The 57671-nt window shown below is 57.6% G+C and carries 42 protein-coding genes (2 of these 42 running past the window's edge); 30 read left to right on the plus strand and 12 right to left on the minus strand.

Annotation, left to right across the window (positions count from 1 at the left end; translation table 11 throughout):
- From EI77_RS01125 to EI77_RS01145, 5 genes are all read left to right on the plus strand, one after another.
- Nucleotides 1-627 carry the 3' portion of a gluconate 2-dehydrogenase subunit 3 family protein gene (locus EI77_RS01125; protein ID WP_208300232.1) on the plus strand. The gene continues 36 nt to the left of window position 1, outside the view, so 627 of the gene's 663 nt are visible here — the last part of the coding sequence; the start codon falls outside the window, past its left edge; the stop codon is at nucleotides 625-627.
- 64 nt (nucleotides 628-691) lie between these two features.
- Entirely contained in the window at nucleotides 692-2191 is a 1500-nt protein-coding gene (locus tag EI77_RS01130; RefSeq protein ID WP_133792918.1) for a sulfatase family protein, read from the plus strand.
- Between the two features lie 43 nt (nucleotides 2192-2234).
- Complete coding sequence (locus EI77_RS01135; RefSeq protein WP_133792919.1) at nucleotides 2235-3185, plus strand: alpha/beta hydrolase; 951 nt, start codon at nucleotides 2235-2237, stop codon at nucleotides 3183-3185.
- 74 nt (nucleotides 3186-3259) lie between these two features.
- Nucleotides 3260-5158: a sulfatase-like hydrolase/transferase gene (locus tag EI77_RS01140; protein WP_133792920.1), complete on the plus strand. Its 1899-nt coding sequence runs from the start codon at nucleotides 3260-3262 to the stop codon at nucleotides 5156-5158.
- Nucleotides 5159-5240: 82 nt separating this feature from the next.
- Nucleotides 5241-5921, plus strand: a complete 681-nt coding sequence (locus EI77_RS01145; RefSeq protein WP_133792921.1) for a hypothetical protein — start codon at nucleotides 5241-5243, stop codon at nucleotides 5919-5921.
- Between the two features lie 18 nt (nucleotides 5922-5939).
- Here the strand turns inward: EI77_RS01145 and EI77_RS01150 are convergent, their stop codons facing one another.
- Nucleotides 5940-7466, minus strand: a complete 1527-nt coding sequence (locus EI77_RS01150) for a sulfatase family protein (RefSeq protein ID WP_133792922.1) — start codon at nucleotides 7464-7466, stop codon at nucleotides 5940-5942.
- Nucleotides 7467-8002: 536 nt separating this feature from the next.
- Between EI77_RS01150 and EI77_RS01155 the strand changes: the two genes are divergently transcribed.
- From EI77_RS01155 to EI77_RS01165, 3 genes are read left to right on the plus strand one after another with little or no spacing between them, the layout of a single operon-like run.
- Nucleotides 8003-8671, plus strand: a complete 669-nt coding sequence (locus EI77_RS01155) for a hypothetical protein (protein ID WP_133792923.1) — start codon at nucleotides 8003-8005, stop codon at nucleotides 8669-8671.
- 46 nt (nucleotides 8672-8717) lie between these two features.
- Nucleotides 8718-10310 carry an arylsulfatase gene (locus tag EI77_RS01160; RefSeq protein WP_133792924.1) on the plus strand — a complete coding sequence of 531 codons (1593 nt, stop codon included), beginning with the start codon at nucleotides 8718-8720 and terminating at the stop codon, nucleotides 10308-10310.
- A gap of 14 nt (nucleotides 10311-10324) precedes the next feature.
- Nucleotides 10325-11782, plus strand: a complete 1458-nt coding sequence (locus EI77_RS01165) for a sulfatase-like hydrolase/transferase (RefSeq protein WP_133792925.1) — start codon at nucleotides 10325-10327, stop codon at nucleotides 11780-11782.
- 13 nt (nucleotides 11783-11795) lie between these two features.
- Here EI77_RS01165 and EI77_RS01170 read toward each other — a convergent pair whose 3' ends face one another.
- A complete protein-coding gene (locus tag EI77_RS01170; RefSeq protein ID WP_208300233.1) occupies nucleotides 11796-13331 on the minus strand; it encodes a sulfatase family protein in 1536 nt (511 codons plus the stop codon).
- Between the two features lie 159 nt (nucleotides 13332-13490).
- Between EI77_RS01170 and asnS the strand changes: the two genes are divergently transcribed.
- From asnS to EI77_RS01205, 7 genes are all read left to right on the plus strand, one after another.
- Nucleotides 13491-14852, plus strand: coding sequence for an asparagine--tRNA ligase (asnS, locus tag EI77_RS01175; protein WP_133792926.1), 1362 nt, complete (start codon nucleotides 13491-13493; stop codon nucleotides 14850-14852).
- Between the two features lie 13 nt (nucleotides 14853-14865).
- A complete protein-coding gene (locus EI77_RS01180; protein WP_166646947.1) occupies nucleotides 14866-15798 on the plus strand; it encodes a protein-disulfide reductase DsbD domain-containing protein in 933 nt (310 codons plus the stop codon).
- 112 nt (nucleotides 15799-15910) lie between these two features.
- The gene (locus tag EI77_RS01185; RefSeq protein ID WP_166646948.1) at nucleotides 15911-17866 is read left to right on the plus strand and encodes a TOL_0244 family TonB-dependent receptor; all 1956 of its coding nucleotides are present in this window, start codon (nucleotides 15911-15913) and stop codon (nucleotides 17864-17866) included.
- A 35-nt stretch (nucleotides 17867-17901) separates the two neighbouring features.
- The gene (locus tag EI77_RS01190) at nucleotides 17902-18420 is read left to right on the plus strand and encodes a TOL_0243 family YfiR-like periplasmic protein (RefSeq protein WP_166646949.1); all 519 of its coding nucleotides are present in this window, start codon (nucleotides 17902-17904) and stop codon (nucleotides 18418-18420) included.
- Between the two features lie 2 nt (nucleotides 18421-18422).
- The gene (locus EI77_RS01195; protein WP_133792930.1) at nucleotides 18423-20681 is read left to right on the plus strand and encodes a sensor histidine kinase, YfiR-like protein-associated; all 2259 of its coding nucleotides are present in this window, start codon (nucleotides 18423-18425) and stop codon (nucleotides 20679-20681) included.
- Nucleotides 20682-20880: 199 nt separating this feature from the next.
- Nucleotides 20881-21816, plus strand: coding sequence for a hypothetical protein (locus tag EI77_RS01200; protein ID WP_133792931.1), 936 nt, complete (start codon nucleotides 20881-20883; stop codon nucleotides 21814-21816).
- Between the two features lie 108 nt (nucleotides 21817-21924).
- On the plus strand, nucleotides 21925-22155 hold the full coding sequence (locus tag EI77_RS01205; RefSeq protein ID WP_133792932.1) for a hypothetical protein: 231 nt from the start codon (nucleotides 21925-21927) through the stop codon (nucleotides 22153-22155).
- 131 nt (nucleotides 22156-22286) lie between these two features.
- Here the strand turns inward: EI77_RS01205 and EI77_RS01210 are convergent, their stop codons facing one another.
- On the minus strand, nucleotides 22287-23327 hold the full coding sequence (locus EI77_RS01210) for a leucine-rich repeat domain-containing protein (protein ID WP_166646951.1): 1041 nt from the start codon (nucleotides 23325-23327) through the stop codon (nucleotides 22287-22289).
- Between the two features lie 80 nt (nucleotides 23328-23407).
- Here EI77_RS01210 and EI77_RS01220 point away from each other — a divergent pair, with 80 nt between their 5' ends.
- Together EI77_RS01220 and moaA are read left to right on the plus strand one after the other, a co-directional pair.
- Nucleotides 23408-23695 (plus strand): putative quinol monooxygenase, encoded by a 288-nt coding sequence (locus tag EI77_RS01220; protein ID WP_133792934.1) that lies wholly within the window; start codon nucleotides 23408-23410, stop codon nucleotides 23693-23695.
- A gap of 5 nt (nucleotides 23696-23700) precedes the next feature.
- On the plus strand, nucleotides 23701-24699 hold the full coding sequence (gene moaA / locus EI77_RS01225; RefSeq protein WP_166646952.1) for a GTP 3',8-cyclase MoaA: 999 nt from the start codon (nucleotides 23701-23703) through the stop codon (nucleotides 24697-24699).
- Nucleotides 24700-24705: 6 nt separating this feature from the next.
- Here moaA and EI77_RS01230 read toward each other — a convergent pair whose 3' ends face one another.
- Nucleotides 24706-25464, minus strand: a complete 759-nt coding sequence (locus EI77_RS01230) for a hypothetical protein (protein WP_208300234.1) — start codon at nucleotides 25462-25464, stop codon at nucleotides 24706-24708.
- A 192-nt stretch (nucleotides 25465-25656) separates the two neighbouring features.
- On the opposite strand from EI77_RS01230, the gene hrpB reads away from it, so the two are divergent.
- Nucleotides 25657-28206 carry an ATP-dependent helicase HrpB gene (hrpB, locus tag EI77_RS01235; protein WP_133792937.1) on the plus strand — a complete coding sequence of 850 codons (2550 nt, stop codon included), beginning with the start codon at nucleotides 25657-25659 and terminating at the stop codon, nucleotides 28204-28206.
- A 91-nt stretch (nucleotides 28207-28297) separates the two neighbouring features.
- Here hrpB and EI77_RS01240 read toward each other — a convergent pair whose 3' ends face one another.
- A complete protein-coding gene (locus EI77_RS01240; RefSeq protein ID WP_133792938.1) occupies nucleotides 28298-29017 on the minus strand; it encodes an ABC transporter ATP-binding protein in 720 nt (239 codons plus the stop codon).
- A gap of 115 nt (nucleotides 29018-29132) precedes the next feature.
- On the opposite strand from EI77_RS01240, the gene EI77_RS01245 reads away from it, so the two are divergent.
- A complete protein-coding gene (locus EI77_RS01245) occupies nucleotides 29133-30086 on the plus strand; it encodes a D-2-hydroxyacid dehydrogenase (protein WP_133792939.1) in 954 nt (317 codons plus the stop codon).
- 126 nt (nucleotides 30087-30212) lie between these two features.
- Here the strand turns inward: EI77_RS01245 and EI77_RS01250 are convergent, their stop codons facing one another.
- The gene (locus tag EI77_RS01250; protein ID WP_133792940.1) at nucleotides 30213-31379 is read right to left on the minus strand and encodes a Gfo/Idh/MocA family protein; all 1167 of its coding nucleotides are present in this window, start codon (nucleotides 31377-31379) and stop codon (nucleotides 30213-30215) included.
- Between the two features lie 113 nt (nucleotides 31380-31492).
- Between EI77_RS01250 and EI77_RS01255 the strand changes: the two genes are divergently transcribed.
- Nucleotides 31493-32197, plus strand: coding sequence for a GntR family transcriptional regulator (locus EI77_RS01255; RefSeq protein ID WP_133792941.1), 705 nt, complete (start codon nucleotides 31493-31495; stop codon nucleotides 32195-32197).
- A 180-nt stretch (nucleotides 32198-32377) separates the two neighbouring features.
- Nucleotides 32378-37594 carry a beta strand repeat-containing protein gene (locus EI77_RS01260; RefSeq protein WP_166646953.1) on the plus strand — a complete coding sequence of 1739 codons (5217 nt, stop codon included), beginning with the start codon at nucleotides 32378-32380 and terminating at the stop codon, nucleotides 37592-37594.
- A gap of 14 nt (nucleotides 37595-37608) precedes the next feature.
- On the opposite strand, the gene EI77_RS01265 is transcribed toward EI77_RS01260, so the two are convergent.
- From EI77_RS01265 to EI77_RS01275, 3 genes are all read right to left on the minus strand, one after another.
- Nucleotides 37609-41109: a PVC-type heme-binding CxxCH protein gene (locus tag EI77_RS01265; RefSeq protein WP_133792943.1), complete on the minus strand. Its 3501-nt coding sequence runs from the start codon at nucleotides 41107-41109 to the stop codon at nucleotides 37609-37611.
- A 160-nt stretch (nucleotides 41110-41269) separates the two neighbouring features.
- Entirely contained in the window at nucleotides 41270-42979 is a 1710-nt protein-coding gene (gene rpiB, locus EI77_RS01270) for a ribose 5-phosphate isomerase B (RefSeq protein WP_133792944.1), read from the minus strand.
- Between the two features lie 141 nt (nucleotides 42980-43120).
- A complete protein-coding gene (locus EI77_RS01275) occupies nucleotides 43121-43618 on the minus strand; it encodes a low molecular weight protein arginine phosphatase (protein WP_133792945.1) in 498 nt (165 codons plus the stop codon).
- Between the two features lie 245 nt (nucleotides 43619-43863).
- Between EI77_RS01275 and EI77_RS01280 the strand changes: the two genes are divergently transcribed.
- From EI77_RS01280 to murJ, 4 genes are all read left to right on the plus strand, one after another.
- Nucleotides 43864-46608 (plus strand): YXWGXW repeat-containing protein, encoded by a 2745-nt coding sequence (locus EI77_RS01280; protein ID WP_133792946.1) that lies wholly within the window; start codon nucleotides 43864-43866, stop codon nucleotides 46606-46608.
- 80 nt (nucleotides 46609-46688) lie between these two features.
- Nucleotides 46689-47171: a c-type cytochrome domain-containing protein gene (locus EI77_RS01285; RefSeq protein WP_133792947.1), complete on the plus strand. Its 483-nt coding sequence runs from the start codon at nucleotides 46689-46691 to the stop codon at nucleotides 47169-47171.
- Nucleotides 47172-47302: 131 nt separating this feature from the next.
- Nucleotides 47303-48724: an OmpA family protein gene (locus EI77_RS01290; RefSeq protein ID WP_166646954.1), complete on the plus strand. Its 1422-nt coding sequence runs from the start codon at nucleotides 47303-47305 to the stop codon at nucleotides 48722-48724.
- 18 nt (nucleotides 48725-48742) lie between these two features.
- Entirely contained in the window at nucleotides 48743-50143 is a 1401-nt protein-coding gene (murJ, locus tag EI77_RS01295; RefSeq protein ID WP_133792949.1) for a murein biosynthesis integral membrane protein MurJ, read from the plus strand.
- 55 nt (nucleotides 50144-50198) lie between these two features.
- Here murJ and EI77_RS01300 read toward each other — a convergent pair whose 3' ends face one another.
- On the minus strand, nucleotides 50199-50618 hold the full coding sequence (locus EI77_RS01300) for an exosortase system-associated protein, TIGR04073 family (RefSeq protein ID WP_166646955.1): 420 nt from the start codon (nucleotides 50616-50618) through the stop codon (nucleotides 50199-50201).
- 248 nt (nucleotides 50619-50866) lie between these two features.
- Here EI77_RS01300 and EI77_RS01305 point away from each other — a divergent pair, with 248 nt between their 5' ends.
- The 4 genes from EI77_RS01305 to EI77_RS01320 all read left to right on the plus strand — a co-directional run bounded on the left by EI77_RS01305 (nucleotide 50867) and on the right by EI77_RS01320 (nucleotide 55977).
- Nucleotides 50867-51895, plus strand: coding sequence for an NAD-dependent epimerase/dehydratase family protein (locus EI77_RS01305; RefSeq protein WP_133792951.1), 1029 nt, complete (start codon nucleotides 50867-50869; stop codon nucleotides 51893-51895).
- A complete protein-coding gene (locus tag EI77_RS01310) occupies nucleotides 51882-52904 on the plus strand; it encodes a dihydrodipicolinate synthase family protein (protein ID WP_133792952.1) in 1023 nt (340 codons plus the stop codon). Before EI77_RS01305 ends, EI77_RS01310 begins: the two co-directional genes overlap by 14 nt.
- A gap of 154 nt (nucleotides 52905-53058) precedes the next feature.
- Nucleotides 53059-54543 carry a PTPDL family protein gene (locus EI77_RS01315; RefSeq protein ID WP_133792953.1) on the plus strand — a complete coding sequence of 495 codons (1485 nt, stop codon included), beginning with the start codon at nucleotides 53059-53061 and terminating at the stop codon, nucleotides 54541-54543.
- 93 nt (nucleotides 54544-54636) lie between these two features.
- Nucleotides 54637-55977, plus strand: coding sequence for a Gfo/Idh/MocA family protein (locus EI77_RS01320; RefSeq protein ID WP_208300235.1), 1341 nt, complete (start codon nucleotides 54637-54639; stop codon nucleotides 55975-55977).
- A 12-nt stretch (nucleotides 55978-55989) separates the two neighbouring features.
- Here EI77_RS01320 and ispD read toward each other — a convergent pair whose 3' ends face one another.
- Both ispD and EI77_RS01330 read right to left on the minus strand, forming a co-directional pair.
- Nucleotides 55990-56652, minus strand: a complete 663-nt coding sequence (gene ispD / locus EI77_RS01325; RefSeq protein WP_133792954.1) for a 2-C-methyl-D-erythritol 4-phosphate cytidylyltransferase — start codon at nucleotides 56650-56652, stop codon at nucleotides 55990-55992.
- Between the two features lie 69 nt (nucleotides 56653-56721).
- On the minus strand, nucleotides 56722-57552 hold the full coding sequence (locus tag EI77_RS01330; RefSeq protein ID WP_133792955.1) for an NlpC/P60 family protein: 831 nt from the start codon (nucleotides 57550-57552) through the stop codon (nucleotides 56722-56724).
- A gap of 105 nt (nucleotides 57553-57657) precedes the next feature.
- Here EI77_RS01330 and EI77_RS01335 point away from each other — a divergent pair, with 105 nt between their 5' ends.
- Nucleotides 57658-57671 carry the start of a caspase family protein gene (locus EI77_RS01335; protein WP_166646956.1) on the plus strand. 1345 nt of this gene lie beyond the right edge of the window, so 14 of the gene's 1359 nt are visible here — the first part of the coding sequence; its start codon is at nucleotides 57658-57660; the stop codon falls past the right edge of the window.

Raw genomic sequence — 57671 nt, forward strand, 5'->3', positions numbered from 1 at the left:
CGCACTGCCATCCAGTGGATGCTCACGGCAGCAGCCACACTGACTGTTCGTGATCACTCCGCCCTCGCTGCGGAGACACCCGGAGCCACCGCCTCCGCGCGTCTCCCGGCCAAAGGTTACGGTCCCGATCCCAGCATGGTGAAATTTTACCTGCCGGGTGATGTCTGGCCCCTCACCTTTACCGAATCCCAGCGCCGCACCGCCACCGCTCTTTGCGATGTCATCATGCCTGCGGATGAAACATCCCCAGCGGCCTCCACCGTCGGCGTGCCCGCCTTCATGGATGAATGGGTCAGCTCCCCATACCCTGGCCAGAAAGCAGATCGCGCACTTATTCTTGAAGGTCTGGACTGGATCGAAGCAGAAGCCCAAAAACGCTTCAAGACCAGCTTTGCCGATCTTCAAGCCGCCCAGCACATCGCCATCTGCGATGACATCAGCCAGGCTCAACCGAAGCCCGAATTTAAAAAAGCCGCCTCCTTTTTCAAACGTTACCGCGATCTCACCGCCGGCGGTTATTACACCACCCCGGAAGGCATGAAGGACATCGGTTATCGCGGCAACATCCCTCAGGCCACCTTCGATGGCCCGCCCATCGAGGCCCTGCGCCACGTCGGCCTCGCTTGATCCTCCTCCATCGCCCTGCTGCTGGTTCCCGTCCTTGGCACCTAACCGATCAACTTCCTACATCATGAAACATTATCTCGTTTCACTCCTCTTCACCATCCTTGGTTTTTCACTCACCACAGCATCCGCCGCACAGCCAAACATCATCCTCCTCATGGGCGATGATCACGGGTGGGAGGAAACCGGGTATAACGGTCATCCTCACGTCAAAACACCGGTGCTCGATGAGATGGCCGCCACGGGTCTGCGCATGGACCGCTTCTATGCCGCGCATCCCAGCTGCTCACCCACACGGGCCAGTTTCCTCACCGGCCGTCATCCCAACCGCATGGGCACCTTTGCCCCAGGCTGGTCATTGAGGCCTCAAGAGATCACCGTCGCTCAGGTCCTCAGCAAAGCAGGTTACCGCTGCGGCCACTTTGGCAAATGGCATGTCGGCGCAGTGAAAGCGGAGTCCCCCACTAGCCCCGGTGCCATGGGCTTCCACGAATGGGTTTCGCACGACAACTTCTTCGAGCTCAATCCTTCTCTCTCCCGCAACGGTGGCCCGCCCGAAGTCATCCAAGGTGAAAGCTCCGAAGTCGTCATCCATGAAGCCATCCGCTTTATCGACCGCAGTAGAAAAGCCGACAAACCCTTCTTCACAGTTGTCTGGTTCGGCTCCCCCCATGAGCCCTACAGCGGCCTGCCTGCGGACCTCGCCCTTTACGATGACCTGCCCGCGAAGTACAAGAAAAAAGTCCGCCTCACCTCCAACGAAACCGGCGGCCCGGTCCAGCGTCCCCAGGGAGAAGTCCTGCGTGAAAGGTATGCTGAAATCACCGCCATGGACCGTGCCATCGGCCAGTTGCGCCAGCATCTCGCTGACCAGGGCCTGCGCCAGGACACGCTGATCTTTTACTGTGGCGACAACGGCACCTCCGCCGATGGCGCTCTCGGCTTTCCTCATCGTGGCGTGAAGGGCCAGGTGTATGAAGGCGGCACGCTAGTCCCCGGCCTCATCGAATGGCCTGCCCGCATTCCCCAGCCCCGCACCACCGCCGTCCGCGCCACCACCAGCGACCTGCTCCCCACCCTCTGCGCGGTGGTCGGCCAGCCCCTTCCAGACCGCCCGCTGGATGGCATTGACCTCACACCCCTGCTAGACGGAAAAATGACCGTCCGCCCTACCCCTCTCTACTTTTGGGACTATCCCTCCGCACGTCTCAAAGGTCTGGATCTCAAACCCTGGATAGACCCCGCTCTTCAAGAAGGCACCACTCCCCTCGCGAAAAAATCCGGCGGCAAAGCCACCCGTGACTTCACCAACTTCCATCACCCCGCCCTCAGCGATGCCGATTACCTCGGCGCACGCGCCATCATTGACGGCCACTACAAGCTGGTCCTCCAGGATAAAAAGAAAGGTGCCTCATCCCAGGAGCTCTTCGATCTCCAGGCCGATCCCGCCGAGAAGAATAACCTCCTCAGTGAGAAACCCGACGTCGCCAAAAAACTTCAAGGCCAGCTCCGCCAATGGCAGCAAAGCGTGCTCAACAGCCTCAGCGGAGCAGATTACCAAAAGTGATTTCTCAACCACCTAGCGCCTAACATAAAGTATTTCTTCACCCATGAAGCGCCTCCTCACCTCTCTGCTCGCTCTCATCACCTGTGCATGCCTGCAAGCGGCTGACACAACCGCTGAGCCGAAAGCCAAGACCAAAGCTGCCAAATCCAAAAAGGAAAAACCCAAAAACTCTAAACCTCCAGGGGCAGAGGCAGCATCAGGAAAACCCTACATCTACAAGACCTCCGCTGGTGAGCCTCGTCAGATGGAAATCTTTTTCCCTCCCGATCATGATCCCGCTAAAGCCAAAGTGCCTGGCTTGATCCTCTTTCATGGAGGTGGTTGGGGCGGCGGCACACTCGCTCAATTTCGCATGGCCTGCGCATACTTCGCCAGTCGCGGCCTCGTCTGCGCCACCTCAGAATACCAGCGCTCCAGCAAGGCCAATTCCGCCGGGCTTCCTCCAGATGAATCTCGCAAGCGCGTCTGCATCGTCGATGCCAAGAGCGCTATTCGCTGGTTCAAGCAAAAGGCTCCAGAGCTCGGCATTGATCCGCAGCGCATCATCACCGGCGGCGGCTCCGCAGGCGGCCACATCTCCGCCCTGGCCACGCTAAATCCCGGCCTCAATGACCCCGCCGACCCCAAAGAATTCGATACCAGCGTCGTCGCGTATCTGTGGTTCAATCCCGCCTTTTCGGAAGAAGACAACGCCGACAATGAAGTCAATGTGCTCAAGCACCTGAAACCCTCCCTCGCGCCTGCCATCGTCTTTTTCGGTACCCAAGACGGTTGGAAAAAAGGCTGGGATGCCGCCCATGAAAAACTCAAATCCCTCGGCAACACCACCACGGAACTCTGGCTCGCAGAAGGTGAAGGCCACAGCTTCTTCAACACCGCACCCTGGCAAAACATCACACTTATCGCCGCCGACCGCTTCCTCGTCCAGCAAGGCCTCCTCACGGGCGAGCCTACCCTCCCCGCACCGGTCACCGGTGAAAAATTAGTGAGGTGAGTCCGCACTGGCAGGCAGTCATTCGCACCCATAGCAAGACCCGCCCCTCCGCCGCGTTACACATGCATCCAACCATGAAGCACCTGCTCCTCGCCATTGTTCTGACCATCCTATGCCAGCCAATTTTCGGCGCAGACAAGCCTAACATCCTCTGGCTCACCAGTGAGGATCACGGACCCGAGATGGGCTGCTATGGGGACAAGGTGGCCCGCACGCCCAATGTGGATGCACTTGCCGCCAAAGGAATGATTTTCAAAAAAGCCTGGTCCGTCGCCCCCGTCTGCGCGCCTGCTCGCACCGCCATCATTACCGGCATGTATCCCTCCAGCACCGGCGGGCTGCACATGCGCTCCATGGTCTCCATGCCTGAGGGCACTCAGATGTATCCCAAGTTCTTGCAGAAAGTCGGCTACTACTGCTCCAACAACAGCAAGACCGACTACAACGTACGCGATTCAGGCCAGATCTGGGATGAATCCTCCGGCCAGGCTCATTGGAAAAAACGCGCTGAGGGACAGCCCTTCTTTGCCGTCTTCAATTCCACCAAAAGCCACGAAAGCCAGATCCGCACCCGTCCCCACAGTCAGATCACCCAGCCCGCAGACATCCGCATCCCCGCGTACCACCCGGATACCCCAGAGGTCCGCGAAGACTGGGCCCAGTACTATGACAAAGTCAGCGCAGCCGATGCCGATGCAGGCAAGCACCTCAAGGACCTGGCCGATGCAGGCTTGACCGAAGACACCATCATCTTCTATTATGGCGACCACGGCAGCGGCATGCCACGCAGCAAACGCTGGCCTTCCAATTCCGGCCTGCATGTCCCCATGGTCGTCTATTTCCCTGCGAAATGGCAGCACCTCGCGCCGAAGGAATACAGCGCTGGTGGCAGTTCGGACCGCATGGTCAGCTTTGTCGATCTCGCCCCCACCCTCCTCAGCATCGTCGGCATTCAGCCTCCGGCCTGTATGCAGGGCCATGCCTTCGCCGGCCCCTATCAGACAGAGCCTCAGCCCTACCTGTATGGCGAGCGTGGCCGGATGGATGAACGCATGGACCTCGTCCGCAGCATCACCGATGGCCGCTATGTTTACCTGCGCAATTATTACCCTCACGTCTCCCAAGCCCAGCGGGTGGATTTCCAGTTCCAGACTCCCACCACCCGCATCTGGAACCAGCTCTTTACTGAGGGCAAGACCACCCCTCCCCAGTCCATCTTCTGGACCGTGCCAAAAGAACCCGAGGAGCTTTACGACCTCCAGTCTGACCGCGACGAAGTCAAAAACCTCGCCCACTCACCCGAACATCGTCCCATCCTGGAAAAACTCCGCGCCGCTCAACGCGCGCACCTCGCCAAAGTCCGCGATGTCTGCTTCCTGCCTGAAAGTGAAGTGCACAGCCGCGCCGAAGGCAGCACACCTTACGACATCGCTCATGATGACACCAAGTATCCCTTTGAGCGCATCCTCGCCGCAGCGGATCTCGCCTCTGGCCTGGATTCCACCGCCGTTCCTCAGCTCACCAAGCTGATGACCGATGCCGATAGCGCCATCCGTTTTTGGGGCACCCTGGGCATCCTCATGCGCGGTGAAGACGCCACCCGGCAGACGGCCTCAGCTCTAGACAAAGCTCTCTCCGATGATTCCGTCAATGTCCGCATCGCCGCCGCCCAGGCTCTTGGCACCTTTGGAGATGAAGCCGCCCTCAATAAAGCTCTGGCCACGCTCAGCACTCTTGCCACCCCAGAGGCCAATGGCGTCCTCACCTCCATGGCCGCCCTCGCCGCCATTGAGGCCCTCGGCCCCAAAGCCGCATCTCTCCATCCCGCCATCGCCAGCATGAAAGCAGATGGCCCGTCCCCGGACGGCCGCTACGGCAGCTACGTCCCCCGCCTCATTCAAAACATCGCTCCAGATGCAAAACCCGCCGCAGGCAAGGCCAAGCGTAAAGGCAAAAAGAAGACTGAAGAATAGACCTTCATTCCATCACTCATACCCTTACCATTCTTTTAGTTAGGCCTTTTCAGTCACCTGCTCCACGCCGTAACCCTTCCCAATGAAATTCCTCCCCCTTCTCTGCCTCGCCTTTCCCCTCTTTTCTGCTGCGGCGGACATCCCTACGACCCCTCTCGCAGAAAAAGGTGATTCACTTTTCAATGACGACTTCGAGCGCAGCATTCTCGGTGAATGGAAGTCCATCATTCCCACCTTCACCGTCGAAGGCGGAGTCCTCAAAGGCGTTCAGACCCGTGACGACCACGGTGCCGTCGGCCGCGTTTACCGCCCGATGAAAGATGTCATCATCGAGTTCAAATTCCAGCTCGCAGGGTCTGCCACCTTCAATGCCGTCTTTGATGATCAAAAGCATAAAGGCTCCCACGCCGGCCACATCACTCGCATCACATTCACCCCCAAACTCATCCGTCTCGGCGATGACAAAGAAGGCCTTATGCGCAATGACATCTACCTCATGCGCAAGGACCCGGCTCAAAAGCCTGCATCGGAAAAGCTTCTCGTTGGCCGCGGTTCATCCTCTCCCGTCGTGATCGAGCAGAAGAAGTGGTACCACGTCACCATCGAAAACGTCGGCGATAAACTGCGCATCCTCCTCGATGGCAAGCCCACCGCCTTCCTTCAGTCCTCCGGCCTCGCTCACGAAACCAAAAGCAGCTTCCACTTCACCGTCACCGGTCCCGGCGTTCTTTTCGATGACGTCCGCATCTGGAACGCCAAGTAAAACACGTGGGGATCTTCATCACCGCGTACGCTCCGCACTCAGGATCGCATCCATCCGCTCAATAAACTGCTGCGTCTTCTCCGGATGCTGAGCACTGAGGTCCTTGGATTCAGAGGGATCATCCGGGAGATGATAGAGAGCATGCACCGGTGCATTCTCAGGCCGGGACTTGCGGGTGACCACCGCCTGCGTCTTGCCTTTCTTCTTCATGCGGACCAGCTTCCAATCACCCATGCGCAGGCCAAAGTTGCCACTCACACCGTTGTCCTGCTGCAGCAGATGGTCCCGCCCCTTCGCTCCAGCTTCACCCAGTATAGCCGGGAGAATGTTCAGACTGTCCAGGCAACCTGTCTCCGGCAGTGCGATGTCATTGAGAGCCGCGAGGCTGGCGGCAAGGTCCACCGTGCAGACCACTTCATCCGAAACGCCCGGCTGAATACGGCCCCGCCAGCGGGTGATGAAGGGTGTGCGCGTTCCACCTTCCAACACGCTATACTTGCCACCGCTGAAGGGACCTGCAGGCTGGTGGTCGCCCAGCTTTTCCACCGCGCCATCCTTATACCCGTCATCCAGCACAGGACCATTGTCGGAACAAAAAATGATCAGGGTATTCTCCGTCAGTTTCAGGCGATCCAGCGTCTTCATCAGTTCCCCCACACACCAGTCGAGCTGGACGATGCTGTCACCGCGCAGCCCCAGGCTCGTCTTACCCTGGAAACGTTCATGCGGGATACGCGGCACATGAATGTCATGACTGGCGAAGTAGAGGAAAAAAGGAGACTCACGATTAGCCTCCATCCATGCATCGGACGCCTTCACCCAGCGGTCAGCCAGGTCTTCATCACGGAAGCGGGCCGCGCTGGCACCGGTATAAAAACCGATCCGGCTAATACCATTGTGAATAGTCTGGTTATGCCCGTGGCTCCAGTCCATCTTCAAAGTATCCCGATGCGTGATTCCCGTAGGATGATCTTCAGAAGGTGCCTGATTGCCCACCCACAACGGGTCTTTCGGGTCCAGGTTCAGCACCCGATGATCTTCCACATACACCTGCGGCACACGGTCATTCGTCGTCGGCAGCAGCAGGCAATGGTCAAAGCCGATCTCAAGCGGCCCCGGCTTCAGTTCCCCATTCCAGTCTGGCTCAGGATCGCCCAGGCCCAGGTGCCATTTGCCGATCACCGCCGTCTTATACCCGCCTTTCTTTAAAAGGGCTGGCAGCGTCACCGTCCCTGGCTGGATGATCGCCGGAGCCGCTGGCGGAGCGATACCCGTGCCCTTTTGCCGAAAAGCATACGTCCCGGTGAGCAGAGAAAAGCGCGTAGGCGTGCAGGTGGAGGCAGAGCAATAGCCACTAGTGAAACGCACCCCCTCCTTGGCTAGGCGATCAATGTTCGGCGTCTGCACTGCGGTGGCCCCATAACAGCCCACATCACCATACCCCAGGTCATCCGCCATGATGACAATGATGTTAGGCTTGTCCGCAGCGAAAGCAGCAGACAGACACAGCGAGGCAGCAATAAAAAAGGTGCGGATCGATAGCATGGTAAAACCTGGAAACGCGATTCAGGGTCATCTCATTGCGAAGAAAGGCCCGCTATTTTTATTCCCCCAGTCCGGGACACCTCTGCCCAGCATGATCCGCTTGCCACCCACCACATAAGAACGATATTAAATATTATTTAGTCATTACTTATGAATTTCCCGCCCTCACACAAAACCACGCGCTCTCCAAAATGTCACCTCAGCACACATTTCCCCCATCTCTCCCCATGGGGACTTCTGGGGATTCAATGGGGAAACAAAATCCCCATCGCAAAACATTGAGCAACAACCCCTTGCCGCTCCAAATCCCCAGATGGGGAAAAAACGAAAATCATCCCCATTTCCCCCGCGCCCCTTCCTCAGCTTCACACGAAGCCTCATCCGCAACACAGAAAATGTGGAACCCGGATAGCCACTGGTGGCATTGGGCGGAAAGTTTGGGGCATTGCCCACGTCTGCCATTCAATGCCACGCGCAGTCAGCCCCTGGCGCACACTTCGTCTCTCCTGATTTAAACTGGCCCCTGCTTTTCCCTTATGAAAAAAATCCTCTTTCTGGTCTGCATCTCCGCCATCTTTGCATCCGCGCAGACGCCCCCCGTGACCGCCATCGGCTCCACCGCAGCACTCATTGTCACCACCCCTTTTGACCAGCCCGCTCCGCCCACACGCAAAGGCCTCATCAATGGCTGGCAGGCCTCCATTGGCGAATGGTCGGTCAAAGACGCTTCCCTGCACGGTGATGAAGTCCCGGCAGATCACCACCCCTCCTCTTGCATCTATCGGGTCGAGGCCACAGACCTCATCATCACCGCTCAGTTCAGGCTCGGCACGTCGGAGCATGTCGCCTTTGGCTGCCGTGACAGCATTGCGCCCAACCATCACCTGGGCCGCACCTTCATCAGCCGTGACAGCATCTGGATTCAAAAGATGTCTGGCATCGCCAAGACCACAAAGGTTGAAAAGCTCGCTGAAATCAAGACCCCCATGGATCCTGAGGCTTGGCACGAACTGACCATCGAAATCATTGGCGACCACTACCGCGCCCGTATTGGCCAGCACATCCTGGAAGCGCACCATGAGCGGTTCAAAGACGCCAAAGGCCTCATCGCCCTCATTGTCAAAGGCCAGGGAGCACAGTTCAAAAATGTCAGCATCTGGCATGCACGCCCCCTATCTGTCTCTTCTGAAAAGGCAAAACCGTAAAGCCCCCCGGCCCCTGCAATCCCTGCCTTCAACCGCCTAACAGCTTATGAAACCAGCCTCTGTCCTGCTGTCACTTCTGCTCTCACTCCAGCCTTCTTTTGCTGCACCGCAGCAGCCTAACATCGTCGTCATCCTGGTGGATGACATGGGCTTTTCTGATCTCGGCTGTTATGGCTCTGAGATTCCCACGCCGAACCTGGATGCGCTCGGAGCCGGAGGCGTCAAGTTCACCCAGTTTTACAATACCGGGCGCTGCTGCCCTACCCGGGCCTCACTTCTCACCGGCCTCTACCCGCATCAGGCAGGCGTCGGTCACATGACAGAGGACAAAGGCGTCCCCGGGTACCAGGGACGGCTCAATGACTCCTGTGTGACCATTGCTGAAGTTTTGAAACCCGCCGGTTACTTCACCGCCATGTCCGGTAAATGGCATGTCGGCCAGAACCTGGGCGTGACCCCCTGGGGCCGTGGATTTGACCGCAGTCTCAATGCGGCAGCAGGCGGCTTTTACTTTCCCGAATCTCCCAAAGCGAAGCTTTTTCTCAATGGCGAAGAGATCGCCAATGAAGATGCCCGCCTGCCAAAGAACTGGTACAGTACCGACCTCTGGACCACCTTCGGCCTGAAGTTCATTGATGAGGCCCTGGCGGAAAAGAAACCTTTCTACCTTCACCTCTGCCACAATGCACCGCATTTTCCCCTCCAGGTTCCGGCGGAGGAAATCGCCAAATTTCGCGGCCGTTATAAAACCGGCTGGGGAGCAGTCCGCGATGCCCGTTATGCCAGGCAGCAGAAAATGGGTTTGATTGACCAGAACTGGCCCAAAGCCCCCCGCCCCAAAGAGGTGCAACCCTGGGTCAACGTATCCGCCGAAGAAAAGGACCGCTTTGATCACCTCATGGCCACTTATGCAGCAACCGTCCATCGCATGGACAAGGCCGTCGGCGATCTGGTTTCCGGCCTGAAAGATCGCGGTGTCTTCGAAAATACGCTCATCCTTTTCATGAGCGACAATGGCGGCAATGCCGAAGCCGGCCCCATGGGGAAAACCGATGGAGATCCCTCCACCGCCGGTTCCTCCTGGTTCTGTGGCATGAGCTGGGCCTTTGCCGAAAATACCCCTTTCCGTCTCTTCAAACACTATAACCACGAAGGCGGCATCGCCACCCCGCTCATCGCCCATTGGCCCCAGGGCATCACCGCCAAAGGCGAATGGCGCACTCAACCAGGGCATCTGGTGGACATCATGGCCACCTGTGTGGAAGTCGGCCAGGCTTCCTATCCTGCTGCCTTCAAAGGCAAGCCGGTCACCCCGATGGAAGGGAAAAGCCTCATCCCAGCCTTTGCCAACCATCCTATCGAACGTAGCGCACTCTACTGGGAGCATGAAGGCAATGCCGCAGTGAGAGTCGGCGATCTGAAGCTCGTACGCCAGGGTCGTGAAAGTGCGTGGGAGCTTTACGATCTCAAGACAGACCGCACAGAGCAGCAGAATCTGGCCGCCGCCCAGCCGGAAAAAGTCGCTGAACTGGCAGCCAACTGGGATGCCTGGGCCGTGCGCGCAGAGGTCAAACCTTACCCGGCCAGGGAAGGCAAAAAGAAAGGCCGGGGCAAGAAGAAGGCTGCTGCGAAAAATTGAGACACGGCATCGCCATGAAACACCTTTGGTTATTCCTCATCCTTTCCTCCCTCCTCCTCGGCACCCCGTCTTCTGCCGCTGAGCGTCCAAACATCGTCATGATTTTCATTGATGACATGGGCTGGGGAGACTTCTCCTGCTTTGGCAATCCGGATGCGCAAACCCCGAACGTGGATCGCCTCGCCTCCGAGGGCATACGCTTCTCCCAGTTTTATGTCAACTCGCCCATCTGTTCCCCCTCACGCTGCGCCCTCACCACCGGTCAGTATCCACAGCGCTGGCGCATCACCTCATTCCTGAACAATCGCGCGGACAATGAACGGCGCGGCGTCGCCCAGTGGCTGGATCCAAAGGCCCCCACACTGGCCCGCGCCCTCCAGCAGCACGGTTATGCCACCGGCCATTTTGGCAAATGGCATCTCGGTGGTCAGCGGGATGTGGATGATGCCCCACCCATCACCGCCTACGGCTTTGATGAAAGCCTAACCAACTTCGAAGGCATGGGCCCAAAACTCCTGCCCCTCACCATGAAACCCGGTGATACGGAACCCGGCAAGATTTGGGCCGATGCCGAACGTCTGGGCCAGCCCGTAACGTGGATGCAGCGTTCAGAGATCACCACGGGATTCATCACTGCCGCCATCCCTTTCATGGACAAGGCCGCCAGGCAGAAAAAGCCCTTTTATATCAACCTATGGCCAGATGATGTACACGGCCCCTGGTGCCCCCCCGTGGACCAATGGGCGGATGGAAAGCGCGGCTTATACCTCTCCGTCCTTCAGTCCATGGACCGTCAGTTCGGCCTCTTGTTTGATCATATCCGTCGCGATCCAGACCTTCGTGAAAACACCCTCATCCTGATCTGCTCCGATAACGGACCCGAGATCGGCGTCGGCAGTGCAGGCCCCTTTCGCGGTTTTAAAACCACCCTTTATGAAGGCGGCACACGTTCTCCGCTCATCGTCTGGAGCCCTGGCCTCATCGCCAAAGACAAAGCTGGAACTCATAACACAACCTCCGTCTTCGCCGCCTTTGACCTCGTTCCCTCCTTGCTGAAAATCGCAGGCACCTCACCACTTGCCGATGTCACGCTGGATGGAGAAGACCTATCCGCCACCTTGCTTGGAAAAGGCACAGCCTCCCGCTCCGCACCGCTCTTCTGGCGGCGGCCCCCGGACCGTAAAACCGTCAACCCCACCCTCAAAGAACGCCTGCCAGACCTCGCCATGCGCGAGGGAGACTGGAAACTCCTCTGTGAATACGACGGCACCCTGCCCCAGCTCTATGATCTGGCCAAAGATCCTGGCGAAACCACCAACCTCGCCAGCCAGCATCCAGACGTGGTCAAACGCCTGACCCTGTCCCTCCTCTCCTGGCACCGGTCCATGCCTCCTGACAACGGTCCCCAGTTAGCAACGGCTAAGCCAGCTAAAAAATCCCCGTCATCGCCTGCAAACCGTCAGCAGAAATAGATTCAGCATGCCTTCACTTCTTCGCCTTCTTCCCCTTCCCCTTTTTGGCGGCAGGCGCTGGGGGTGGCGGCAGTCCATCATCCGGCTGGTTGGAGAAGCGCCAGGGGTCATGCAGGCGGCGCATCTCACTCAGCAGCAGCGCTTCCATCTCGGCCAGCTTGTTCGCATGAGCGGGATCTTTGGCCAGATTAGTCTGCGCCGGAGTCGGCTTCACACCGCTCAGCGCGGTTACTTTGGGATCATGATGCTCGGCGATGAGTTCATCGGGATTATCCTTCAGATTGAAAAGCTGGGTCTCATTCACAGAGCCATCAGCCGCTTCATACTTCGTCAGTTTCCAGTCACCCTGCTTCACACATCTCATGCCCGGTTTGCCGCCGCCACTGTAAGCTCCGTAAAGGACATCTCGGACAGTCGTCTTTTCACCCGCAAGCACAGGCTTAAAGCTGATGCCTTCATTGGTTTCCGGTGCAGGGATATTGGCCAGATCACAAAGAGTGGCCAGGATGTCCATCAAGTAGATGTTTCCATCCACACGCGAGCCAGCCTTGATGCCTGGCCCCTTAACAATGAATGGAACACGCCAGGTATGCTGGTAGAGGTTTTGTTTCCCCATCAGTCCATGCCGACCGATGGAGATGCCGTGGTCTGCCGTATAGATGATGTAGGTATTGTCCAGCTCGCCCATTTCCTCCAGCTTCTTCAGCACCCGGCCGATCTGGATGTCGATGTTCTCACTGCACGCATACTCCCGGCCGATTTCATTGCGGATGCTCGCCTCGTCCCGGTGACGCCACACGCCGCTCACATCCACTTCATCCCGCACATCCAGGTGCGTGTTGTCAAAGGGATGTCCCGGCAGGTAGTTCGCAGGCAGCTTCGGCTGCTTCGCATGCAAAGAGGGCTGGGTATTGGGATCGGTATGGTTTGTGGCACCGTATTTGGCCAGCAGCTCAGGCCTACCGTCCCGGGTGTCATGCGGATGAGAGAACCCATAGTAAATGAGGAAGGGCTGCGTATCCTTCGCGGCCTCGCGGTCCACCAGATACTTCAGCACCTGCTGCGCATGCCACCCACTGCCACTTTCTTCATCACCACCCCGCTTCACGGCATCATGGCGCACGGTGAAAAGCTTGTTAGCAGCCTCATAGCTGTTGCCCATTTTGCAGGTGCGCATGGTGGCATAACCGGCACGGTTGAAGACCGCCGGGATGGTCTGCTGCTCCAGCGCCGGCGGGCAGCGCTCCGCAGCCCAAGGCGCAATCGGCAGATGCCATACCGTGCGTCCACTCATGATCATGTGGCGGGAGGGAGTGCAGACCGCCCCGCTAAAAGAACCCATGTGATACGCCCCGGTGAAGACCATCCCTTCAGCCGCCAGACGATCCAGATTCGGAGTCTCCAGTGGCGAAGTGGGATCGTAGGTCTTCAGGTCAAAAGGCGACTGGTCATCGGCCAGGATGAACAGAATGTTTGGCATCCGGTTGTCCATCGCAAAAGTCGGAGACCCGATGAACAGGGCGGTGAGAAGAAACAAAAAGGCTTTCATAAACGAGGCTGGAAACATCACCCACGCAGCAGCAGTGGGCGGCACAAGGAAACGATTAGAAAAGGTCCAGCTTTCAGATTTGTGGTTCTTGAACGGTCAGGGGCAAACCAGTCGTCTCCGCCCCTTGCCCGCCGCGTTTCCCGCATCCATAAATGCACCATGCCAGAAACGTTGCGCCACATCCTTGCCTCTGAATCCCCCCGTAGCTCCATCACTGTCCGTGGCTGGGTGCGGACCAAGCGGGAGTCCAAATCCTGCGCTTTCCTGGAGATCACGGACGGCTCCTGCTTCCGGGGATTGCAGGTGGTGGTGGATGCCGCCCTGCCTTCCGCTTCGTTGCTCTCCAGCGTATTGACGGGGGCTTCCGTTGAGGTCATTGGGGATCTCATTGCTTCCCCTGCCGCAGGACAAAAATGGGAGCTCCAAGCCACGGAACTCAAATTGCTTGGTGAAGCCGATGCGACTTACCCTCTGCAAAAAAAAGGCCACACGCCTGAGTTCCTGCGCACCATCGCCCATCTGCGTCCGCGCACGAACCTCTTTGGCAATGTCTTCCGCGTGCGCAGCCGCATGGCCTTTGCCGTGCACCGTTTCTTCCAGGAGCGCGGTTTCTTTTACGTCCACACGCCCATCATCACCTCCAGTGACTGTGAGGGTGCAGGCGAGCTTTTCCGTGTAACGACTCTCAAGCAAGGTGCACCGGCCAAACCTGAAGACGACTTCTTTGGCCGCCCCACTTACCTGACCGTCAGCGGTCAGCTCCAGGGGGAAACCTTCGCCTGTGCACTGGGAAACATCTATACTTTTGGCCCCACCTTCCGTGCGGAAAACAGCAACACCGCACGCCATGCGGCGGAGTTTTGGATGATCGAGCCTGAGATGGCCTTTTATGATCTCTTTGCCGACATGACCCTGGCTGAGGAGCATGTGAAGTACTTGGTGGATGCCATGCTGACCGAATGCCCTGAGGAGCTGGAATTCTTCAACAAATTCGTGGACAAAGAATTGGTTAACCGCCTTCAGCAGACCTTGGAAAAGCCTTTTGAACGCATCAGCTATACGGAGGCCGTAGATCTGCTGTTAAAATCCGGCCGCAGCTTTGAGCATCCCGTTGTCTGGGGCGAGGGCCTGCAAACAGAGCATGAGCGCTACATCGCCGAGCAGCATGTGCGCGGTCCGGTGACGATCTACAACTACCCGAAATCCATCAAGCCCTTTTACATGCGTCAGAATGAGGATGGGAAAACGGTGGCCGCCATGGACCTGCTCGTACCCGGCATTGGTGAAATCATTGGCGGCAGCCAGCGTGAGGAGCGCCTGGATGTCCTGCGCGCCGCCATGAAGGACCACAATCTGAGCGAGGAAGACTATCAATGGTATGTGGACCTGCGCCGGTATGGCAGCGTGCCGCATGCAGGATTCGGTCTCGGGTTTGAGCGCCTGCTGATGTTTGTCACCGGGGTGAGCAATATCCGTGATGTGATTCCCTTTGCACGGACGCCTGGCCATGCGGCGTATTAGAAAAAGAATGTTTATGACCGATCCGGGAAAAGTGTGCAGTGTTCAGGGCTCGGTCCTCAATTTACCAGGACTGTGGACCATCATCATCCTGCTGCTTGCCTCGCTGGATACGGCAACGGCACAGACGGGACTCACCCTTCAACTGGTGCCTGAGACGAGCGCGATTGTGCCCGGCCAGCCCTTCCGGGTGGGGCTTTTCATTCAGCATGATCCCGGCTGGCATACCTACTGGCGGCAGCCTGGCATTGTTGGGGTGCCCACCAGCATCGCCTGGGATCTGCCAGCAGGGTTTAAAGCCGGTGAACTGGAATTTCCCGAGCCTGAAAGTGTGCTCATGTTCCGCATCAAGGCACAGGGCTATGAGCGGGACGTGCTGCTACAGACCGTGATCACCGCACCCACCGATGTGCCGCCCGGAAAGATCATTTCGCTCAAAGGCAAAGCCACCTGGATGTGCTGCGGGAATACCTGTCATCCGGGTCATCAGGAGATATCGCTCACCATGCCGGTAGCCACTGAGGCTCAGCCGGATACACAATGGCAGCCTCTTTTTGAAAAGGAACGGTCCGTCTATGCCCGGCCCAGCACCGCATGGACTGCCAGTGCGGAGGAAGAGGGGCTGAAGGTGACACTCATCCTCACCCCTGGACCCGGAGCACGTCCCTTCACCCCGGATGAAAAAGTGATCTTTTTTACGGATGACGGCTGGATCAACAGTGATGAACCGCAGCCGCAAAAACTGTCCTCGGAGGGTAGCTTAACCCTATCTTTAACTAGGGCGGACGTATTCTTGGGAAAGGTCGTCCCTGAGAAGTTGAACGGTATCGTCCAGCGAGACGGAGGCTGGAATGAAAAGGAACACTGGCGAAGCCTGATCGTCACTCCAAAATTAAAACGTCACTTAGTCAAGAATCTAGACAGCCAACAACCAGACGAGAAACGATGATCTCGAGACCATTCTAAATACTTGCCTTGCTTAGGAATATCATTTCACATTTTAAGAAAAAAAGTTTGTCCCGATAAGAATCCACATTGTTAAATCCGGCATGGCTGAGGGAATGCATTCATTTTCAAGCAACTATCGCAAATACCGCTATGTGATTCCTTATGGCGTGGCGGGAGTATTGTTATGCACCGTAGCAACCGCCCAGGAGGTTGAAGACTTCCGACCTTCAACCCTTAAAAACCTTTCACTGGATCAACTGGTGGATGTGGAAATCACCTCTGTCTCCCGCCGCCCAGAACCTTTATTGAAGGCTTCAAGCGCCATTGACGTGCTAACTTCGGAAGAGATTCGCCGTTCGGGTGCCACCAACCTGCCAGATGCGTTGAGGCTGGCCACAGGCCTGCATGTCGCCCAGTTTGACGGGCATAGCTGGGCCATATCCGCCCGTGGATTCAATTCTACCACGGCCAATAAGTTGCAGGTTCTCATGGATGGTCGCAGCCTCTATACTCCCCTGTATGCAGGGGTATTCTGGGATGTACAGCATACCTTTCTTCCTGACATTGAGCAGATCGAGGTTATACGCGGACCCGGAGCCACCCTCTGGGGAGCAAACGCCGTGAATGGTGTGATTAATATCCGAACTAAAACGGCGCAGGAAACCCAGGGCTGGATGATGCAGGGAGGCCGTGGCACTGAGGAAAATGGCTTCGGCGGCATTCGGTATGGAGGCAAGATCGGCGACAGCACTTATTACCGGGCATATGTCACCACACTAAACCGTGACAGTCTCTCACTGGAGCTGAATGGTGACGATTCCCTGGACGAATACGCCCTGACCAAGGGCGGATTCCGGATGGACTCCGAACTGACTTCAACTGACACCCTGACACTCCAGGGCGATCTCTATACTGGCCGCTTTGGCCAGGTCGTCGGAGATGACATCGAAGTAGGCGGCGGCAATATGATCATTCGCTGGAACCATGAAATCTCCAACGACGAGAGTTTCTGGCTCCAGGCCTATTATGACCGGACTTACCGGTTGGTGCCCGGCTCAGCGGAGGAGACCCGCAACAGCTATGACATCGAGATGCAGCATAGCAAGAAGCTGACGCCAAGGCAGCATCTCATTTGGGGCCTGAATGCACGTGCCTCGGAGGATCAGATCGGTGAGCAAGCCGCGGGGGCGGCATTCCTCCCGGCCAATGAAACTCTCTACCTTTTCAGCGGCTACTTGCAGGATGATATTCAGGTATTGCCTGACCTGCTGATGGTCACACTCGGCTCCAAGTTTGAATACAACAGTTTCAGCGGTTTTGAATACCAGCCCAGCCTGCGCTTTGCCCTGACTCCAACCGAACGGCAGACCTTTTGGGGCTCAGTCGCCAGAGCCGTGCGCACCCCTTCACGGATTGACCAGGATGTCTATATTCCCAACCCGCAGATTTCCCCGGCTATACTGCGCAATAACCGGGATTTTGATTCTGAAGTCCTGATCGCTTATGAACTGGGCCACAGGGCCAAATGGAGCCGCAGTGTAACGACTGACCTCGCCCTCTTTTATAACGACTATGACAAAGTCCGCAGCATAGAGACCGTCGGTTCCCCACCGACTCACTATGTCTTCGCAAACGGTGTTGCAGGGGAAACATACGGGGCTGAACTGGATGTGAAATGGCAGCCTACCCGCTGGTGGCAGCTCGGCCTGGGTTATACCATCATGCAGACAAATCTGCGCACCGAGCCCGGCAGCACGGATCCCACCGAAGGCAGCGGCGAGTTCAATGACCCGAACCATATTCTGGTTATTCGTTCCTCCATGGACCTGCCAGGAAACGTGGAACTGGATGCCACCTTCAGGCATGTTGACGAACTGCAGCAGACAGCTCTCTCAAACACTCCCGCTTATTCCACCGTGGACATTCGTCTGGCCTGGCGGCCAACCAATGACCTGGAACTGGCCATCGTTGGCCGCAACCTGCTGGATGCCAGCCATACAGAATTTCGGCGCAATGCCACCCGTGAGATTGGGCGCAGTGTTTATTTCATGGCCACATGGAGTTTCTAAAACCATCAGCCGTCAAAAGCGGATTGAAAAGGACGGTGCTTGCACTGCTCCTTTTGGTAAATATTCCTAGTGGGTCATTACAGGCAGAAGAAGAGGGTCGCGAGTATGCCGTAAAAGCTGTTTTTTTGTATAACTTCTGCCAGTTTATCGAGTGGCCCCGGCAGCAGTTCCCCTCTGCGAATACCCCTTTTGTCATCGGTATTCTGGGCAGCAATCCCTTTGGATCCCTCCTGAGCGAAACGGTACAAGGAGAAGTGGTGCGGGGCCGCAGTATCCGGCTGGAGTATTATCAACGACCAGCGGACGCCCATAACTGTCACATCCTGTTTGTCAGTGATGAGGAACTGGCCCGGAATCCGAATGTTTGTGCAGTGCTGCGTGGGCAAAGCGTGGTGACCGTGGGTGAGAGCGATGCCTTTCTGGAAAGGGGGGGCATGATTGCTCTGGCATCCGAGCAAAACCGCATTCGGGTTAGGATCTATCTGGAGGCTGTGGGCGCTTCAAAGATAGAAATAAGCTCCAAACTACTGCGCATAGCCGATATCAAACGCTAACCATGATCCCCCTCCGCGATGCACCCATCAAGCACAAGCTGATGGTGGTCCTTCTTTTGACCACCAGTCTGGCGCTTGTACTCATGGGCGCAGCCGTCATGACGTACGAGGTCATTACCTTCAGTGCATCGATCAAGACCAATACCAGCGTACTGGCAAAGGTCATCGGCTCCATCAGCACCAGTTCACTGGCATTCGAAAACCGGGATGATGCCAAAGAAGTGTTGAGTGTCTTATCCGCAGAACCGCAGATCACCCTCGCAGTTATCTATGACAAGGAAGGCAGAATCTTTGCCCATTTCCCGCAGGAAATGGCGGTAGACAGCCTGCCACCCTTGGCTGGAAAAGACGGCAGTCACTTCAGCTCATCCACTCTGCACATGCATCAGCCCATCTTGGAAAAAGGTAACAGGCTGGGCACCATTTATCTAAGGGCCGACCTGAGTGAAATGTATTCCCGACTGCTCACTTATGGAGGCCTGCTACTGCTCGCCTGCGTAGGCGCAGTCATTGGTTCCCTGACGGTCTCCACCTCTTTGCAACGGCGGATTTCGCGTCCGATTGTGCAATTGGCGGAGACTGCACGGGCTGTCTCTGAAAGGCAGGACTATACGGTAAGGGCCACCCAGCATGGGCGGGATGAGATCGGCGACCTGACGGAGGCATTTAACCAAATGCTCACCCATATCGATGAAGCACGCTCAGCTCTGGCAGGCAGTGAAGAACGGCTGAGGTTGGCACTGGAAGGATCCGAAACGGGAACCTGGGACTGGAATCTGGTGACCAACCAGGTGACCTGGGATGACTACATGTTTCCGCTCTATGGCATTGAAAAGGCGGCATGGGGCGGGACTCCCGACAGCTTTTTTTCCCTGGTCCATCCCGATGACCGCAAGGAGATCGAGCGGGCGATGAAAGCCGCTATCGAAACACGCCGGGAAGTCGATATCGCCTTCCGTATTTGCGGTCCGAATGGGCAAATTAGGCACATGGCGAACCGTGGCCGTGTATTCCTGGATACCCATGGTAACGCGATACGGATGAGCGGGGTGAGCCTGGATGTGACGCAGTCCAAACTAACGGAGAAAGCTCTACAGGATGCCAAAAATACGGCTGAAGCGGCCAACCGGGCCAAGGATGAATTCCTGGCGATTTTGAGTCACGAACTGCGCACGCCACTGTCCCCGGTACTGGCCACCCTGGCGATGATTGAAGAAGACCCAGCCACCCCCGCGGCCATCCAACCGGACTTGGAGATGATCCGCCGCAATGTGGAGGTGGAGGCACGAATCATTGATGACCTGCTGGATGTGACACGCATTGCCAGGGGCAAACTAGAACTCCACTCCCACATCGTGGATTTGAAGCCCATCCTCAATCATGCGGTGGATAATTATCTGCGAGACCAGGCCGCTCAGAAAAATGTGACTGTGAAACTGGACAATGATCCTGCTGTCCCCTGGATCTATGCCGATGCGGCCCGCATCACCCAGGTGCTATGGAATCTGCTGCAAAACGCCTGCAAATTCACTCCAGAAAATGGCAGCATTTCTATTCGGGCCTTCAATGAACCAATTCAGAGCCACGGCAGGGAGCAAAACGAGCTAGTCATCGAAATCACCGATACAGGCATCGGCATCACCCCCGACATCCTGCCGCGCATCTTTGACGCCTTTGAACAAGGCGAGCGCTCACGCACTCGGCGCTTTGGCGGCCTGGGACTGGGACTGGCGATCAGCCGGGCCATCATCGGTATGCATGGTGGCACATTGACAGCCAGCAGTCCGGGCAAGGAACAGGGAGCCACCTTTACCGTCCGGCTGCCCATTCTGGCCATGCCCGCCCAGGAACAGTCCAGCCCTGCGGACCAAACACCGAAGACAGTCGCCGCCCAAAATTCCACGCGCATCCTCCTGGTGGAAGATCATGCTGACAGTGCCCAGCAACTCTCAAGGCTGCTGAAACGGGCTGGTCACCAGGTGACCTGTGCCACGACCGTGGCCGAAGGCCGAGATCTGGGTTTGCGCGAAGAATTCGACCTGCTGATCAGCGACCTCGGCCTGCCGGATGGCAGCGGCCATGATCTGATGCGTGAACTGAGTGAATTGCATCCCTTGCCTGCGATCGCCCTGAGTGGCTATGGAATGGAAGAAGACATCAAAGAAAGTCTGGCAGCCGGTTTTTCCCGACACCTGACCAAACCGGTGAACTGGGCCGAGCTGAAAGTGGCCATCCAGCACCTGACCCAAAAGGACGTATAGGCCGGTGCGAGGGGCTCTGATTCGGAAATCTATTTCATGATTCGCTATATGAGTGGATTTTTTGCCCGGCCCGTGGAACATCCTCCCCAAGATTAAGCGCCGATCCCCGTATTATAGAATGCAGGGTGTCTATACCCGCCTCTCCGCGCCTAAAGCCCGCCCTTGAGTTTTCCCCGAAGTTCAATCATCATCTCCCGTCATGAAAGGCATCCTCGTTCTCATCCTCGCCGCCGCCGTTGGTTATGTAGCCTATCAATATGTGTATCCGATCATTGCGGATTCGATGAAGTTTGAGAAACACAAACCCCAGGAAGTCGTGGTTGCACCGAAGCCGGTGCCTAAAAAGGAAGTGGCGGTGGTCGCTCCACCCAAGCCTGTGGTGGAAGCACCCGCACCGGTGATGGATGCGCCGAAGCCTGCCCCAGCGCCGATGGTGCCCAAGTTTGAAGCGCCGAAGCCTAAGGAAGGTGAATTTGTCGCCCCTGATTTTCCACCGATTGAGGTGGCTGTGAAAAACTGGACTGTGATCCCGAAGAGCGCCTTTCCCCGTCAGGTGAAAATGAAGAAGGATTTGAACCTGCAAATGAAGATCGGCAGTTCATCCGCCTCCACGCAGGTGAAAGCTGGCGGCGCAATGTATGCCGTGGGCCAGGAAGGAACGGAAATCCTTGTCTCCCCAACACAGACCTCCCCGATGCGTGGCAAGGTGGGCCTGGATGACACCGACCTGAAGGAGATCCTGACGGACATTTACGAACGCTGGAAAGTGGCCCGCACGGAGACTCTGCGCCGTGCCCATGAATTCAAACTGGCTGCTGCGGAGCGCTCTAAAAATGCACCTCCTCCAACCCAGGGGGCCATGGCCAGCGCCAGCAACGACAAACCTGCCCGCGATGCGGACGGCACCTACCCGCTGCTGGTTTCCAGCATGAAATCCGGCCAGGTCACGGAGATCAAAATGGACAACATCAAGGAATGGGGTGAGCCCCAGATGACCGATGGTGTGTGGACTGTGATCGTGAAATACGAGACCCAGACCATGTTCGGCAAATTCGATACGGAAGCCCAGGCCCAGATCAAGAATGGCAAGGTGGAGAAGTGGATCTATACGGGATCCGGTGAAGAGGTGCCGTAAAGGAGCCTCGATATTGAGTTTTAAGAGGAAGCTCGTCCTGAAAGGGGCGAGCTTTTTTGTGGCCTCGACGCTTTCCAAACCCCCACGCCCTGGCGGGCGCAGCTACGTGTGGCTGCTCGCGCCAGCGAGTGGGTGAGCTATCTTCCTGGCTTCGACACCTCCCAAACCTCCACGCCCTGGCGGGCGCAGCTACGTGTGGCTGCTCGCACCAGCGAGTGGGCGAGCTTTCTTCCTGGCTTCGATGCCTCCCAAACCTCCACGCCCTGGCGGGCGCAGCTACGTGTGGCTGCTCGCGCCAGCGAGTGGGCGAGCTTTCTTCCTGGCTTCGATGCCTCCTAAACCCCCACGCCCTGGCGGGCGCAGCTACGTGTGGCTGCTCGCGGCAGCGAGTGGGTGGGAGGGTCATATCACTTCGACACTTCCCAAACCCCACGCCCTGGCGGGCGCAGCTACCTGCTGAAACTCTGGTCTTAGGGGGTGATGCGGGCACCGGAGGATTTGAGTTCTTCGACGAGTTTCTTGGAGGGCTCGTCGATGGGATTTCCTTCGATGAAGATCTGGCAGTAGGGGGCCCATTCACGGGCACCTTCGTTGTCCTTTTTCCACATGCGATGTAGGGGAGCCAGGTCGGTGATCTGATTGTTTTCCAGGAAGAGGAATTGCAGGTCAGTGAGGGGTTCTAAGGGAGTGAGATCGGTGATTCTATTGCCCTTGAGGGAAAGCATGGAGAGCCATTTCAAGGAGCCAATACCGGTGAGATCACTGACTTGGTTGCCCTCCAGATAAAGAGTCCAGACCTTGGGCAATTGAAACAGAGGTTTGATGTCCTGGATCTGGTTGCCAGCGAGGTAGAGGGAGGTCAGGGCGGTGATACTGCCAAGGGGCGAGACGTCCACGACTTTGTTGTTGGTCAGCTCGACATACTGAAGGGCTTTGCAGGTGGCCAGGGGGGCGAGGCTGGGGATTTGGTTGTTACCGACGTCCAGGAACTGCAGGCGCTCGAGGCCTGAGATGGGAGAGAGGTCGGTGATCTGGTTATCCGGCAGGGTCAGGGAGGCCAGGGCGAGGCATTTTTCCAGGCCGGTAAGGTCGGTGATGCCCAGATTTTTACCCTCAATGATGGAGACCGTGGCGACGTCCTCTTCGGTGATCGGCTCGTTGTTATTCCGCTTGGCGAAGACCTGCTTGCGCACAGCGGCCTCCAAAGCTTTGTCTTTAAAGATGGCCACCGGCTTGGGTGCTGGTTTGGCTTCGGGCTTGGCCTCAGGCTTCTTTTCGGCAGCGGGTTTATCTTCGGGCTTTTTCGGCGTTTCGGCTTTTGGGGCGTCGGCGGGTTTGGGTTCAGCCTTGGGGGCCGGTTTTGGCTCAGGCTTTGCGTCCGCCTTCGGAGGTGCAGGGTTCGCGGTTTCCACCTTGGGTTCTTCCTTTTTAGGGGCTTCGGCGGGTGGGGTATCCTGCGAGAAGACGGGGAGGGCGGCCAGCAGGAGAATCAGGGGGGTGGTGAGCTTCATGCGTGGTGGTAGTGGATTCGCCCGTTTATACGGCATCGCGAGGTTGCTTGTTAGCGTAAAATAGGCTCTCTCATTTGTTTATGGTCAATGTTATCGTCATTCTCGAGATCGATCCCGCCCGTGTGGATGAATTCCTGGAAGTTATTACTTATAACGCTGCGGAATCGCTGAAGGAACCTGGATGCCTGCGTTTTGAGGTCAGCCGTCAGTTTGACAAGCCCAATCTGTTCGCCCTAAGCGAAAGCTATGTGGACAAAGATGCTATGGATGCCCATTATCTGACTCCTCATTTTGCCGTTTGGAAGGAAAAATCATCCACGGGTTTTGTGGCTAACCGTTGGTCAGTCAAGGGTCCCGTGCTGGAATAAACACTGTGGAAGACGCTTTCGGACATCGCATTTCTTACCTGCGGGTCTCCATCACGGATCGCTGCAATGAGCGATGCCGGTACTGTATGCCGGAGGAGGAACAGGCGTGGTTTCCGAAGGATGAAGTGCTGAGCTATGAGGAGATGCTGAGGGTGATCCGCGTGGGTGCCGGACTGGGCATCCGCAAGGTGCGCGTGACCGGTGGGGAACCGCTGACGCGGCCTGGAGTGGCGGACTTTTGTGCTAGCATTAACGAGATTGCGGGCATCGAAGAGATCGGCATTTCCACGAATGGGACGCTGCTTTCCAAGCAGGAGAACGGTGTGAGCATGGCAGCGCGGCTGGTGAAAGCGGGAGTGCGCAGCGCAAATGTGTCTCTAGATTCCCTGGACGGCGGCACGTATCAACGCAGCACGGGCCGCGACCTGCTGCCGAAGGTGATGGAGGGCATCGATGCGGCAATCGACGCGGGGTTTCGCAGCATCCGGCTAAACTGCGTGCTGATGAAAAACCAGACAGAACGGGAATTCGTGCCGCTGATGAACTATGCCTGGGAAAAGGGGCTTCTGCTGCGGTTCATCGAGCTGATGCCGGTCAGCACCCAGGAGGTGCTGAAGGAGGACCATTTCCTGGCCACAGGGCTGGCCAGACAATTGATCGAGCAGCATACGGGTCCGCTGGTTCCGCTGCCAAACTTTAAGACCAACGGGCCTGCGATGTATTATGCGGTGCCGGGCACGGAACAAAAAATCGGCTTCATCGGGGCGATGACGAACCTGCATTTTTGTGAGAGCTGCAACAAGCTGCGGCTGACGAGTGACGGTAAGCTGCGGCCCTGCCTGGGGAGCTGGCTGGAATTTGACCTGCGCAGTGTCCTGCGGTCAGGCTGCACGGATGCGGAGCTGGCGGACTTCATCCACCACGTGGTGGCCCGCAAGCCGAAGGAGCATGACTTTCGCGATAACTATCAGCCGAACCGGCGAATGATCGCCATCGGTGGATAAAGAGGATCAAGGTTTCTCCGGCGGTGGAGCACCTTCGGCAGCACGTCTTTCCCGGGCGGCCTGAAATTCTTTACCGACGGCTTCACGATAAGCTTCACGCAGTTTTTGGACCGCCTGGATGCGTTCCTCACCCGTGGTACCGACTACGCGGCTGACGGCCTCCGCCACCTGAGGCTGGGCCATGACGCGATCGTGCAGCTGGCGGGTTTCCTCACGGCGCTCAGGACGGGAAAAGCTGAGCAATTCCATGCCCATGCGCTTGACCATCATCTGAGGAAATTCCGGGGAATCTGAAGGAGGCAGCTTGGGCAGATCCCGTGGGTCAAAGTGGTCCTTCGGCTCGATGCGGGCGAGGATAGCGGCGGCATCGGGGTCGATCTTGGCCAGGGATTCGCGAATGGTATCGCGCATTTCTTCATTGGCGCGCATGGCCTTGTCTTTGGCCGCGATCACTTCCGGACGGCTCCAGACCTTGTCCAGGGCCTCTCGGACGCGCTTTTTCTCCTCTTCCGGGAGCTTGTCAAAGCCGTCATGGCGCATGGGCGGACGGCCGCCGTAGCCGGACATGCCACCACGCCAGTCGCCACCGCGATCCCCACCCCGGTCACGGTCCCCGCGCTCTCCGCCACGGTCGCCACCTTTGGGCGGGCCATAGCCGGGAGGTCTGTCTCCACGCTCGCCTTTAGGCGGGGGCGGAGGCTCGGCATGGGCGACCAAAGCCAGCGCCATGAGAAGGCCAGGGAGTGCCAGGAATCGTGTCATCACGTTAATTTTCATCGGATCAAAGGTTGCGCAACCTCAGAACCTTTCGGCACGGAGATCCCGACGATAAACACGCCTGTGAGGGATGAGTTGCGGTGAAGGTGGGAATATCCAACCTGAGTTTAAAAACTGGTGACATATCATCCAAGGCGAGGCTTGACTCGCCACCCCTTCCCTGACCTCTTGAGAACCCCCATGTCTGCGCCAGCCCTGCCCATCTTTGAGATCCGTGATGCCGTTGTTTCGTGCCTTCACGATCCCAAGGTGCCGAACATGCTGATCAAGGCACCGACGGGGTCCGGCAAGTCCACTCAGGTGCCGCAGTTCGTCCTGGATGCGGGGATTCTCAAGGAGGGGCAGCGCTGCATCGTCCTGCAACCGCGGCGGATTGCCGCCCGCATGCTGGCTCAAAGAGTGGCCAAAGAACGGGGAGCCAGGCTAGGAGGAGAGGTGGGCTACCAGGTGCGGTTTGACAACGTGACCTCCCGCGATACCCGACTGATTTATGTGACAGAAGGGGTGATGCTGCGCCTGCTGATGGAAGACCCGGAGCTGGCCAAAATAGGCTGCATTGTCATTGATGAATTTCATGAGCGGCATCTGGATGGTGATCTGGTGCTGGCCTGGGCCATCGCCCTGCAACGGGCACGGCGGCCGGATTTAAAAATCATCGTCATGTCCGCGACGCTGACGCCAGGACCGCTGACGGAATTCATGCAGCCGGTGGAACTGCTGGAATCCAAAGGCCGCACCTACCCCGTGCAGGTGCGCTATCAGACACCTAACAAAAACGTGCGTACGAATGAGCTGGAGCCTGTGTGGGAGCAGGCAGCGCGGGCCTGCGAAGCGCTGGCCGGGGAGCTGGGCAGCAGCGGGGACATCCTGGTCTTCATGCCGGGGGCGTTCGAGATCCGCAAGACGATGATGGCGCTGCAAGGCCGCAGTTTTGCCAAAGGCAGGCGCATCGTCGCCCTGCATGGAGAGCTATCTCCGCAGGATCAGGATGCTGCTGTGACTCCAGGGGAGCAGCCGAAGATCATCGTCAGCACGAACGTGGCCGAAACATCCCTGACCATCGAAGGCGTGCGGGCGGTGGTGGATGCTGGGCTGGCGCGCATCGCCAGCTATGATCCGCGCCGTGGCATCAATACGCTGACGATCCAGAAGATCAGCCGGGCAAGTGCGGAGCAGCGGGCTGGACGCGCAGGGCGCCTGGGGCCGGGCATCGCCCTGCGGCTGTGGGCTGAGCGTGAGCACATCCACCGTGCTGAAAGTGAAGCGCCGGAAATTCAACGCCTGGAGTTAGGCGAGGCGCTTCTGGCTCTGCATGTGGCCTCTGGTAAGGCAAAGCTGGACATCGAGTGGTTCGAGAAACCAGCGGAGGCGGCTTTGGCGCGGGCTGAGGGCCTGCTGCACGATCTGGGAGCCATCGCCGGAGGACGGCTGACGCAGACGGGGCTGAAGATGTCCGCCTTTCCCACACATCCCCGTTTTTCACGCATGTTGTTAGCCGCCTCTGAGAACGGCTGCGTACGGGAGGCCGCGCTGTGTGCTGCCATCGCCCAAGGGCGGGACATCCTCATGGTGGGGAAGAACAATGCCTCGCACAAAAACGAGGACTTCTGGGAGCCAGGGGACCTCACTGAATTTCAGGCTCTGCTGCGTGCCTTTATCCGGGCGGAGGCGATGAACTTTGATCCCCAAGCCTGCATTCCACTGAATGTTCATGCGATGGCATCGCGCGAAGCGGCCCGCAGTTACGACCAGTTCCTGCGTCTGGCCCAGCGTGCCGGGCTGGTCATCAATGATGAAGTGGCCCCGGCGGAATCTTTGGCGAAAACTTTGTTAGCCGCCTTCAGCGACCACCTGGGAGTTGAGACCAGCAGCGGCAGCCGTATCTATCGTGTGGCCGGGGGTTACAGTGGAAACTTGGCCAAGGATGCGCACATCAAGCCGCCGCGCCTGCTGGTGGCGGCGGAGATCACGGAGGTGCAGGGAAAGGCCCTGACGGTGCAGCTCAATCTGGTGACCAAAGTGGAGGAGGAATGGCTGAGGGAGATGTTCCCAGACGACTTCGTGACGGGCAAGCGGGCGCAATACGATGCCATCAACCGCCGAGTGATGAACCTGGAGGTGGTACGCTTCCGCAGCCTGGTGCTGAGCAGCCGGGAAAAGGGGGAGCCTGATCACAACACGGCGGCCACTTTGCTGGCGGATGAGGTCATCGCCGGGAGGCTGACGCTGACGCTCTGGAACGAGCGCGTGGAGCAGTGGATCACCCGTGTGAACTGCCTGGCCAAATGGATGCCTGATCTGGAAATCGCCCCCATTACGGAAGAGGACCGGCGTATCATCATCGAGCAGGTCTGCCATGGAGCCACAGCTTACCGGCAGCTCAAGGACAAGGATGTTTTCCCTGCCCTGCATCAATGGCTGAGCCATGCCCAGCGAGATCTTTTGGACCGTTACGCGCCGGAGAGGCTGAACCTGAAGAACGGTAAGACGGCCCGCATTGTTTACGATGAAAAGCAGCCGCCGAGCGTCAGCGTGGTGCTGCAGCAGATGTATGACGTGAACGAAAACCCGAAGGTGGCCCATGGCCGCGTGACGGTCACCGTGCATCTGCTTTCCCCTGCCCAACGGCCGATCCAGACCACGGGTGACATTGGCCGATTCTGGAAAGAGAGCTACCCGGCGGTGCGCACGCAGCTACGCGGACGGTATCCGCGGCATGAGTGGCGTTAGGAGAGGTATGCAGTTCAGCCTTCGGTTTTCAGTATTCAGAATGCATCCACATTGTGCTGTGTCTCTTTATTGCTGATGCTGAACGCTGCCCTCAACTGACCATCTCCAGAAAGATTTCTTCCAGATTTAGACCCTGCTTTTCCTGAGCGGCGTGGAGTTCTTTGAGGGTACCGACGAAGAGGAGCTTACCGCGGTGGATGATGCCGATGCGGTCGGCGACTTCTTCGGCGATGTTTAGCAGGTGGGTGCTCATGAGGACGGTGGCTCCGGCCTGGGTCTGGCGTTTGAGTTCTTCCTTTACCACGCGGGCGTGAATGGGGTCCAGACCGACCATAGGTTCATCAATCACGAAGACCTTCGGCTCATGCAAAAGGGCGCTGACGATGGCCAGGCGCTGGCGTGTGCCGTGGCTGAGGTTTTCGATCCGCTGGCCGCAGTGCTCATGCAAGCCAAATTGGGTAAACAATGCCTTGGTACGAGCCGCCGCATGGTGCAGGTCCATCTCGAAAAGCTCGGCGATGAAGTGCATGAACTCGGGCGCATTGAGCTTTTCATAAAACACGGCCACATCTGGGACGTAGCCGAGCAGGGATTTGGCTTTTAGCGGTTCCTTTTGAATATCGATGCCGCAGATGTGCACGCTGCCGCTCATGGGCTTCATGAGGCCGGTCAGCAGCTTGATGGCGGTGGTCTTGCCTGCACCATTGGGTCCCAGAAAGGCGAAGAGCTCCCCTGGCCGGATCTCCAGCGAGAGGCTGTCGAGCGCCTTGAGTTCGCCGTAATGCATGCTGAGATTTTCGATCTGGATCATGAGGATTTATACAGTTTTCAGCGGCCAGTGTTCACTATTCAGCTCAGGTGACATTTGCATACCAATACTTTCTTTCTGGCCAATCTCTTCCGCCCGCCCATCATAGACGTGCTTTATGAAAATCGTTTTGCTTGATGCCTATACCGCGAACCCCGGAGATGTCTCCTGGTCCCCCCTTGAATCCCTGGGCGAATGCGCCTTCCACGACCGTACGCCAGTGGCGGAAACGGTAGCCCGCTGTGCCGGTGCGGAGGTGATCATCACCAACAAGGCCCCTGTGACGCGTGAGATCATCGCAGCCCTGCCGGACCTGAAATACATCGGAGTGACGGCTACGGGCTATAACATCGTGGACGTGGTGGCCGCCAAGGAGCGCGGCATCGTTGTCACGAATGTGCCAGGATACAGTTCACCCGCCGTGGCCCAGCTCGTCTTTGCCCTGCTGCTGGAACTGACGAATAACGTGGGGCATCATGCCCGGAGTGTGAGTGAGGGCCGCTGGCAGTCATGCCCGGACTTTTCCTACTGGGACAGCCCGATCATCGAACTGAGCGGCCGCACGCTCGGCATCATCGGATATGGTGACATCGGCAGTGCGGTGGGTCGCATCGCGACTGCTTTTGGCATGAAAGTGCTGGCCAGCAAACGCGACTGGAAGACACCGCCGCCGGAGGGTGTGACCCCAGCTAGCATTGACGAGGTCTTTGCTCAGAGCGATGCCATTTCCCTGCACTGCCCGTTGACGGATGCCACCAAGTTTCTGGTTTGTGAGCGCACGATCAGCCTGATGAAAAAGAGTGCCTACCTGATCAATACGGGGCGTGGCCCGCTGGTGGACGAGGCTGCGCTGGCGCAGGCTCTCAATGAGGGGCGCATCGCCGGAGCAGGTCTGGATGTGATCTCGGTAGAACCGCCGAAAGATGGCAATCCACTCATCGGGGCTAAGAACTGTCTCGTCACCCCACACATCGGCTGGGCTAGCCGTGAGGCGCGCGTGCGCTTGATCGAAGCGACGGCGGCGAATCTGCGGGCCTTCGTGGATGGCAAGCCGGTGAATGTGGTGGGGTGATGCCAAGGCGAAGGAAGTGGGGGTGATTCGCCCCCACTTGGATGTCACCTTTAATCGGGGCGAGACGCCCCGACTCCTTGTTCCACTTCCAACGGTCGGGCGAGACGCCACGAGTCCTTGGGCTACTTAGATGGCGGGCACGTCCAGCCACTTGCGCTCGGCCCAGCTTTGCAGACCGAGTTCGGCAAGCTGGACGCCTTTAGCTCCTTCACGCAAGGTCCAGCGGAAGGGGGTATCCAGCGCGACATGCTTGATGAACAGCTCCCACTGAATCTTGAAGGCATTGTCATACTCAGCCGTATCCGGCACTTCCTGCCAGTGGTTGAAATGGTTGATAGGGCTGTCGATGTCAGGATTCCACACTGGTTTTGGAGTGCCTGCCATGGACTGGAACCAGCACTTGCGCAGGCCCACCATGGCGGAGCCGTGGGTGCCATCCACCTGAAGGGTCAGCAGGTCATCACGACGCACACGGACGTTCCATGAACTGTTGAACTGGCAGACGACATCCTCCGCCGTTTCAAAGGTGGCATAGCAACTATCATCGGTGTCGCACTGGTAGGTCTGCCCCTTTTCATCCACTCGCTGAGGGATGTGAGTGGCACCGAGGCAGGAGACGGCCTTCACCTCGCCGAACAAATTATCAATCACATAACGCCAGTGGCAGAGCATGTCCACGATAATGCCGCCACCGTCGCCCTTGCGATAATTCCATGAGGGGCGCTGGGCTGGCTGGCCTTCATGCTCACCCGTGAAAACCCAATATCCAAATTCTCCACGCACGCTGAGAATGCGGCCAAAGAAACCTTGGGACTTCAGCAGGGCCAGTTTGCGCAAGCCGGGGAGCCAAAGCTTGTCCTGCACGACACCATTTTTGATGCCTGCTTTTTCACATACCTCAGCGAGACGAAGCGCCTCCTTGGTTTCCACCGCGGTGGGTTTTTCACAGTAGATGGACTTGCCTGCTGCGGCAGCCATCTCAACAAAACGCGCACGATGCAGGGTGCCGGAGGCATCAAAGAAGATGGGGTAAGCAGGGTCTGCGAGCACGGCCTCAAGGTCAGTGCTGGTTTTGAGAGGTCCGGTCTTTTCACAGCTATGCTTAGCAGCGAGGTCCTGCAGCTTGCTAGCACTGCGGCCCGTGAGGATAGGGTCCGGCATGAGCGTGAGGTCATCGGACACCTTGATGCCACCCTGACGGATGATGGCCAGGATGGAGCGGACGAGGTGCTGGTTGGTGCCCATGCGTCCGGTGACGCCGTTGAGGATGATGCCGATGCGTTGGATGCTCATGGTGTTTGTACGATGCCTGGTTAGGTGGCGAAGAAGGCAGGATTGCCAGTTGCGTTTTATAGATCATATATGATATATGGCAAGAAAGTTTTTCTATTCACCTTTTGAAGTCCATGCCCCAGCCCCCTTATTCACCCATGGTTGAGCCTCATGGGAGCGAGCGCGCAACGGTGATCCCCACCAAACAGCGGGCTGTGTATGAGGCGCTGCGTGGGGAGATCATGGGCGGGCGTTTGCAACCTGGAGAGGTGCTGGTCATTGATGCCTTGGCGAAGCGGTTCCAGGTCAGCATCATCCCGGTTAGGGAAGCTCTGCGGCAGCTCCAGTCCGAGCGGCTGGTGGAGATTCGTGCGCATACAGGGGTGCGAGTCACGCCCGTGGATGTCTCTGCCCTGACGGAGATTTTTGCGCTGCTGGGCGCGCTGGAAACGGCATCCGCCATCCATGCGCTTCCTCGTTTAACGGAGGAGCATTTAACTGAGCTGGACGTGGTGATGAAAAAGCTAGAGACCACAGCCGCAGAAAAGGATACGGCTGGATTTGAAGAGGCGAATCGACATTTTCATCTCCTGCCCTGCCGCATCGCGGGATTCACCCGTGCAGAGCAGGGACTGCAATCCATCTTGGCTGAATGGGAGAGGCTGCACAGGCTGGCCTTCCAAGGCATGCAGCCGCCAAGCACCGAACAAGCGAACAAAGATCACCGCGCCATTGTGCGGGCTTTTCGTCACAAGGATGCAGAGAAAGTCACGCAGGTGATCCAGCGCCACAATGCCACTGCACTGAGCCATTATCAAAAGCTCATGAGCAAGCAGTAGGCGCATCACATCGAGCAGCCTAACACATAAAGGTTTCTAGTAGCTCGGATAGATTGACGTGAACAACGCAAGGTTTTAGCATTCTTGCGACCTACCACACTGGCCCCCCGACCAGCCCCCTAACGCAGAGTATCGCAACGCCTTTGGCGCATGCTGCCCTGCCAACCCCCTGCTACGTCCATGTGTTACTCCTCGTCTATCGCCAACCGTGTCAAAGGCATCTCGTCTTTGGTGACAATCTTGGCAGGTGCCTGCCTGCTGAACATTCATGCGGCTGAATTTTACTGGGATGCCGATCCGGCCCTGGATGGCAATCAAAATGGATCCGGTGAATGGAGCAGCACTGCCCTGCCCCTGCACTGGACGCCTGCGGCGGCGACGACTGGCAGCGTCAATGGTGCCTGGGTGAATGCGGTGGACAGCATCGCCCGCGTGGGAGCAGCAACGGGTTACACCAATGCGGGTGAGGGAGGTATTCTGACACTGGGGGAAACCATCACGCTGAACCAGCTCATCATGGGATCTCAGGCCGGTGCCTATACCATTGCACCGGGCACGGGCGGTTATGCGCTTAACTTTGGCGGCACGGCACCTGTAATCCGCAACGATTCAGCCGAGGCTCTCACGATCCAGTCGGGCATACAGGCTGCTGGCGGACTTATTAAACAAGGTGAAGGCCGATTGGTTTTATCCGCTGCCTCTGGCGAAAGCTCGGGCACAGGCATATTCGCTATTCAAGAAGGCACCGTACAGTTGGCCACCGCGAATACTCTGCCCACGGGGATGTCGGTGGTCCTCGGCGCTCAAACTATGGCCGGGCATCTAGAGGTCGATCAGGATCAATCCGTGGCCGGCCTTGCTTTTCAAAGCCGGGCAGCTGCTGCCGTGAATACAGTCACCATTGCTGAAGGGGCCACACTCACCATCAGTGGCAGCCTCGTCACTGGCATCATTGACGGTACGTCCAATGGCGACACGACCCAGGCCTCCATTGCAGGCGATGGCAGCCTCGTGGTCAATGGTGGAAAGATCATCGTCTCGAGTGGAGCAAGGCCCTCAGGAAGCAGCACGGACACCTCCATCCTGGACATGTCCGGCCTGAATTCTTTCACCGCAAATGTGGTTAGCTTTGAGATCGGAAGACCCACCAATGCTGCGGGGACTTATCAAGGTACAGGGCGCTCCCAGGGCACCGTGTATCTGGCTGAAAACAACTCCATCACGACTACTTCGCTCGTGATCGGCGCAAGAGCGGGGACTGGCACCGCTAATAACTTTTTGTACCTGGGCCAGAATAACGAGATCAACGTGGACACTATTGTGCTCGCCAATGGTCGCTTCAATGGCACGCTTCAATTCGCAGCGGGACTTGTCGATCCTACCCTGACCCTTCGTGGGACAGCAGGCGGTGACAGCCGTGTCGCTCTGATTGCGGTTGGGGATTCACGCAACACGACCCAATTCGCCTCCTCTGGAGGAAGCAGCACCCCGCTGGGAACCATCAATCTGACGGGGGGCACGGTGGACTTGCGCATTGATACTATCCACATTGGTATTGGGGGCACTAACAGTGGTGGAGACAACCCCAACTTTGGACGGGGACAGGGCAGCTTCAGCTTTGATGGTGCTGAAAGCAAAGTGGACATCAACATCCTGAACATCGGGCTTTCACCGAATGTCAGCAACAGCCACCCAGACGATGTTGACCCTTATCTGTCATCTGTGGGCAATTTCGAAATGGGCGGCGGCGAACTGACGGTCAACACGCAGTTTGCGATTGCACGAAGCGAAGATGGATCAACTGGTCGCCAGCAGATCACGCAGGGCACTTTTACCATCACTGGTGGCAGCATGCTGGTGGGCAAAACTGGAGCACCTGTGAACATCGTCATGGGAGACCATACCACGACAGGGACGGGTATGAGCACTGCCGTGCTGAATCTCAATGGCGGCAGTGCCAGCATTGTAGGCAACATTGTTCGTGGCGCAGGCCCGACTGAAGGGACCGTGAATCTGAACGGTACGGACCTTAACATGAACGGGGGCATCATTGGCACGACCGCCCTGCCGATGACGCTGAACTTGCTCAGTGGCAGCCTTTCGAACGTCAGCGAAATCAATGGAGGAGGTGCCGTTACCAAAACTGGCACGGGCACACTGGTTCTGGCAGGCACGAATACCTTCACCGGAGCGACCACTGTCTCAGCAGGGCGTCTGGTGGTTACTTCTGCCTCCGCATTGCAGTCATCATCCATGGTGACAGTGGGCAGTGCGGGCACCTTTGACTTTCTGCCAGGCGATGGCGGGAGCTACACCTTTGCTGCCACCAGCGGCATCGCTCTGGATCTGCAATCGGGAGCCACGCTGGGAATGGAGCTAGGCAGCACCACGGGTTCTTTGATCCTGAATCCTGGTGCCAGCGTCAACACGGAATCAGGTGCGCTGATCAATATCAACCTGTATTCCCTCACCGGCCAGCCTATTCCCTCCAGTTCTCTACTGATCAATTCCCCCACTGGAGGTCTCACAGACAATGGTGCCACCTACAGCCTCGGTGCGGTCTATAACGCGACAAATTTTACCGTCAGCCTCACGGCCAGTGATAATCAGCTCATCGCGACAACAACCAATGTTGCAGGCCTAACCGCTGCCTATTGGATGGGGGGATTTGCGGCGGATAACGATGCGTGGGCAGCATCCAATGGCAGCACGCAGAGCAACTGGGTGACCAATAATGACGGGACTGGGACCACCGCACTGGTCCCCGGTGCGACGACCGATGTTTTTTTCTCCGCCAGCGGGGCCACCCTGCCAGCCACCACAACCCTGGGTGCTGACATGAATATCAAAAGCCTCACAGTGACTACGGCCTCGCCGTTGACTCTGGAATCTACTGACAACAGTCTGACCATCCATGGCGATGCGGCCATTACCGTTGCAGCGGACGCGGGTGCGGTAAACCTGAATGCGCCCATCACTCTTTTGGGAAGCGCACCCGTCATCAGTGTGGGCAACACAGGCGGACTGACATTGGCTGGCGAACTCAGCGGAAGCAACGGCCTAACCAAAACTGGGATCGGAACATTGACCCTGGGAGCTGCTGCAAATCCGTTCAGTGGTCGCATCTCCATTCTCGGCGGCACCCTGGCCATCAGTAGTGAGGCAGCACTGGGAGTCACCCAGTCCAGCTTGGTGGCGAACTATCTCACCCTCAATGGCGGCACCCTGCGTGCATTGGCCTCTCTGACGCTGGCCGATACCAAGCGGGGGATTACCCTTGCAAGCTCGGGCGGGACTTTTGAAGTGGATAGTGGAATGACGCTGAAGATCGACAGCATCATCACCGGAGGTGCCCCGCTGAACAAGACCGGCATGGGCACGCTGGAACTGACAGCGGCCAACACTTACTCAGGCATCACCACCATTTATGGCGGGACACTCGCCCTCACTGGAGCGAATAACCGCCTGCCCGCCACAGCCCGGATCAGTTTTGCCGACCGTCGCGACGATCCAGAAGGAGACAGTACCCTGGACCTCGGCGGTAACAGCCAGACGCTCGCCTCCCTGCAATTTACAACCGACAAACCCGCCCTGACACCAACGGTCCCTTCCACGATCCCCTTTGATGTCTATATCACCAATGGCAGCCTGACGGTGAACAACTCTTCATCTGCAATGAATTTCACGACCCGGAGCCAGGTCCAACCCCTCACGGTGGATATGAGCGGACTGACCAGCTATACCCACAATGGCGGCACGCAACAATTCAGCGTTGGCATGACAGGTGGCAGCCATACAGCCAACGGAACTACGGTCGTCGCTACAGTTACTTTGGCACAGACCAATAACATCACAGGGGGCACCCTTTATCTGGGAGAGGATACAGGAAGCTCGGGAGGCGGTTTTAGCCGGCTTTATTTGGGACAGACCAATACTTTAAATTTTAATACCATCAACCTGGGCAAAGACCGGTCCAGTGCCTTGCTCACTTTCGCTGATGACCTTTTGAATCCGACGGTCATCATCCGTGGAAACGACGGCACCTCCGCCGTCAGCGAATGGACCATGGGCAGACTGAACAATTTCAATGCCACTCCCTGGTACACCACAGCGGACTTTTCTAACGGGACACTGGACGCCTTGGTCACGACACTGGAAGTCGGCAGCGTCATCAATCGTTTTGGTAACCTGACGGCTCAATTCATCATGGGCACAGGCACTCTGACGGTAACGAATTTAAACATCGGCTACGCCGAAGGCACCCGCAGCGACACTCCTGGCCAACGGGTAGCAAACAGCACTTTCACCCTTGCAGGTCCTGGAACGGTCAATGTGACCAATTTGACGCTGGCGAGAAACATCTCCGTCACTGGCACCTCTGCGGCGAATGGAACCCTGCTAATCACGGATGGCACGGTCAATGTTGGTGAGGGCGGCATCAGCATGGCTTCATCGACGAATGCCGGGCATACGGCCAGTGGCACCCTGGATCTGCAAGGAGGAACACTCTCAGTTGAGGGGGATATTTTCAAACCTGCTGCGGGTGCAGGCACAGCCACAGCCACGGTCATTCTCAATGGCGCCACCCTGGATATGAACGGCAACAACATAGGTAGTGCAGCACGTCCCCTGGATGTGATCACGCTACAAAAAGGCACCCTTCAAAATGTGGCCGAGATCAATGGTGGGGCCGCGATTACCAAAAGTGGAAGTGCCGATGACATCCTGCGCCTGGCAGGTACGAATACTTACACAGGAACCACGACTGTTTCAGGCGGCAGTCTGCTGGTAAACGGAACCCATTCGGGCGGTGGTGCCTACACGGTGCAGAGCGGTGCCACGCTGGGCGGCAGCGGTAGCATCACCCCAGCTTCTGGAGCGGGCATCACGATTGCCGCAGGTGCCACCCTTTCTGTGGGCGATGGCACCCTCACTGGCCAGACATTGCAACTGGCGCTGGCCCCTTCAGGACAGCTCAGTTTCACAGACAACACCAGTGTGCTGACACTGGATCTGCTGAGTGATCCTGGCAGCGGAGGCACAGATCATTCTGGAAATCCAGCCACGGCTGATCTCCTCACGGTGACTGGCACCATCAACCTGAATGGTGCCCGGCTGGTCATCGCTGACCCGAACGGATTGGCCGCAAGCTTTAGCAACGATGACACCTGGAAGATTTTTGACTGGTCCGGCATCACCAATGATGGCTTGGGTGAAGATACCAATGTTTTCACCATTGATCCGCTGCTGGATCTGCCGGCCCTCTCCGGAGGCCGCTTCTGGGATCTGAGCGATCTTTACATCGGCGGCACCATCTCCGTGATCCCTGAACCCAGTCGGGCTATGTTGATCGCGCTCGGGATCTTCGGTTGTGTGCTGCGGCGCAGACGGAAGTGAGATGATTCGTCGTGCTAAGGGCTGCCACGCAGGAAGGCGAGGAGATCCGCCATCTGTTCTTTCGTGATGGCGGCTTCGAGTCCGGGTGGCATCAGGCTCTTATCCGTGCTGACCATTTTTTTGATCTGGCTGCGCTGAATATTTTCGCTCAACCCACCCATCATTTTTAAAGTGACGCTGTCGGCGGATTCAGCAGAGATCAGGCCGCTGAGCATCCGTCCGTCCAGGGTCTCGATCGTATAAGCACACCAGCGGGCTTCGACCATCCGGTTGGGATCGAGGATGTCGGAAAGCAGAGCTTCTGGAGGTTTGGCTTTCACATCAGAAAGCGGGGGGCCCACTTCTACGCCTAGGTTGCCATGCTTGTGGCAGGTGATGCAGATCATGGAGAAAACTTGCTGTCCTTTGGCGACATCTCCCTTCATTTCCGTGCTGGCCATGTAACTGGTGATCACTGCCGCACGATCTTCGCTGGGCTGGCCAAAAAGCTTCACGGACAGATCACGCAGTTCCCCTGTTCCTCGTTGATAGCGCCAGCGTGTTTCCACATCCACCAAAGCGGGTGAAAACTCGCCCTTGTCCATGCGCTTGAACAAAGCCAGTGCCGTCTTTGCATTCGAGGTGAGCAATGTCACCAGTGCCGGTCTGACCGTAGGCCCGGCCATAGGCAGCAACTCATAAATCAATGAGGACGCCTTATCTGCCCCATACTTTTTCAAGACCGCGAGTGCAGCAGTCTGCAACTCAGGCGGCTGGCCTTCAGACAATAACGTACGCAACACCGGACGCGCCGCTTCCCATGGCCGCTGAGCCAGCAAAGGCAGCACCGCAAGACGCTGGTCCAAAGGAGCTTTGGCATCGCTCATGACAACATCCACCTTGGTCAATAATGCCCCGATCTCTGCGGCGGCAGCTTCCAAACCCGTCGGCGGCTTGGCCACCCAAGCGGCCAATGTTTTTGCTCCCAGTTTTCCACTGGATTTAGGGATACCTTCGGCGAAGCCCTGAAGAACGGCAGGCTTCCACCAAGTGAGAGTTTCCGATGGAGTCTGAAGGGTCTTCAGCGCGAGTTTAAAATCCTCAAGAATACCTGAGGCCGTGGAGGCATTGGCCAGAGCGCGAAAGCTTTCCATGGCCTGGGGGGAATAGGTCTTCGTCAGGACACCCAGAGAGATCACTTTTTCAAGAACGGCACCCGCGGAATGCGAACTGGAACTGAGGACAGCACGAGCCATCCAAGGATCTTCGGGAGATGAACTGATTGCCTCAGCCCGCATGGTTACCACTGCATCTGCGGGCGGACCACTCACATCCGGTTGATCCAGAATCAGGAAGAAGGTTTTGCGATTCACGTCGTCAATCTTTTCCGGCCCAGTGGCTACAGACTCACCGCGCTCTACAAGAAGTCGCTGAGCCGTCTCGCGCTGCCAAGCGTTCTCATGACCTAACCAAGAGGTTAGTTTTTCAATTTCTTTAGGCGCAGCTTCGATCTTCGCCACTTTCTGCCCCTTCTTCACGATGCGCCAGATTCGACCTTCGTTTTCACCCTGGCGCATGTCGTGGGTCTTGACGAACTCCTCTGGAAAGAAGCGAGCATGGTCGATCCAACGGCGATAGATGTCGCAGATATACATGGCACCATCGGGGCCGGTGGTCATGTTCACGGGACGGCACCATTCATCGCTGCTGCGGAAAAACTCCGTGCGGTCGCCCACCCGCGTGGCCTTCAGCGAGGCACCGTTCGTTTCCACCTTGTAGCGGGTAATCAACTGGCCGGTCGGGTCGGGCACAAAGATGTTGTTCTTCAGTTCCGGCATGAGCGGGCCGCGATAGACACCCAGGCCACTACAAGCGGTATTGGTCCCGGCATGGGCATCCGCTGTCGTATGTGTGATTTTCAGCGGATAAACCCGCGTCTCGGCTCCTGCTGGGGCGATGTTTTCATATCCCTCGCCGATACCTGCATAGGGGTTGCGCATCACCGCCTCATAAGGCATCACGGCAAACATCACCGGCACACGGTTGGAGCAGGAAAAATGGCGTCCGAAGTCATCAAACGATCCGCCGTATTGGCCGTAGCCACTCACCGGCTCAATCTTGCCCGTCTTCGGATCCCAGCAGAAGTTGTAGCGGCTTACATTAGCGGCGTCACTCTTGGCGGTGGGATAGATCTCCTTGGCATCCAGGCCGTTGTTGAAATACACTTTGTTATCCAATCCCCAGCGTGGAGCGCTGACCTGAAGCTGACTGTGGCGTGGATTGAAACCCTTGATCAGCGGCTCGTTGATATCCGCCTTGCCATCGCCATCGGTATCTTTCAGAAAGAGAATCTGGGTGCGCGTGGTGGCGATGAGGCCGCCATTGTAGGGCAGCAGACCTTGCACGTGATCCACATGATCTGCAAAAGTCACTGCCTTGTCCATGCGGCCATCACCATCCTCATCGGTCAGCATTTGGATACGAGAGAGTGCGGGCTTGCCTGGTTCAGGGCCCAGGGGGTAATCACGCATGTCCGCCACATACATGCGGCCCCCGGCATCCCAGGTCACTTCCACGGGATCCAGCACCAGTGGTTCACAAGCCACCAATTGGGCTTCATAATCACCGTCTAGCTGGATCAGCTTTTGTGATTCCTCTGGGGAAAGTGCGGAGGTCTGGCCATCGCGCACACTGACATCACTGCCGCCACTGGCTTGTATGGGATTCCATTTTTCGACAAACTGGCCTAACGGGTGAAGTTCATAACGGCGCACAATCATCTCCGCTCCTTCCGTCTGGATGCAGATGCGGCCTTCGGCAGGTTTGCAATCAAAGGCTTCGTTCACTAGCAGACCATTGACAAAATATTGCAGTGTGTCGCCCTTGGCGATGACTTCCAGCCGGTTCCAGTCGCCCACTGGGGAATCTGGGTCCGCCTTGCCCCGGAAGTTGATTTTATCCGCCCAGTCTTCGTCCCGTTTTTCCCAGTTGATGCGGCCTTTGAGCACTTGCTGGCGTTGGGCTCCTTTCTTCCACCGCTTTTCCTTATCCCGGTCCAGTTCATACTCAGCGGCAACGCTGGTGATGAGTTCTGTGCCGTCTGCCAGCTTAGGGGACAGCACCAAAATATCCCCGATACCGCCTTCAATGATCTGCGCCTCGATGCTGGCCATCCAGGTATCCCCATAAGCACCGTGAGGGCCATAGGCATGCACGAGGATGCCATTATCGCGGGCGCGATCCACCCGCTTCCCCCAGGTCTTCGCGCCCCATTTAAATTCTACGACCAAGTGATAATCCTTGAAGCTTTCCTTTGTGACCATGTAGCCATAACCGCGACCACTGATGTGCAGCATCGCCTCCTTTAATTGGAACACCTGGTCCGCAGGATCATGAAAATCCGCCTTCGGATTGATATGATATTCCACCGCACCAGCCCTCATAAGGTCCAGCACATTGATTTTTTGAGTGACTGGATCAGCCCCCATCAAGACGGAACCGAAGGCAAGAATACAGAGAGAGGTGAGTCGCATCATGAAGTGTTTGGGAACCTCTGTTATTAACGGATCATTCATCCCCGCTCTCCGCGCTTATGGCACGGGTGGTGATGCTTTTGTGATATGCCGATGGATGTACGCAAAACAGCCGGAGCTTTTCGGCCCCGGCTGTTTGTGAATTCACGAATGCGACTGTGACTTACGGCAGAGGGAAGCGCTCGTTCACCGTGGCGATCTCGGCGCGGATGGCGGAGAGGACTTCGGCATTGTCTTTGTTGTTCAAAGCCTTGTCGATCCAGTTGGCGATCTGCACCATCTCAGCTTCCTTCATGCCACGGGTAGTGACTGCCGGAGTGCCGATGCGGATACCACCACCGAGGGTGATCTTCTCCGTATCAAACGGGATGCCGTTTTTGTTCACGGTGATGCCGGCGTGGTCCAGAGTTTCGCTGGCGACTTTGCCATTCAGGCCGCGAGGACGCAGGTCCACGAGCATGAGGTGGTTGTCCGTGCCACCGCTAACGATGCGGTAGCCCAGCTCGGTAAGACGGGCAGCCAGTGCCTGGGCGTTCTTGACGATCTGCTTGGTGTATTCGGAGAACTCAGGCTTCAGGCACTCACCAAAGCACACAGCTTTGGCGGCGATGACGTGCATGAGCGGTCCGCCCTGGACGCCGGGGAACACTTGGCTGTTGATCTTCTTGATGAGGTCTTCGTTATTCGTCAGCACGATCCCGCCGCGAGGTCCGCGCAGGGACTTGTGCGTGGTGCTGGTGACGAAGTCCGCGTATTCCATCGGGTTCGGGTGCTGGCCACCAGCGACGAGACCGGCGATGTGCGCCATATCCACGAAGAGATAGGCACCGACACTTTTGGCGATCTCGCTCATCTTTTTGAAGTCAATGATGCGCGGATAGGCGGAAGCACCGGCGGTGATCATCTTTGGCTGCTCGCGCTTGGCCACTTCGGCAAGTTCATCATAATCGATGAGCTCATTGTCCTGACGGACGCCATACTGGCAGAAGTTGTAGAAGCGGCCGGAGAAATTCGCCGGATTTCCGTGGGTGAGGTGCCCCCCGTGGGCGAGGTTCATGCCCAGCACCTTGTCACCGGGCTGCAGCACGCTGAAGTAAACAGCGGCATTGGCCTGGGAGCCGGAGTGCGGCTGCACGTTGGCATACTTGGCACCGAAGAGCTTGCACACGCGGTCAATGGCGAGCTGCTCCACCTTGTCCACTTCTTCACAGCCACCATACCAGCGCTTGCCGGGATAACCTTCGGCATACTTGTTGGTCAGGCAGGAGCCCTGCGCAGCCATGACGGCTTTGCTGGTGAAGTTCTCGCTGGCGATCAGCTCGATGTTGTTCTGCTGACGATGCTGCTCACCGCGCACGATTTCGGCGACGGCGGGGTCTGCGGATTCCAGGATGGTGAGGGGGTGGAGTTGTGGCTGGGTGTTCATTTTGGCGACTCGGCGTCCGTGGCGGCCTCCGGCAAAGGGCGTCTTCAACCAGGCGTTGAGGATTTCTTTGGTGGTGGCTTCGGAAGTGGTTTTGGCAGCGAGGCACAGGACATTGGAGTCGTTGTGCTCGCGGGTGATGGCGGCGGTTTCAGGATCGCTGACAAGGCTGGCCTGAATGCCTGGGTGACGGTTGGCGGCGATGCTCATGCCGATGCCCGTCGTGCAGACGAGGATACCGGCATCGGCATCCCCGGAAAGAACGCTCTGGGAGACCAGCTCAGCATAGTCCGGATAGTCCACGGAATCACCCGAATGGGTGCCAAAGTCCTGGATGGTATACCCGCTGCTCTGGAGATGGGCGACGACCGCCTGCTTCAGCACCACGCCGCCATGGTCGGAACCGATGGCGAGGGTTTGCGGCAGGTCAGGGGCGGTGGATGTGCTCATAGAGATGATTGGCGAAAAGGAGGTGAAAGGGAAAATGAAAAGATCGAATACAAAAATGCAGAAAACGAATGATGGGACGGGGTGCGGCAGGGAGATGATTCACCGGGAAAAAGCATCCTCAAAGGGGCTTCTTCCCGCTGGCTAATCGCCCTGCGCTGTACCTCGGCCGGCCTCCGCTTTCCAGGTTTGCTCGATGTAGGCAAGCACGCAGGGAAGCATCTTTTCCAGATGCTCCAGCGTCTCGCGATACTCGGAAAGGTCACCTCCAAAGGGGTCGCTCAGATCCCGCCCACGCAGGCTGTCGTCAGCGGCGAATTCGGAGATGAGATAGATTTTGTCATCCGCCTCCGGGTAGTCTGAGAGGATGGCCGCCACATGATTGCGGCTCATGGCGAAGATGTGCGTGGCGGATTCCACCAGGTCCACCGTCACGGCGCGGCTTTTGTGTTTGGTCAGGTCCAGGCCACGCTCCTTGGCCAGGGTGACGCTGTAGCGGCTGGCGGGCTGGCCGGAATAGGCCCCCACACCAGCGCTGCTCACCTGATAATCTGGATGCGCCTTCACCAGATCACGGAAAACCACCTCAGCCAGGGGGCTGCGGCAGGTGTTTCCGGTGCAGACGAAGAGGACGTTTTTCAAAAGGGCGCGCGGGTTTCAGAGACTACGCCCCACCAGGGTTGGCGGGACGGCAGATTGCCGCGCCTGGGCGTTTTGTCAAAAGGGGAGTGAAACTGGTACCCGGAAGCAGGGATACTTATCATCACACCTCCAGGCAGGTGTATTTCCACGAAACCCATGTTTTGATTCCCATTCTTCGCAGAATCCTGCAAGATGCCTGAACAAGATTTGCAGCCGCTCCGTCGAAGCCCAGGTCCATCCATTTTATGAAAGCCATCCTCTCCACGGGCACCTTTGCCCTTTTATCCCTGGCACTGGTCAGTTGTGACCGGTCCGCCCCGCAAAATACTGCGGATGCCGATGAAACGCGGCGGCAACTGGAAGAAACCCAGGCCGCCTATCAGCAGCAAGCCGCAGACATGCAGGCCCGCAGTTTGGAGCTCCAGCAGCAACTGGCTGACCTCCAGCGGAGCATGCAGGAAAAAGAAAATGCGGAATTGCAGGCGCGCCTGGAGGCTATCCAGCAGGAAAATGACCGGCTCATGGCCGATGCGGAAGCCGCGCGGTTGAAGAGCGAGGAACTGCGGGACCAATTGGCGTCCAACCCCTCGTATCCCGCCCCGGCACCCGCCCCCTATGTGCCACCGGCACCTGTCCCCAATGGCCAGGCCTGGGTGGACGAGGACGCGGATTATTCGATGTTTTATGAAGAGCTGTCCCCGCATGGTCAGTGGATGGATGTGGAGGGATATGGGTATGCCTGGCAGCCCGCCGTGGCTTCGCGCAGCACATGGCGGCCCTATGTGGACGGACGCTGGGTCTGGAGTGACCACGGCTGGGCCTGGGATACACCGGAACCCTTCGGCTGGGCTTGCTACCACTATGGCCGCTGGGTGCGCATCGCCCGCCACGGCTGGGTGTGGGTACCAGGACGTGAATGGGCACCGGCCTGGGTATCCTGGCGTTCCGGTGATGACTGCGTGGGCTGGGCTCCCCTGCCCCCAGAGCCACGGCGCGGTTATACCAGCATCGGTGCTGACTGTGATGTGAGCTACGGTCTTTCCCCCAGCAGCTATACCTTTATCGAGATCGGTAATTTTGGCCGCAGCAGCTATGTGAATGTGAGCCTTTCCTTCACGAATGTGAACCGCATTTTCCAGCAGACGGTCAATGTGACGAACATCATCCGCATCAACCAGCAGCAGACAAACTTTTTCGTAAATCGCGGCGGCCCCCGTCGTGACCGGCTGGAGCAGCGGATCGGCAAACCTATTCCTGTGGCCCCGGTACGCATCACCCGCACGCTGGAGCGCCCCCAGGGAGGTCGGGGTGATCGCAATGATATCCGTCCGCTCATCGCAGCCCCGCTGCCATCCAGAAGGTCAGACCGTCAGCGCCAAGAGCCACCGCGCATCGCTGAAAAAATCACCCGCCCAACCATGGTGGATGCCTGGGAAGACATCCCACGTGACCGCCGTCAAAACCTCAAAGAAGCCATCACCCGCCAGGCCAGGGAGCCAAAACCTGTTATCGCAGAGCAACCGCCAACAACACCTGACCGCCCTCGTGACCGTCCCACTGGCCCGGACAACACCCCTCCACAGGTCCGCCCCAGCATTCCCCTGCCGGGTGGGATTTCGACCCCAGGAGCCCCCATGGCTGGCCCAGGAAGGGACCGGGATCAGGACCGCGAACCCGGTCGCACCCGCCCAGATGGACGGCCATCCTTCCCTCAGCCCGGTGGCATGCCTCCTGACCGCATGACGGGAACGGACCGAGACAACCGCCCCGGTGGCCCCCGCCCTGGTACCGTCGTAGGAAGTGCTGACAAGGCTGAAAGTACCCGTCGTGATGCTGAGGACAGACTCCAAAAACAACGCGAGGAAATCGCCAAAAAGGCAGAAGAGGCAAAAACGCGTGAAGATATGACCCAAAAGAGGGAAGAACTGTCACGCCGCGAAACTGAAGCTGCCAAAGGAAGAGAAGCAGCCGCTGAAGCCATGAAAAAAGGCGAAATGGGACGCCGCGAGCGCGAAGCCACCATGGCTGCCGAGCAACAAGAGGCCGCTCGCAAACAAGCTGAGGCCATGAAGGCCAATCAGGAAAAAGAAGCCGCTATGGCTGAGAAGCAAGAGGCTGCCCGCAAACAGGCTGAGGCGATGAAGGCCAACCAAGAAAAAGAAGCCGCCATGGCTGAGCAGCAAGAGGCCGCCCGCGCACAGGCTGAGGCGATGAAAGCCAACCAAGAAAAAGAAGCTGCCATGGCCGAGCAGCAAGAGGCCGCTCGCAGACAGGCTGAGGCGATGAAAGCCAACCAGGAAAAAGAAGCCGCCATGGCTGAGCAACAAGAAGCTGTCCGCAAACAAGCCGAGGCAGCCGCCATGCAACAGCGTAATGAAGAACTTCGCCTCAGACAGGCCGAAGAAATGAAGGCCCGCGAAGCCCAGGCTGCTGAGCAAGCTGATATGGCCCGTCGCCAGCGCGATGAGGAAACCGTTCGCGCTCGCGAAGCCGCCATGGCCGCCCAGCAACAGGAACTCGTACGCAAGCAGGCAGAAGCCGTCAATATGCAGAGGCAGATGGCCGAGCAGCAGCAGCGGGGTGAGGAACTCCGCCGTCAGCAGGCAGAGGCCCAAGCCCGTGAAATGCAGGCGGCCCAGCAGGCCGAAATGGCACGCCGCCAGCGCGACGAGGAAACCGCCCGTGCCCGTGAAGCCGCCATGGCCCAGCAGATGGAAGCCGCAGAAATGCAGCGCCGTCAACAAGAGGCCCAGCAGGCAGAAATGGCGAAGCGTGAAAGAGAAGCCATGGCAGAAAAGGCCCGGGAAGCCGCAGCCCGCCAGCAGCAGGAAATGGAAAACCGCCAGCGTGAAGCCATGCGCCAACAGCAGGAAGCTGCCGAACGCGCCAACCAGGAGGCCCAGCGCCGTGCCCAGGAAGCCCAACAGGCCCCTGAGCGCCAGCGCAGAGCCTCTGAAGAAGGACGCAATCGCGATACCCGCCAGCGCTAAACAATACCGGCCCCATCAAACCCAAGCCTGACCGGGGGCCATAAATTGACCTGGAAGAGCGACCGTGATAGACCCAGTCTATGAACGGTCGCTTTTTTATGTGCTGGCTTTGGATACCCCTGCTGGCTGCCACCGGCTGTAGCACCCCCGAAGAATCTGAAACCCGGCCTCCGGGCCAAAACGTGCTGTCTGAAGAAGTCCTCCAGCAAGCTCTCACCGGTCCTGTGGATTTCGTGACTCATGTCCGGCCTGTCCTGGAAGCCAAATGCGTCACCTGCCATCAACAAGAAGCCTTGCCAGGACGGATGAGTCTGGCCAGCCACGCAGAAGCTCAGCGGTCAGGCACTTTGAGAGCCTTCATCGTACCAGGACAACCTGAAAGCAGTCCATTGTTAACCCGCCTAGATTCTGCCCATACCCGCGTGCAGGCCATGCCACCCGTAGGCGAAAGCCTGACCGCCAGTGAAGTGACTCTGCTTAAACGGTGGATCTCGCAGGGAGCTTCCTGGCCACAAGGCCCGAAAGGTACGTTAAAGACCAGCCCAGTCGTCTTAGACCGTTGAAATTCCACCTTGAAGGATGGGTGTATTGCGTGGCATCTTACCTGCTGAGTTTCCTCAGGTTCACTCCCATGCGTCACACCTTTTCACCAGCTCCCAGCCGCTTTAGCCACCTTCATCCGGCAGGGGGGGTTATGCCTATCGTGATTGTGCTTCTCGCGGTGGTCGTGAGCGTGGTGATTTTCTTCGTTTTCACCAAACCCAAGATGGAAGAGGTCAAGGCGGAAACTCCACCTGCCGAGGTGTTTGAGCCCAAGGCTGTACCGGAAAAAATGGCAGGAGGATCGACCCCAGTTCCATCAGCAACACCGACTCCGCCAAAACCGGTGGCACCTGCAAAGCCCAGCTTTGGATTCGCCCGCCCCCTGGATCTGGGCAAGGACATGGTGCGCAGCCTCCATGCTGGCGATTACGCCCGCGCAGGTGCATTGGCCACCACCGCAGACCCGACGCAAACTAAAACGGCTGAGGATGTGTTTAGGCAGCTCATGACCGGCATGAAGGCCACGGTCGGCCTCGAAGACCAGGTGGAACTGCTGGGGCTTGTGGAAAACAAAACCCGCATCGCCTTTCCGGTGACACTTCCCGGCATGCAAGAGCCTGTGCGCATCCAATTGGACCTGGAAAGAGATGACCAGATGGGCTGGAAAATCACTCACCTTCAGCTTCCCAAGGAACTGAGCAGCGCCATGGCTGCCGCCGCCCCGCCCCCCACCGCAGATACCCCCTCCGCCGCTATGACAGCACCTGGGGCACCCGCAGCGGCGGTTCCAGCTGCCATGGCCAAACCATCTTTGTTTACCCTGGAAGAAATGCCGGATGCTCTCACTTTCGGCAGTGATTTCGTTCGTGCGCTGCTCAAGCATGATTTCGTGGCCGCACGCAAATTTGTAGATGAAAAAAAGGTGTCGGCGGAACGTCTGGCCGGTCTGTGCATCGTCTTTGAAGAAGGCCAATATGAATTCAAACCCACAAAGCCATTGATCATCACAGTGGCAAATCCAGAGGTCTCCTGGGTTATCGCCCAGGTGCAGTCTCAGAAACTGCAGCAGGCCACGGAATTCGGCCTGGAAATGCAGCGAAGTGGCGTGGACCAACCTTGGAAAGTGGTGGGTATGAATCTATCCGAAATTCTGAGCTCCTTCGCCTCATCCGCCGCCAAAATGGGTGTCCCTTATACTCCCATCATTAGCAATCCCAAGGGAGGCGAATCCCTCGCTCTCTACTTTGAGTACGATCAATCTGAGCTTCATCCACGTGCCCTCAAGCAATTGGAAATCGTCGCTGGATTGCTGAATTCCGACCCTTCTAAAAAGCTCCAGATCGCCGGCCACACGGACGCAAAGGGCACGGATAACTATAATCTTTCTCTCTCACAGGCGCGGGCAGAATCTGTGAAGAAACAACTGGCAGGTCTGGGTGTGGCTGCTGACCAAATCGTCACGACTGGCCTGGGTAAAGCCCAGCCCCTGGGCCCCAACCAGAAGGAAGATGGTACCGATGATCCAGAAGGGCGCTCCAAGAACCGCCGTGCTGAAATCTACCTGGATTTTTAGTATCCGCCTGCCGCCCGCGTGCTTATCGTTTCGCGTTTGCGCACCCTGTTCACTCATTTACAAACGCAGGTTCGCTCCCTGATTCGCCAGGGAGCAGGTTCTCGTATCGTATCTGGCTTCCTGATGGTGGCCATATTGACTGTCGGAACCAAGGCCGTCTCCTTTCTGAAAGACGCCACCGTTGCCCGGCAGTTTGGAACGGGGGATGCACTGGATGCCTTCCTCGTATCATTTGGACTGCTGACTTTTCTTTCCACCCTCATCGGGGGAGGACTGCCGGAGTCGTTTCTGCCTATCTATACCGGTATTCGGTACTCCAACAAACACCGGCGGGCGTTACGGCTGGCAGTTCAGAGCGGCGTCCTGCACGCATTGAGCCTTCTGGCCCTGGCGGGACTTTGTTACTTTGTCGCCCCATCTTTTGTCAACTGGGCCACCCGGGGGTTCAGCCCGGAGAAACAGGCCCTGGCCGTGAGCCTGTTGCGCCAGTTGCTGCCCTTCATGGTGTGCTTTGGCATGTCTTACCAGATGGCGGCCTGGTTACGTGCAGACAAACATTTCATCGTCGCCACCAGCGCCCCTATCCTGATACCACTCGCCATCATCAGCCTGCTTCTTTATGAGGGAAAGGATGCCACCGTGGGGACTCTGGTCACTGGCACCGTTGCCGGTTCCGTTCTGCATCTTGGAGTCTTATCCGCCACCCTGGCAGGTCGTATGCCGGGCCAATGGAGCTTTTGGCGGAGCTGCCTGCGATACTGGGATCCCCACGTTCTGACGGTCAGCCGTCATGCCGCTCACTTTTTATTCGCAGGCGGTATCTTCAGCAGCACCGTTGTGGTGGACCAGACCATGGCCGCATGGCTTTCCCCAGGCAGCGTGGCTGTCCTGGGCTACACGGAAAAGATCTGCGGCATCATCCTGGCCGTTACCGTGGCCCCGTCCTGCGATGTGCTTTTCCCTTATTTCGCTGAAAAGGTGGCCCGTAAGGACTGGCCTGCAGTCCGCTATCAGCTCCTGGCCAGTGCCGGGGGGATTTTGGCCCTGGCGATGCCGGCGGTCCTCACCCTCTGCTGGTTGGCACCGTGGATCGTTGCCCTGCTTTTTGAAAGAGGCTCCTTCACCGGCCAGGATACTCTGCGTGTGGCGGAAGTGCTGCGTTATGCCGCCCTACAGATCCCCTTTTACATTGTTGGCAGCCTGGCCTCACGCGTGGTGGTAGCCATGCAGGCCACCCATTTCATCATCTGGCTCTCCGTCGTCGGGTTGATTTTTAATGTCGGCCTTAATTGGCTGCTGATGCGGGAGATGGGCGCGGCAGGCATCGCCCTTTCCACCGTGCTGGTGCAGATGACCTCGGCCATTCTGGCCTGTGTGTACGTACTCCGGCAGATCCGCCTGAAACTAAACGAGGCATAAAAAAAGCGCAGGCCCAATGAGGACCTGCGCTTGGAGAAATTTTAATCCTGGATGATTACCAGCCCTGAGTGCGGGTATAGTCAGTCTGGGACATGAAACCGAGCTCAGGAGAGAATTCGGTATAACCCCACCATGGATCGATCTGTGGCTTGCGATAATACGGTGGGCGATAGGTCAGCTTATAGGTCGGGAACGGGAAAGTGGCCATTTCATACACGCCATATCCTGCGCGCACGGTGATGCGCTTGATGCCTTCCACAAAAAAGTCCATGAAAGCAGCATGACCGCCGTCTGTCTTCACTGTGCGCTGCCAGACATTGAAGGGCTCCGTCCATCCGTACAGGATGTTGCCCATGCCACGGCTGAGCTTGCGGCTCCAGTTATAGTGGTGACCAGGAGGAGACTGAATATCAGCGTAGGCGACGCCGCAGAGCGTCATAGCTGAGAGAAGGATTAGGGCGATGCGTTTTTTCATGCGGTTGTAGAGAGTTATCAAATTCAGCGGGCATCTGGCAAGAAGGATTCTCACTTTTTTCCACCCTCCCCAATATACGGCCTGGATAGGGTGATTGCGCCTGTCCATTCTTCAGAAGGATCGCCTGACTTTGGAAACAACGGAGCCACTTCATTGGCTTTCAGGCTCTTATTTTACCTTTTCACATCTAATGTGGTGACAAAAAGACAGACAATCCGCGTCTCTTTACATTAATGTTTTGTTAGATCATGCGCCCTTTGCTGACCGAAACTGACCTTGAAGACGAACTCAGCCGCCCCACCCCGGGCGTGCTGGACACACTACGCAATCTGGGAGGAGATATCCTGGTATTGGGCGCAGGGGGAAAAATGGGACCTTCCTTAGCCCGGATGATCCGGCGCGGGATGGATGAACTGGGCCAGCAAGACCGCACCGTTTACGCAGCCTCCCGCTTCACCTCCCCCTCATCCATGGATGAGCTGAAGAGCCACGGGGTCAAAACCATCGCTTGTGATCTTCTGGATCGCGCATCCGTCCAGGCCCTGCCAGATGCACCCAACGTCATTTTCATGGCAGGGCAAAAGTTTGGCACTCAAGCAGTTCCAGAGCTGACCTGGGTCATGAACACCCTCGTCCCCGCCATCGTCGCGGAGCGTTATGCCAGCTCCCGCATCGTGGTCTTTTCCACCGCCTGTGTTTATCCCCTGGTGCCCACTTCGGGCCCAGGCTCCCAGGAGGATGATGTCCTGACACCCCCAGGGGAGTATGCAAACTCCTGCGTGGGCCGTGAGCGCATCTTTACCCACTTCTCTCAGGAAAAAGGCACCCCCGTCCTCATGTTCCGGCTCAGCTATGCCATTGATCTGCGCTATGGCGTGCTTCATGACGTCGCCTCCCAGGTCATGAAGGGGGAGCCTGTGGATGTCACGATGGGCCAGGCCAATGTCATTTGGCAGGGAGATGCCAATGCCCGAGCCATCCAATGCCTGGAGCGTACCAGTCATCCCCCCTGTGCCTTGAATGTGACCGGCCTGGAGCGCGTCTCCATCCGCTGGCTGGCCGAGCGTTTTAGCGATCTTTTGGGTAAGGAAGCCATTATCACCGGCAGTGAGGGACCCAATGCATGGCTTTTTGATGCCTCCCGCTCCTATGCGTGGTTCGGCCCACCAACGGTCAGCCTGGAAGAAATGGTAGCGGCAACTGCCGAATGGGTCCGCCAGGGCGGGGCTTCCTTGGGAAAACCCACTCACTTTGAATCCAACGATGGCAAATTCTAATTTCCGTCACCTCCTGCACCAGGGGCTGGCTATTCCCGCCCATCCTCTGGCTTTAAATGCCAGCCGTCAGTTGGATGAGCGCCGCCAGCGCGCACTCACCCGCTATTATCTGGCCTCAGGGGTCGGGGGGCTGGCCGTTGGTGTACACACTACGCAGTTCAGCATCCGGGATCCCGCCATCGGCCTTTTCAAACCTGTGCTCACCCTGGCGGCCGAGGAGATGGCCCGCAGCACCCATCCCCTGGTACGCATCGCCGGTATCTGCGGTCAGACAGCCCAGGCGGTGAACGAAGCCTCCCTGTTAAATGAGCTGGGTTATCATGCTGGCCTCCTCAGTCTGGCGGCCCTCCGGGATGCCTCGGAAGATTCCCTGATCAGCCACTGCCAGGCCGTGGCGGAGGTGATCCCGGTCATCGGGTTTTATCTGCAACCCAGTGTGGGAGGGCGGGTCCTGCCCTATTCTTTTTGGCGGCGCTTTGCGGATATCGAAAACGTCGTCGCGATTAAAATGGCCCCTTTCAACCGTTACCAGACCCTCGACGTGATCCGTGCAGTCATGGAGTCCGGACGCACAGACATCGCCCTCTACACCGGCAATGACGACAGCATTGTATCCGATCTGGTCACCCCTTTTCGGCTGGGCGACTGCGAGCGCCGTGTGGTTGGAGGTCTATTGGGGCACTGGTCTGTCTGGACTCGCCGTGCAGTGGAACTGCTGGCCCGCTGCCAAAACGAACCCGTCTCGCCCGACCTGCTCAGGCTGGGCATGCAGGTGACGGACAGCAATGCCGCGTTTTTTGATGCCGCCAACGGTTTCAAAGGCTGCATTGCAGGACTTCATGAAGTACTGCGCCGTCAGGGTCTGCTGGAAGGGCTGTGGTGCCTGGATGAGCACGAAACCCTCGGCCCAGGCCAGCTTGATGAGATCAACCGGGTCTATGAGGCGTATCCTCACCTGAACGATGACGCCTTTGTGGCGGAACATCGGGACCATTGGCTCCGCGATTGATGCCAGGACAGGCCACAAGTGCCGCATTCAGGCTGCAATAAGGGCCAAATGAGAAGGATTCACTCTTTACTCATGAAACGAATCCAGATTTAATCCCCAAATTAGGCGGGGGTTTCCCGCCCTGAACTTCATCCCCACGTTCCTACTCTGAGCCATGAAATCTAGCCGATCCCGCATCGCCCTGCTGGCGTTCCTTTGCGGTACATCCATCCTTCAAGCCGACATCCTGATCCTGAAAAACGGCACCAAGCATGAAGGCAACATCCTCAGCGAAAGCCCGACGGCGATCCGCATGAGATACCGCCTGACCCCCAAGATCTGGGATGAAAAGGACTTCACCCGCGAAGAAATCCAGGAAGTCATCAAACAATCCCCTCAAGAGGTGGAATTGATCGAACTTAAAAAACTGCTTCCGACCGAAGACCTCATGCCTGCCGACAGGTATGAACAATTGATCCAGGACCGCGTTCGCCCCTTCATCAACAAATACCCCGGCACACCGGAGGCAAAGGAGGCCGAAGGAATCGAGCAAACCCTTCAGGAAGAAAAGAAAAAAGTCTCCAATGGCGAAGCCAAACTGGCTGGCCGCTGGATGAGTGCCGCCGAAACCAAAGGTGAAGAATACAACATCGGCGGGTATAAACTGCTGGGAGAAATGAAGGCCGAAATGGCCAAAAACAACTGGATCGAAGCCCTGCGGATTTTTGACAAGTTCAGCAAAAATCGCCCTCCTTATACAGCTTCGAGCCATTATCCTGAGGCCGTCGCGCAAGCCCTGGTCTGCCTGGAAAAGCAGGAAATCATCCTCACCAAAATGGCGCAGGAGCAGCCCGCCCTGAGCAAACTGCGGGAAGAGAACCTGAAAAAACTGACCGACGAAGATCGCGCCAGAACCAAGGCAGCCATTGATGACGAAAAAAACAAATGGCGTGCCCAGTCAGATTCCCAGAAGCGTAACGGCATTCGCTGGGCAGAACCCTATAAGTATGACCTGACCAGCATCAACTCCCTCCAGAAATCTGTGGTCGCAGAAAGATCCAAGCTGGAGCTTATCAATCTGGATGAAATGAAAATCCGGAACGAAGCCTTTGTCGCCGTTTACCGCAAAATTGGTGAAGCTGATTATGCCGGCGGTGCCGCAGCTTATGAGCGCATCCAAAGTTTTGGCTCGGTGAATGAATTCCGTGACATCGTGGCCGACCTCAAAAACAAACTGCTGGCTCTCTACGGTGACTTGGTCCGCAAAAGCCAGTCCGCTCAGTCCGCCGTCAGCGGTTCCTCCGCCATCGGCGGCGCGGCTACCTCGGGTGTGGATGACCGCGTGGCCCGCATCCTGGCAGGTGCAGATGGCACAGCGCCCCAGGCACCCGCTGGCACCGCTCCTGCGGCCACACCAGGCATGGCAGCACCTGCCACAGCGCCTACGGCTCAAGTCCCGGTGCAGGCACCCGTCCCTGCTCCTGCGCCTAACCCGCCCGTGATGCAGCAGCCGGTCTCACCTGCTCCTTACCCCCAGCCCATGGCCGCACCACAAGCGGTCGTGGAGGAAGAGTCTAACATCCAGACTTACATCATGATCGGTATGGGTCTCCTCATCGTTGTCCTGGGAGCCCTGGCTTTCATGAAAAAGAAGGCCTAACCACCTTCGTGTAAATTCCAGGCCGGATCTCTTCAGGGGATCCGGCCTTTTTATTGCCAAAGATCACACCCGTCCGCCTCGTAACTCTTTCCCATGTCCCCAGCCAACCCAGCATTCCCTACCCGCCGCCGCTTCCTGGCCCAGGCTACCGGCACCCTTTTCGCGGCCCCTTTCATCACCTCCGGTATGCGGGCTGCATCACCCAATGGCAAGCTACGCCATGCCTCCTTTGGTGCCGCAGGAATGGCCATGGGAGACATGAAATCCCTTTCCAACCACACCATGCTGGAGCTCGTCGCCGTTTGTGACGTGGACACACGGAATTTCGCTGCTGTGAAAACACAGTGGCCGGAAGTGCGGTGCTATCAGGACTGGCAAGAGCTACTGGAAAAAGAGAGTTCCAATATCGATTCCGTCAATGTCTCCACCCCTGATCACATGCACGGCCCCATCGGCCTAAAGGCCATGGCAGCAGGTAAGCATCTGTATGGTCAGAAGCCTCTGGCGCAAAACCTCCACGAATGCCGCCAGCTCATGCTCAAAGCCCGCGAGACTGGCGTCATGACGCAAATGGGCATCCAGGTATCTTCCAACTTTACCGAACGTATGGCAGTGGACATGATCCAAAGCGGCATTATCGGCAAAGTGAAGGAGGTGCACACCTTCTCCAACAAATTCTGGGGAGACATGGAACCCGTGCCACAAAAGTCCGATCCCGTGCCTGCGGAGATGGACTGGCAAAAGTGGCTCGGCACCGCCACAGACCGCTCTTTCATTGAAGGCTATTACCACCCCGCCCAGTGGCGCAAGCGCCGCGACTTTGGCACCGGCACTCTCGGTGACATGGGCTGCCACATGTTCAGCGGCTGGTTCCGTGCGCTTGATCTCGCCGCCCCGATCAGTGTTAAATCTATCGGCCCTGCTCCCTTGAATGAGACCAACTGGGCCATCAACGCCATCGTCGAATACACCTTCAAAGGCACCGCCTACACCGCAGCGGATACCGTCAAAGTCACCTGGTATGACGGCGATGCGCGCCCACCTGCGGAGATCATGAGCCTGGCCGTGGCTGACCTCGCCAAATTCCCCGGCCAGGGCAGCATCTATATCGGCACGGATGGAGTCCTGCTCTCCCCTCACCTGACCACGCCCACCCTGTATCCGAGAGAGAAATTCACCGGCTTCAAGTATCCCAAGCTTGAACCTCGCAACCATTACCTTGAGTTCGTGGATTGCTGCCTCAAAGGTGGAGCCAAACCCAGCGCCAATTTCGACTATGCGGGTCCCTTGACTGAAGCCGTCCTCCTCGGTTGCTTGGCCAGCAATTTCCCCGGTCAGGACCTCCAATGGGACGCCCCTGCCCTGAAGATCCCCAACAGCGAAGCCGCCAACACCTTGGTGAAACGCCAGTATCGACCTGGGACGGAGGTTTAATAAATGACAGGCTCAGAGCAGAAACCGCTCCGCCAGATTTAGATCCGCCGGAAAGGTAATCTTTGGATTCGGAGAGGTGTTTTCCACCACGGTCACCACCTCTCCGACATGCTGTACGGCGGATACTTCGTCGGTGACGAGAGCCCCGTCACGGATCACGGCTTCATAGGCCGTGATCAGTAGATCACGTTGAAAAACCTGGGGCGTTTCCATAACCCAGACACCTGTACGATCCAGGGAATCCGTGATGCGCCCCTGCGCATCCGCCCGCTTCAGCGTCTCCGTCATCGGTCTGGCGCAGGCCACCGATCCTGAGGCTTGTGCTGCCGTGATGCACTTGCTGATTTGCATCGTGCTGATGAGGGGCCTCGCTCCGTCATGAACGGCAATGATGTCCGCTGCCCCGGCGCAGGCTTGGATACCTGCCCAGACGGACAGGTGCCTTTCCGCTCCGCCAGGAATGACCGCGACCAGTTTCGGCAAGGAGGCCTTCCATCCTTCCACCACCTCACGCACTTCATCCCCTGCCACCACGATGATCTCCGCCACGTCCGCGCAGGCCTGAAATTGCCCTAAAGTGCGCCGCAGCACCGGCACGCCCGCCAGCGGAGCCAGCAATTTATTAAAACCCATCCGGCGACTGCTCCCGGCGGCGACAATGATGGCAGAGGTCATAGACCCTCATCATGCCGGAGACCTCCAGTTGCCGCAAGCTGCCCCATGAGGGGATTTCCAGATTTCAAATCACGGCTCACCCAGCGTGGGTTCCGTCACTGTCGTCGCACGGGTAATGGCACTGCGCGTTAGCACTTCCTTTCCCGAAGTCTTTGGCTCATACGCCATGCCACGATACCGCAGGGGCTGATAACCGAGCGCCAGCAACGCCTGCATCGGAGCCTCCTTGAGCCCTGGTTTCCAATAATCCGGAGAACCACCCGTTTCATAATAATAGATCCAGCTCCGGTCAGGCCGCGCCCAGCCTGCACATAGAACAACATGGCGACGCGGAACATTGAGGAGGTCTCCAGGACGCAGGTCATCCGCTTCCAGTGGATAACAAACAGAGGGCAACTGAGAGGTATCATGCACCGTCGGCAATTTCAGACAGCGCGAGACAAAACCGGAGCAATCTACCCCGGCCGCCTCAGCACTCACGGCGGCATTATCCGCGCGGCGTTTGGCTGGCGTGGAAACATCTCCGCCAGCGGAGCCTTGAGCGATGGCTAGGTCAAACGAGGCCGGATCATCAAAACCGCCCCACTTATAAGGTATGCCCATATTCACGGCCCCTGGCATCCACCAGCCAGGGCGCTCCGGTGGATCATTGAGCCCGGCATCTGGAGTATGGACCAGGACACCCTTGGTATCCGTACCATGCAGAATGTTCCGCGCAAAAGGCCGCCAGGGATGGTTCGTGTACTTCTGAGCGATGGCCAAGGCCTCCGATGGCGTGACCTGGGAAGGCGCACCCGGATCACCCGGCACCAGCCGCGTTTCAGAGGATCTTTTATCAACTGTCTGGCAGGATGAAAGGCCAAGGGCCAGCGGCAAGAGGAGGGCAAAAACTCGATGCATGGGAGGTGGAGCGCGTTGAAGCTTGCCGCGAGGCAGAGCCGTTTCATAATGCGCCCGGCGATGTCTTGCAAATGGCGTCCGCTGATTGCCCCTTGTCTTCTGAGCATGAAAACCTGCCT

The sequence above is a fragment of the Prosthecobacter fusiformis genome (assembly GCF_004364345.1).
Classification (GTDB): Bacteria; Verrucomicrobiota; Verrucomicrobiia; order Verrucomicrobiales; family Verrucomicrobiaceae; genus Prosthecobacter; species Prosthecobacter fusiformis.

Bases quoted from the DNA above. Each gene is read 5' to 3' on its own strand.
- EI77_RS01130 (WP_133792918.1), top strand. From the start codon at position 692: ATGAAACATTATCTCGTTTCACTCCTCTTCACCATCCTTGGTTTTTCA.
- EI77_RS01135 (WP_133792919.1), top strand. From the start codon at position 2,235: ATGAAGCGCCTCCTCACCTCTCTGCTCGCTCTCATCACCTGTGCATGC.
- EI77_RS01140 (WP_133792920.1), top strand. From the start codon at position 3,260: ATGAAGCACCTGCTCCTCGCCATTGTTCTGACCATCCTATGCCAGCCA.
- EI77_RS01145 (WP_133792921.1), top strand. From the start codon at position 5,241: ATGAAATTCCTCCCCCTTCTCTGCCTCGCCTTTCCCCTCTTTTCTGCT.
- EI77_RS01150 (WP_133792922.1), bottom strand. From the start codon at position 7,466: ATGCTATCGATCCGCACCTTTTTTATTGCTGCCTCGCTGTGTCTGTCT.
- EI77_RS01155 (WP_133792923.1), top strand. From the start codon at position 8,003: ATGAAAAAAATCCTCTTTCTGGTCTGCATCTCCGCCATCTTTGCATCC.
- EI77_RS01160 (WP_133792924.1), top strand. From the start codon at position 8,718: ATGAAACCAGCCTCTGTCCTGCTGTCACTTCTGCTCTCACTCCAGCCT.
- EI77_RS01165 (WP_133792925.1), top strand. From the start codon at position 10,325: ATGAAACACCTTTGGTTATTCCTCATCCTTTCCTCCCTCCTCCTCGGC.
- EI77_RS01170 (WP_208300233.1), bottom strand. From the start codon at position 13,331: ATGAAAGCCTTTTTGTTTCTTCTCACCGCCCTGTTCATCGGGTCTCCG.
- asnS (WP_133792926.1), top strand. From the start codon at position 13,491: ATGCCAGAAACGTTGCGCCACATCCTTGCCTCTGAATCCCCCCGTAGC.
- EI77_RS01180 (WP_166646947.1), top strand. From the start codon at position 14,866: ATGACCGATCCGGGAAAAGTGTGCAGTGTTCAGGGCTCGGTCCTCAAT.
- EI77_RS01185 (WP_166646948.1), top strand. From the start codon at position 15,911: ATGCATTCATTTTCAAGCAACTATCGCAAATACCGCTATGTGATTCCT.
- EI77_RS01195 (WP_133792930.1), top strand. From the start codon at position 18,423: ATGATCCCCCTCCGCGATGCACCCATCAAGCACAAGCTGATGGTGGTC.
- EI77_RS01200 (WP_133792931.1), top strand. From the start codon at position 20,881: ATGAAAGGCATCCTCGTTCTCATCCTCGCCGCCGCCGTTGGTTATGTA.
- EI77_RS01210 (WP_166646951.1), bottom strand. From the start codon at position 23,327: ATGAAGCTCACCACCCCCCTGATTCTCCTGCTGGCCGCCCTCCCCGTC.
- EI77_RS01220 (WP_133792934.1), top strand. From the start codon at position 23,408: ATGGTCAATGTTATCGTCATTCTCGAGATCGATCCCGCCCGTGTGGAT.
- hrpB (WP_133792937.1), top strand. From the start codon at position 25,657: ATGTCTGCGCCAGCCCTGCCCATCTTTGAGATCCGTGATGCCGTTGTT.
- EI77_RS01240 (WP_133792938.1), bottom strand. From the start codon at position 29,017: ATGATCCAGATCGAAAATCTCAGCATGCATTACGGCGAACTCAAGGCG.
- EI77_RS01245 (WP_133792939.1), top strand. From the start codon at position 29,133: ATGAAAATCGTTTTGCTTGATGCCTATACCGCGAACCCCGGAGATGTC.
- EI77_RS01250 (WP_133792940.1), bottom strand. From the start codon at position 31,379: ATGAGCATCCAACGCATCGGCATCATCCTCAACGGCGTCACCGGACGC.
- EI77_RS01255 (WP_133792941.1), top strand. From the start codon at position 31,493: ATGCCCCAGCCCCCTTATTCACCCATGGTTGAGCCTCATGGGAGCGAG.
- EI77_RS01260 (WP_166646953.1), top strand. From the start codon at position 32,378: ATGTGTTACTCCTCGTCTATCGCCAACCGTGTCAAAGGCATCTCGTCT.
- EI77_RS01265 (WP_133792943.1), bottom strand. From the start codon at position 41,109: ATGATGCGACTCACCTCTCTCTGTATTCTTGCCTTCGGTTCCGTCTTG.
- rpiB (WP_133792944.1), bottom strand. From the start codon at position 42,979: ATGAGCACATCCACCGCCCCTGACCTGCCGCAAACCCTCGCCATCGGT.
- EI77_RS01280 (WP_133792946.1), top strand. From the start codon at position 43,864: ATGAAAGCCATCCTCTCCACGGGCACCTTTGCCCTTTTATCCCTGGCA.
- EI77_RS01285 (WP_133792947.1), top strand. From the start codon at position 46,689: ATGAACGGTCGCTTTTTTATGTGCTGGCTTTGGATACCCCTGCTGGCT.
- EI77_RS01290 (WP_166646954.1), top strand. From the start codon at position 47,303: ATGCCTATCGTGATTGTGCTTCTCGCGGTGGTCGTGAGCGTGGTGATT.
- EI77_RS01300 (WP_166646955.1), bottom strand. From the start codon at position 50,618: ATGAAAAAACGCATCGCCCTAATCCTTCTCTCAGCTATGACGCTCTGC.
- EI77_RS01305 (WP_133792951.1), top strand. From the start codon at position 50,867: ATGCGCCCTTTGCTGACCGAAACTGACCTTGAAGACGAACTCAGCCGC.
- EI77_RS01310 (WP_133792952.1), top strand. From the start codon at position 51,882: ATGGCAAATTCTAATTTCCGTCACCTCCTGCACCAGGGGCTGGCTATT.
- EI77_RS01315 (WP_133792953.1), top strand. From the start codon at position 53,059: ATGAAATCTAGCCGATCCCGCATCGCCCTGCTGGCGTTCCTTTGCGGT.
- EI77_RS01320 (WP_208300235.1), top strand. From the start codon at position 54,637: ATGTCCCCAGCCAACCCAGCATTCCCTACCCGCCGCCGCTTCCTGGCC.
- ispD (WP_133792954.1), bottom strand. From the start codon at position 56,652: ATGACCTCTGCCATCATTGTCGCCGCCGGGAGCAGTCGCCGGATGGGT.
- EI77_RS01330 (WP_133792955.1), bottom strand. From the start codon at position 57,552: ATGCATCGAGTTTTTGCCCTCCTCTTGCCGCTGGCCCTTGGCCTTTCA.